Source organism: Rhodococcus sp. OK302 (assembly GCF_002245895.1).
Taxonomy (GTDB): Bacteria; Actinomycetota; Actinomycetes; order Mycobacteriales; family Mycobacteriaceae; genus Rhodococcus_F.
This window is the reverse complement of sequence record NZ_NPJZ01000001.1, coordinates 1,200,002-1,257,672: the sequence shown is the minus strand read 5'-3', so window position 1 is coordinate 1,257,672 and position 57,671 is coordinate 1,200,002. Positions and strand designations below refer to the sequence as shown.

General features: G+C 61.7%; 43 protein-coding genes and 1 tRNA gene (2 of these 44 running past the window's edge). 23 read left to right on the top strand and 21 right to left on the bottom strand.

Annotated elements, in window-relative coordinates; all coding sequences use genetic code 11:
- From BDB13_RS05600 to BDB13_RS05580, 4 genes are all read right to left on the bottom strand, one after another.
- Positions 1–1,358, bottom strand: the 5' portion of a protein-coding gene (locus BDB13_RS05600) for an ammonium transporter (protein WP_169632513.1). Its footprint begins 322 nt before the window's first position; the window shows 1,358 of its 1,680 coding nt (coding positions 1–1,358); it begins with the start codon at positions 1,356–1,358; its stop codon lies off the left edge, out of view.
- A 1,267-nt stretch (positions 1,359–2,625) separates the two neighbouring features.
- A tRNA-Ser gene (locus BDB13_RS05590) sits at positions 2,626–2,715 on the bottom strand.
- Between the two features lie 50 nt (positions 2,716–2,765).
- A complete protein-coding gene (locus BDB13_RS05585) occupies positions 2,766–3,266 on the bottom strand; it encodes a MarR family winged helix-turn-helix transcriptional regulator (RefSeq protein ID WP_441347177.1) in 501 nt (166 codons plus the stop codon).
- 54 nt (positions 3,267–3,320) lie between these two features.
- The gene (locus BDB13_RS05580) at positions 3,321–4,499 is read right to left on the bottom strand and encodes an alpha-hydroxy-acid oxidizing protein (RefSeq protein WP_441347176.1); all 1,179 of its coding nucleotides are present in this window, start codon (positions 4,497–4,499) and stop codon (positions 3,321–3,323) included.
- A 57-nt stretch (positions 4,500–4,556) separates the two neighbouring features.
- Here BDB13_RS05580 and BDB13_RS05575 point away from each other — a divergent pair, with 57 nt between their 5' ends.
- The gene (locus BDB13_RS05575; RefSeq protein ID WP_094270768.1) at positions 4,557–5,546 is read left to right on the top strand and encodes an NAD(P)H-quinone oxidoreductase; all 990 of its coding nucleotides are present in this window, start codon (positions 4,557–4,559) and stop codon (positions 5,544–5,546) included.
- 15 nt (positions 5,547–5,561) lie between these two features.
- On the opposite strand, the gene BDB13_RS05570 is transcribed toward BDB13_RS05575, so the two are convergent.
- Entirely contained in the window at positions 5,562–6,764 is a 1,203-nt protein-coding gene (locus tag BDB13_RS05570) for a cysteine desulfurase-like protein (protein WP_094270767.1), read from the bottom strand.
- Between the two features lie 131 nt (positions 6,765–6,895).
- Between BDB13_RS05570 and BDB13_RS05565 the strand changes: the two genes are divergently transcribed.
- From BDB13_RS05565 to BDB13_RS05540, 6 genes are all read left to right on the top strand, one after another.
- Positions 6,896–7,450 (top strand): bacterial proteasome activator family protein, encoded by a 555-nt coding sequence (locus BDB13_RS05565; RefSeq protein WP_094270766.1) that lies wholly within the window; start codon positions 6,896–6,898, stop codon positions 7,448–7,450.
- A gap of 55 nt (positions 7,451–7,505) precedes the next feature.
- On the top strand, positions 7,506–8,378 hold the full coding sequence (gene wzm / locus BDB13_RS05560; RefSeq protein WP_094270765.1) for a galactan export ABC transporter permease subunit Wzm/RfbD: 873 nt from the start codon (positions 7,506–7,508) through the stop codon (positions 8,376–8,378).
- Positions 8,379–8,387: 9 nt separating this feature from the next.
- Positions 8,388–9,224: a galactan export ABC transporter ATP-binding subunit Wzt/RfbE gene (gene wzt, locus BDB13_RS05555; RefSeq protein WP_094270764.1), complete on the top strand. Its 837-nt coding sequence runs from the start codon at positions 8,388–8,390 to the stop codon at positions 9,222–9,224.
- Complete coding sequence (gene glfT1, locus BDB13_RS05550) at positions 9,221–10,117, top strand: galactofuranosyltransferase GlfT1 (protein ID WP_094270763.1); 897 nt, start codon at positions 9,221–9,223, stop codon at positions 10,115–10,117. Before wzt ends, glfT1 begins: the two co-directional genes overlap by 4 nt.
- Before the next feature lie 155 nt (positions 10,118–10,272).
- Entirely contained in the window at positions 10,273–11,352 is a 1,080-nt protein-coding gene (gene rsgA, locus BDB13_RS05545) for a ribosome small subunit-dependent GTPase A (protein WP_094274700.1), read from the top strand.
- 47 nt (positions 11,353–11,399) lie between these two features.
- Positions 11,400–12,227, top strand: a complete 828-nt coding sequence (locus BDB13_RS05540; protein ID WP_094270762.1) for a TylF/MycF/NovP-related O-methyltransferase — start codon at positions 11,400–11,402, stop codon at positions 12,225–12,227.
- 18 nt (positions 12,228–12,245) lie between these two features.
- On the opposite strand, the gene BDB13_RS05535 is transcribed toward BDB13_RS05540, so the two are convergent.
- The gene (locus BDB13_RS05535; protein ID WP_094274699.1) at positions 12,246–14,111 is read right to left on the bottom strand and encodes a glycosyltransferase; all 1,866 of its coding nucleotides are present in this window, start codon (positions 14,109–14,111) and stop codon (positions 12,246–12,248) included.
- Positions 14,112–14,181: 70 nt separating this feature from the next.
- Positions 14,182–14,976, bottom strand: a complete 795-nt coding sequence (locus tag BDB13_RS05530) for a glycosyltransferase (RefSeq protein ID WP_094270761.1) — start codon at positions 14,974–14,976, stop codon at positions 14,182–14,184.
- 104 nt (positions 14,977–15,080) lie between these two features.
- Here BDB13_RS05530 and BDB13_RS05525 point away from each other — a divergent pair, with 104 nt between their 5' ends.
- Positions 15,081–17,291, top strand: coding sequence for a hypothetical protein (locus tag BDB13_RS05525; protein WP_094270760.1), 2,211 nt, complete (start codon positions 15,081–15,083; stop codon positions 17,289–17,291).
- Here the strand turns inward: BDB13_RS05525 and BDB13_RS05520 are convergent.
- A complete protein-coding gene (locus BDB13_RS05520; RefSeq protein ID WP_094270759.1) occupies positions 17,246–18,226 on the bottom strand; it encodes a Gfo/Idh/MocA family protein in 981 nt (326 codons plus the stop codon). The two genes, BDB13_RS05525 and BDB13_RS05520, sit on opposite strands and share 46 nt — an antisense overlap.
- Positions 18,227–18,228: 2 nt before the next feature.
- Complete coding sequence (locus BDB13_RS05515; protein ID WP_094270758.1) at positions 18,229–19,329, bottom strand: DegT/DnrJ/EryC1/StrS family aminotransferase; 1,101 nt, start codon at positions 19,327–19,329, stop codon at positions 18,229–18,231.
- A gap of 110 nt (positions 19,330–19,439) precedes the next feature.
- On the opposite strand from BDB13_RS05515, the gene BDB13_RS05510 reads away from it, so the two are divergent.
- Together BDB13_RS05510 and BDB13_RS05505 are read left to right on the top strand one after the other, a co-directional pair.
- Entirely contained in the window at positions 19,440–20,156 is a 717-nt protein-coding gene (locus BDB13_RS05510; protein WP_094270757.1) for a DapH/DapD/GlmU-related protein, read from the top strand.
- A gap of 137 nt (positions 20,157–20,293) precedes the next feature.
- The gene (locus BDB13_RS05505) at positions 20,294–21,280 is read left to right on the top strand and encodes a lysylphosphatidylglycerol synthase transmembrane domain-containing protein (RefSeq protein ID WP_318293885.1); all 987 of its coding nucleotides are present in this window, start codon (positions 20,294–20,296) and stop codon (positions 21,278–21,280) included.
- Between the two features lie 3 nt (positions 21,281–21,283).
- Here the strand turns inward: BDB13_RS05505 and rfbB are convergent, their stop codons facing one another.
- Positions 21,284–22,288 (bottom strand): dTDP-glucose 4,6-dehydratase, encoded by a 1,005-nt coding sequence (gene rfbB / locus BDB13_RS05500; RefSeq protein ID WP_094274698.1) that lies wholly within the window; start codon positions 22,286–22,288, stop codon positions 21,284–21,286.
- Between the two features lie 111 nt (positions 22,289–22,399).
- On the opposite strand from rfbB, the gene rfbA reads away from it, so the two are divergent.
- The 3 genes from rfbA to BDB13_RS05485 all read left to right on the top strand — a co-directional run bounded on the left by rfbA (position 22,400) and on the right by BDB13_RS05485 (position 25,109).
- Entirely contained in the window at positions 22,400–23,275 is an 876-nt protein-coding gene (gene rfbA / locus BDB13_RS05495) for a glucose-1-phosphate thymidylyltransferase RfbA (protein ID WP_094274697.1), read from the top strand.
- Between the two features lies 1 nt (position 23,276).
- Positions 23,277–23,873 (top strand): dTDP-4-dehydrorhamnose 3,5-epimerase family protein, encoded by a 597-nt coding sequence (locus BDB13_RS05490; protein ID WP_094270755.1) that lies wholly within the window; start codon positions 23,277–23,279, stop codon positions 23,871–23,873.
- 114 nt (positions 23,874–23,987) lie between these two features.
- Positions 23,988–25,109: a S1C family serine protease gene (locus tag BDB13_RS05485; RefSeq protein WP_094274696.1), complete on the top strand. Its 1,122-nt coding sequence runs from the start codon at positions 23,988–23,990 to the stop codon at positions 25,107–25,109.
- Between the two features lie 56 nt (positions 25,110–25,165).
- On the opposite strand, the gene BDB13_RS05480 is transcribed toward BDB13_RS05485, so the two are convergent.
- From BDB13_RS05480 to BDB13_RS05460, 5 genes are all read right to left on the bottom strand, one after another.
- Entirely contained in the window at positions 25,166–27,175 is a 2,010-nt protein-coding gene (locus tag BDB13_RS05480; protein WP_094270754.1) for a fatty acid desaturase, read from the bottom strand.
- Between the two features lie 77 nt (positions 27,176–27,252).
- Complete coding sequence (locus BDB13_RS05475) at positions 27,253–28,500, bottom strand: helix-turn-helix domain-containing protein (RefSeq protein ID WP_254922722.1); 1,248 nt, start codon at positions 28,498–28,500, stop codon at positions 27,253–27,255.
- A 262-nt stretch (positions 28,501–28,762) separates the two neighbouring features.
- The gene (locus BDB13_RS05470) at positions 28,763–29,707 is read right to left on the bottom strand and encodes an alpha/beta hydrolase (protein WP_094270752.1); all 945 of its coding nucleotides are present in this window, start codon (positions 29,705–29,707) and stop codon (positions 28,763–28,765) included.
- A gap of 19 nt (positions 29,708–29,726) precedes the next feature.
- Positions 29,727–30,740, bottom strand: a complete 1,014-nt coding sequence (locus BDB13_RS05465; protein ID WP_094270751.1) for a PIN domain-containing protein — start codon at positions 30,738–30,740, stop codon at positions 29,727–29,729.
- Positions 30,741–30,794: 54 nt separating this feature from the next.
- Positions 30,795–31,304 (bottom strand): GtrA family protein, encoded by a 510-nt coding sequence (locus BDB13_RS05460; RefSeq protein WP_094270750.1) that lies wholly within the window; start codon positions 31,302–31,304, stop codon positions 30,795–30,797.
- Positions 31,305–31,334: 30 nt separating this feature from the next.
- Between BDB13_RS05460 and BDB13_RS05455 the strand changes: the two genes are divergently transcribed.
- The 5 genes from BDB13_RS05455 to BDB13_RS05435 all read left to right on the top strand — a co-directional run bounded on the left by BDB13_RS05455 (position 31,335) and on the right by BDB13_RS05435 (position 36,861).
- A complete protein-coding gene (locus BDB13_RS05455; protein ID WP_094270749.1) occupies positions 31,335–32,768 on the top strand; it encodes an FAD-binding oxidoreductase in 1,434 nt (477 codons plus the stop codon).
- Entirely contained in the window at positions 32,765–33,526 is a 762-nt protein-coding gene (locus BDB13_RS05450; RefSeq protein WP_094270748.1) for a decaprenylphospho-beta-D-erythro-pentofuranosid-2-ulose 2-reductase, read from the top strand. Before BDB13_RS05455 ends, BDB13_RS05450 begins: the two co-directional genes overlap by 4 nt.
- A gap of 91 nt (positions 33,527–33,617) precedes the next feature.
- Positions 33,618–35,480, top strand: a complete 1,863-nt coding sequence (locus BDB13_RS05445) for a galactan 5-O-arabinofuranosyltransferase (RefSeq protein WP_094270747.1) — start codon at positions 33,618–33,620, stop codon at positions 35,478–35,480.
- Between the two features lie 64 nt (positions 35,481–35,544).
- Positions 35,545–36,153, top strand: a complete 609-nt coding sequence (locus BDB13_RS05440; protein ID WP_094270746.1) for a TetR/AcrR family transcriptional regulator — start codon at positions 35,545–35,547, stop codon at positions 36,151–36,153.
- A gap of 57 nt (positions 36,154–36,210) precedes the next feature.
- Positions 36,211–36,861 carry a hypothetical protein gene (locus BDB13_RS05435; RefSeq protein ID WP_094270745.1) on the top strand — a complete coding sequence of 217 codons (651 nt, stop codon included), beginning with the start codon at positions 36,211–36,213 and terminating at the stop codon, positions 36,859–36,861.
- A gap of 23 nt (positions 36,862–36,884) precedes the next feature.
- On the opposite strand, the gene BDB13_RS05430 is transcribed toward BDB13_RS05435, so the two are convergent.
- Positions 36,885–37,598, bottom strand: coding sequence for an MspA family porin (locus BDB13_RS05430; protein WP_094274695.1), 714 nt, complete (start codon positions 37,596–37,598; stop codon positions 36,885–36,887).
- Between the two features lie 349 nt (positions 37,599–37,947).
- Between BDB13_RS05430 and BDB13_RS05425 the strand changes: the two genes are divergently transcribed.
- Entirely contained in the window at positions 37,948–39,807 is a 1,860-nt protein-coding gene (locus tag BDB13_RS05425; protein WP_094270744.1) for a DUF6541 family protein, read from the top strand.
- Here the strand turns inward: BDB13_RS05425 and map are convergent, their stop codons facing one another.
- Positions 39,808–40,569: a type I methionyl aminopeptidase gene (map, locus tag BDB13_RS05420; protein ID WP_094270743.1), complete on the bottom strand. Its 762-nt coding sequence runs from the start codon at positions 40,567–40,569 to the stop codon at positions 39,808–39,810.
- Positions 40,570–40,621: 52 nt separating this feature from the next.
- On the opposite strand from map, the gene BDB13_RS05415 reads away from it, so the two are divergent.
- The 3 genes from BDB13_RS05415 to BDB13_RS05405 all read left to right on the top strand — a co-directional run bounded on the left by BDB13_RS05415 (position 40,622) and on the right by BDB13_RS05405 (position 47,627).
- Entirely contained in the window at positions 40,622–40,891 is a 270-nt protein-coding gene (locus tag BDB13_RS05415; RefSeq protein WP_094270742.1) for a helix-turn-helix domain-containing protein, read from the top strand.
- A gap of 49 nt (positions 40,892–40,940) precedes the next feature.
- Positions 40,941–44,216, top strand: a complete 3,276-nt coding sequence (locus BDB13_RS05410; protein WP_094270741.1) for an arabinosyltransferase domain-containing protein — start codon at positions 40,941–40,943, stop codon at positions 44,214–44,216.
- A 108-nt stretch (positions 44,217–44,324) separates the two neighbouring features.
- On the top strand, positions 44,325–47,627 hold the full coding sequence (locus BDB13_RS05405) for an arabinosyltransferase domain-containing protein (RefSeq protein ID WP_094270740.1): 3,303 nt from the start codon (positions 44,325–44,327) through the stop codon (positions 47,625–47,627).
- Here the strand turns inward: BDB13_RS05405 and BDB13_RS05400 are convergent, their stop codons facing one another.
- Positions 47,628–48,563 carry a DMT family transporter gene (locus tag BDB13_RS05400; RefSeq protein ID WP_094270739.1) on the bottom strand — a complete coding sequence of 312 codons (936 nt, stop codon included), beginning with the start codon at positions 48,561–48,563 and terminating at the stop codon, positions 47,628–47,630.
- Positions 48,564–48,637: 74 nt separating this feature from the next.
- On the opposite strand from BDB13_RS05400, the gene BDB13_RS05395 reads away from it, so the two are divergent.
- Positions 48,638–49,555: a LysR family transcriptional regulator gene (locus BDB13_RS05395; protein WP_094270738.1), complete on the top strand. Its 918-nt coding sequence runs from the start codon at positions 48,638–48,640 to the stop codon at positions 49,553–49,555.
- A gap of 33 nt (positions 49,556–49,588) precedes the next feature.
- On the opposite strand, the gene BDB13_RS05390 is transcribed toward BDB13_RS05395, so the two are convergent.
- The 3 genes in view from BDB13_RS05390 to fadD32 are tightly spaced (at most 37 nt apart) and all read right to left on the bottom strand, a layout consistent with a single transcriptional unit that may run on beyond the window.
- Entirely contained in the window at positions 49,589–51,130 is a 1,542-nt protein-coding gene (locus tag BDB13_RS05390; RefSeq protein ID WP_094270737.1) for an acyl-CoA carboxylase subunit beta, read from the bottom strand.
- Positions 51,127–56,106: a polyketide synthase Pks13 gene (gene pks13 / locus BDB13_RS05385; RefSeq protein ID WP_094270736.1), complete on the bottom strand. Its 4,980-nt coding sequence runs from the start codon at positions 56,104–56,106 to the stop codon at positions 51,127–51,129. Before pks13 ends, BDB13_RS05390 begins: the two co-directional genes overlap by 4 nt.
- Before the next feature lie 37 nt (positions 56,107–56,143).
- A protein-coding gene (gene fadD32, locus BDB13_RS05380; protein ID WP_094270735.1) for a long-chain-fatty-acid--AMP ligase FadD32 crosses the window boundary here: on the bottom strand, positions 56,144–57,671 show its 3' portion. 362 nt of this gene lie beyond the right edge of the window; 1,528 of the gene's 1,890 nt are visible here — the last part of the coding sequence; its start codon lies off the right edge, out of view; the stop codon is at positions 56,144–56,146.

Here is a 57,671-nt window from a genome sequence, read left to right as displayed (position 1 = left end):
GGCACACCGGGCGCGACGACCAGGTCCGGTTCCGGTTTCGGAGCTGCACCCTCGTCGAATCCGCTGGTCTGCGGAGCACCGCCGGCGTCGACGAAGGCAGCGTTGTAGCGGTAGGCGTCCATGCCTTGCTGACGACGATCGATATCCACCTGATCCTCCGGGGCAAGTTTGAGTCCGATTGTCTTCTCGATGCCCATCGCGATCAGCCAAGTCACCACAAAGGAGAAGGCAATGACGACAATGAGCGCCAGGGCTTGCTCCCCCAGCAACCCCAGACCGCCGCCGAACAGCAGTCCGTCGCGGCCGATCGGGTTGATCGCCTTCTCGCCGAAGAAGCCCACGAGCAGCGAACCGAGAATGCCACCGACAAAATGGACTGCAATGACGTCGAGTGCGTCATCGAACTTGAAGATCGTCTTGAGAGCCAAAGCGAAGTGGCAGACCAGTCCGGCAAGCGCGCCAATTGCCAACGCCGAGAAGGTGCTTACATAGCCGGCACACGGTGTAACGGTGGCCAGACCGGCTACAGCACCGGTAATTCCGCCGATCGCGGTGGCCCGCCCCTCGGTGTAGCGCTCGATGACCAGCCACACGACCATTCCACCGGCAGCGGCAATGTGCGTGTTGATCAGAGCTTGTGCCGCAACACCATCGGCCGCCAACCCGTCGCCGGCATTGAAGCCGAACCAACCGAACCAGAGGATGCCGCCACCGATGAGGGCCAACGGCAGAGAATGCGGAACGGACTCGGCGTTGGGCCAACCCCTCCGTTTACCGACTACCAACAGGATCGCGAGGGCCGCGGCACCGGCAGATGCATGCACCACAATTCCGCCCGCCCAGTCCTGCGCTCCGCGTAGCGCGAGCCAACCCTCGGGATTGAAGAGCCAGTGAGCAATCGGCGGGTAGACGATGATGGACCACAGCACCAGCAGAACTGCCCAGCCAAGGGGCTTGAGGCGGTTGGCCGTCGCACCGGTGATCAACGCCGGCGTGATGATCGCGAACATCATCTGATAGGCGACAAACGCCAAGGTCGGGACCGCGACCGCGCCTTCGATGAGGTGGAAGCCGGGAGCTGCGGCGGTGTGAATATCCTGCAGGCCGAAAAGTTTCAGGTCGCCGAGAAGCCCAGCACCCAAGTCTCCGCTGAAGGCGAAACTGTAACCGAACACGATCCAGGTAATGGACACCAGGCCGAGCGGAACGAGGTTCTGCTGCAGCATCACCAGTACATTGCTTCCTCGCACCAAGCCCGCGTAGAAGAAAGCGAGTCCGGGAACCATGAAGAGAACGAGACCGGCGGATATCAGCACCCAGGCCGTGTCACCGCTGTTGATTACCGCGTCTGCCAGCATTGGTAGAACCACCTCCGAGCAATCAGACCTGAATAATGTCGATATTTCTCGTACGCCACGTGCTGAAGAGCAGTGCGATGATCAGCCGTCGACAGTGACTGCCCCGTAGACGACGGTACGCAGATGGTTGCACGTTTTGACCGCTTTAGGGAGATGGAGTCGACCTGCAAACTTTTGGCAGACTCCCCAATTTGTGTCGAAATGGTAACGGAAAGAACATTTTTCACGTTACGTATCTCCATTTGATAACAAAGTTCATTCATACGTGTCACTACATACAGCCGAAACTGCAACGCCCAGAACAAAGCTCTCAACTCGGAAACGTTGATCAGGAAGAGAATTCACTGGCATTCTTTGTTCAGCCGACCGGAATAGCCCGGTGGACAGAAGATTATGAGAACAGCTGTTCAGCTGAGTACATGAACACGGTCCAGACGCTGCAGGCGCCGGGCCGTACAGACGACCGCACAGATACAGAAATTTCTCGTACTCAGGGAGATTTCTCCCTCGTCGGCACACCCACACTCACCGGCATTTCCGGTAGACACCACATCACCGGAATCAAGAGTCACAATGGCGATGGGATTGAAATCTGTTCTGCCACAGATAAAATCGTTCTTTTGTGAATGACCGGATACGGCTCGCCGTCGACGGGAAGTCAAAGATCTAGTTTTGTGGATCCGAAATCGTCACGGCTGGAACAATTCTGGGACACTTTCGACGACAGATCCCAATCGTCGAGCAGTCCGAGAACGGATGTCACCCCCGCCACTTTGACGCACCCAAGAGAAGACTCCAGGCGGCACAATCCGCCCATGGTTTCGAGGCGGGCTCCAACCTCAACGGTTGCGCACGACCACGCGGTGGACTCTGCGTTCATTTCCCGCCCTGAACGTCACAGGGCGTCGGTACAAACGGAGAAATGCCGCAGCTTGAGCTCTGCGTTTGAGAGTCCTTCGCATCTTGCAGTTTCGAAGCGGCCGGCGACCTTCACTGGGCGGTTCACCAGAAGGTCGCGATATCGGGTGGCGCCCGGCTCACTACTCACGATCTGCGGAATACGACCGCGTCGCTGTCCGTCGCGGCAGGCGTCAGTGACAAGGCGCTACTGCGCCCGGTTCGACGACGATCGGGACACCAGAGGAAACGCCCTGGATCAGGCAGTATCTCGACCAAATGTGGCTGAAGTGTGGACACAAGCTGACTGATCGGACTCCTGTAGCAGCACAAAAAAGTCCCCCACCTGCATAAACAGGTGAGGGACCCTTGGCGGAAGCGGAGGGATTTGAACCCCCGGTGGGTTTAACGCCACGCTCGCTTTCAAGGCGAGTGCATTCGGCCGCTCTGCCACGCTTCCGTGGGCGATCCTATCCGGTGCACTCGAGCGCCGTGAAACGGCTCCCCTTCTCAGCGATCTCCGATAGCTTTGTCCACCTTCGCGAAGACGACAGCCAGCACTTCCAGCTCCTTCGGCGTCAACAGATCCACCAGATTCTTGCGCACACCCGCCACGTGAGTGGGAGCCGCAGCAGAAAGCCTCTGCCGACCCTCCTCGGTGATCCGGGCAAGCACTCCACGGCCGTCCTCGGCACAGGTATCGCGCACAACGATGCCCTGCGATTCCATCCGACGGATTTGATGCGTCAGGCGGCTACGTGACGACAGAACGCCGTCCGCGAGGTCGCTCATCCGCAGCGAGCCGTCCGGGGACTCCGACAGCATGACCAGGATTCGATAGTCAGCCAACGACAGGTCATGGTCGTCCTGAAGCTCTCGGTTGAGCACATCCATCAGACGCTGATTGCCGTCCATGTAGCCGCGCCAGGCACGCATTTCGGCAGGAGTGAGCCACGGCGTCTGCTCCTGCGCTGATTGGGTCGCCTGTTCGGTGGTTGTTTCTGCTGTCACAGGGCCCAAGCTTAGACCCGCAATCGACCCGGGCATCCCAATCCTGGACAAAAGTCACGAACCAGACAGCAACACGGATCGGTCGATCTCTGCAACCGAAGCCAACCCGGCAAGCCCCATCGTCAAGTCAAGATCTGCGAGCAGAATCCGCAATGCGTGACGCACACCATCAGCACCAGCGAGCCCCAATCCGTACACCCAGGGGCGTCCGTACAGGACTGCATCAGCGCCGAGAGCCAGCGCGGTGATCACATCAGCGCCACAACGAATACCCGAATCCATCAGAATGTCTGCCTCATGGCCAACCGCCGACGCTATGGGCCCCAACGCATCCAAGGCCGAGATCGCACCGTCGACTTGGCGTCCGCCGTGATTGCTCACGATGATGCCGTCCGCACCCGCAGCGACCGCAGCACGGGCGTCGTCGGGATGCACAATTCCCTTGACCGCGATCGGAAGTGACGTCCACTGGCGAAGTTTCGCGATATCCGTCATCCGAACAGAATGGTTGCCGAACAGCGAAACCCACGTCAACACCGCAATCTGCAGTGCCTCGGCACTTTCCTCGGGAGGCGTCGCCAACTTGGCCCGGAAGACCGGATCGGAGAGATAGTTGGCGATCCCCTTGGCCTGCAGGAACGGAAGGTGACCCAACTCCAAATCCCTTGGACGCCAACCCATGCCCGGAGTGTCCGCGGTGAGAACGATAGCCTTGGCGCCGGCTTTCTCGGCACGGCGGACAAAGGACTCGGCGAGCTCGTCGTCCGCCGGCCAGTACAGCTGATACCACCAGTTGTCTCCCGACACGGCGGCTACATCTTCGATGGTCGACGATGCCGCCGTCGACAACACGGAGCCGATCCCCAATTCCGCCGTCACCGCTCCGACCGCGACCTCCGCATCCTCGTGAACCAGACCGAGCACACCAACCGGTGCGGTCAGGATCGGCGCAGCCAAACGTGTGCCGAGCACCGTGGTGCTCAGGTCACGGGCGTCGGGAGCCGCGGTGCCTCGAAACATGCGCGGCACTATCGCGTGTTTCTCGAATGCACGAAGATTCGACACGGCAGTTCGTTCCGTCGCAGCACTGCCCGCGATATACCCGAAAGCCTCCGGCGAGAGTTGCTCACGCGCGGCAACTTCCAACCCCGCAGCCGTCATCGGCAGCGACGGCTTGGTGCCGCCGAGCCCGGTCAGATAAATCTCGTTCTGCATGTTCCCGAAGTAAGTCACCACCGCGACGGTAGCGGCAAAGCCCGTCGCGCGCGGTGATTCGATAGCGTCGTATCCATGTACGCCATCACGATCGATAAGCCCGGCGGTCCCGAAGTCATGGTCTGGGCGCAGCAACCCGATCCCGAACTGCCTCGCGGGCACGTTCTGATCGACGTCGCCGCCACTGCCGTCAACCGCGCCGACCTCCTCCAACGCCAGGGCTTCTATCCGCCGCCGTCCGGCGCGAGCAACTTTTTGGGCCTCGAATGTTCCGGTGTCATCAGCGAACTCGGTGAGGGCGTGAGCGGATGGGCCGTCGGCGACGAAGTGTGCGCACTGCTCGCCGGCGGCGGTTACGCCGAGAAAGTTGCAGTACCCGCAGCGCAACTCCTGCCGATCCCCAAGGGCGTGGATCTGCGAGTCGCTGCATCCTTGCCGGAAGTCGCCTGCACGGTGTGGTCCAACGTCGTCATGCGCGCCGGACTGCGCCGCGGACACACCCTCCTGATTCACGGGGGCGGCGGCGGGATCGGTACTCACGCAATCCAGGTCGGCAAAGCCCTCGGTGCCCGCGTGGCCGTCACGGCCGGATCCGAGGCCAAGCTGAATCGCTGCCGTGAACTGGGCGCCGACATCACGATCAACTACCGCGAACAGGACTTCGTCGCAGCACTCGCCGACGCCACCGACGGGCACGGCGCCGACGTCATTCTCGACAACATGGGAGCGTCGTACCTGGGACGGAACGTCGACGCCCTCGCAATGGACGGCCACGTCGTGATCATCGGAATGCAGGGCGGACGCAAGGGTGAGATCGACATCAGCAAGCTGATGGGCAAGCGCGGGAACATCACATCGACGGGCCTGCGCGGTCGCCCGATCACCGGACCGGGAGGGAAGGCGGAGATCGTCGCCGACGTCCGAGCGAAACTGTGGCCGCTGATTGCCGACGGTGCCGTTCACCCGATCGTTTCCACCGAACTTCCGATCACCGACGCTGCGTTAGCTCATCAGTTGCTGGATTCGCCGGAAACTGTGGGAAAAGTGATTCTCACGGTGAACTGAACTACCGGTGCGAGATCAACCCAGAGTGCCGAGTTCGGCGACCAACTGGTTGATCTCGTACCGCGTCGTATAGGGCGCCAACCCGACCGTGACCGCGCCGCCCTCGTCGTTGACACCCAACGCGTCGAGCAGTCGCGAGTTGCCGTGAGTACCGCTCACCGTGGCAATACGCTTGTCTGCGAGATGAGCGGCCACCTTGTCGGCGGCCATACCTTCGAGCGTGAAACTGAGCGTCGGAACACGCGTCGGTGCGTGGCCGATGACCATGACGTTGGGCAGCGAAGACAGCGAACGCAACAGGTGGTCGAAAAGGCCGTCCTGATAGTTCTGCAGAGAGCTGATCGACGTTTCGAGACGTTCGCGGCGAGTGCCCGTTGCCGATTCGTCGAGGCCGGCAAGGAAGTCGATCGACGACGTGAGGCCCGAGAGTAGAGCGAACTGGTGTCCACCCACCTCCAACCGCTCGGCACCGCGCGCGTACGGGTTCAGTGACACTGCCGGGATTCGATCCAGCAGACCCGGATCACGGAACACCAAGGCGCCGACCTGCGGGCCACCCCAGGACGGCGCGCTCACCGCGACGATGTCCGCCCCGAGTTCAGCCATATCCAAATGTGCATAGGGAGCAGCGCCGACGGCGTCGACCACCATGAGTCCGCCGAATTCGTGCAGTCGATCTGCGGCGGCGCGCACGTTGGGCGCCGAGCCGACGATCGGCGAAGCAGCAGTCAACGCCACAAGCCTGGTTGTCGAAGTAATGAGCTCGTTGAACTGCCAACTCGGAAGCTCGCACGTCTCGATCTCGACCTCGGCCCAGCGCACCTGAGCGCCGTAGCGGCTGGCGACGCGCAGCCACGGCGCCACGTTCGCTTCCTCGTCGAGCCTCGAGAGAACCAGGCCGGTACCGAGCCCCAGCCGAGAGCTCAGCGATTCCGCCAGCCAGGCCAGCAATACAGCTCTGTCTGCACCCAGGACGACCCCAGCGGGATCGCCACCGACAAGGTCTGCAACGGCGGAACGCGCACTGTCGAGAATTGCCGCACTGCGACGGTTCGAGACGTGTCGACCCGATGACGACGATGCAGCCGCCCGGAATGCGGTGGACACCGTCCGCGAGACCACGTCGGGGATCTGCATGCCCGCTTGCGGGTCGAGGTGGATCCAACCGTCGCCGAGTGAGGGAATCAATCCCCGTACACGGGCAACGTCGTAAGCCATGCTCGACACTCTAGGGGCACGCCGCTTCTTAGTCGAAGGCAGACACCTAAATGCTTGTCATTACAGTTACTTTTTAGTTACCATTTTGGGGTTACGCGTAGTTTGTCGGCCCGACACGACAAGATGGAGACATGGAGAACTCAGGCGAAGAACAGGTAGTTGTCATCGGCCCCGACGGCACCGAGACAAGCACCGATCGGCACAGCTCCGATACCCAAGACGGCAGGGGCTCGGAGGGTGAATCCATCGCCGACATGGTCGAGCAACCCGCCAAGGTCATGCGGATCGGCACCATGATCAAACAGCTCCTCGAAGAAGTGCGTGCCGCACCGCTCGACGACGCCAGCCGGGTCCGACTCAAGGAGATCCACCGATCTTCGATCCGTGAACTGGAACAGGGGCTGGCCCCCGAGTTGCGCGAAGAACTCGAACGCCTGACCCTCCCGTTCACCGACGACTCCATCCCGTCGGACGCCGAACTGCGCATCGCACAGGCCCAGTTGGTCGGATGGCTCGAAGGCCTCTTCCACGGCATCCAGACCGCGCTGTTCGCCCAACAGATGGCAGCGCGCGCTCAACTCGAACAAATGAGACAAGGAGCACTACCTCCCGGAATGAGCATGGGAGTCCCCCATTCCGCCACCCATCCGGACCAACAAGGGGGCGGAACAGGCCAGTATCTGTAACCACGGTCACCACAGAAAGTCGGCGCCGCGCCGGGGCCCGGTAGGCTCGACCTCCGTGTCAGCATCCGCAACCGAATCAGAGACGTCGGAGCAACCCATGCCCGTGTCCGACTCCCAGACGTTCCATCGCGCCTTCAAAGACCTGCGCGATGGGCTGCGGCAGCGCGAGTTGTGGCTGAGCCTCGGCTGGCAGGACATCAAACAGCGTTACCGCCGGTCGGTCATCGGCCCCTTCTGGATCACCATCGCCACCGGCGTCCAGGCTGCCGCCATGGGCCTCCTGTACTCGGCGCTGCTCAACATTCCGCTCAAGGAATTCCTGCCGTACGTCACCGTCGGACTGATCGTCTGGAACCTGATCAGCGCCAGCATCCTCGAGGGCTCCGAAGTATTCATCGCCAACGAAGGCCTGATCAAACAGTTGCCGTCGGCGTTGAGCGTGCACGTCTATCGCCTGGTGTGGCGTCAGGTGCTCTTCTTCGCGCACAACATCGTGATCTACGTGGTCCTACTGTTCGCGTTCAGCATCTGGCAGAACCTGACCTGGACGGCACTTGCCGCAATACCCGCATTCGTTCTGATCGTGGCCAACGCACTGTGGGTGTCCATCGTGTTCGGCATCTTCTCCACCCGGTACCGCGACATCGCTCCCATCCTCGGCAGCCTCACCCTCCTGCTGTTCGTGCTGACGCCCATCATGTGGACGACGCAGTCGCTCAAGGACCAGGGCGGACAAGCCATGGAACGAGTGAAGCTCGCCGAACTCAACCCGCTCTACCACTACCTCGAGATCATCCGAGCGCCACTCATCGGAACAGACCAGCAGGCCTACCACTGGTACATCGTCATCGCCATCACCGTCGTCGGCTGGGCCGTCGCGATCCTGGCACTCCGCAAGTACCGGGCACGCGTGCCCTACTGGGTCTAGAGGAAACACATGAGTCAGCCAGTCAGCATCCACACGCAGAACGCATGCGTCGACTTCCCGATCTTCGACGCCAAATCGCGTTCACTCAAGAAGGCATTCCTCGGCAAAGCCGGCGGATCCATCGGCCGCAACGACTCCGACGTCGTCGTCGTCGAAGCACTCCGCGACATCACGATGACGCTCAAGGAAGGCGACCGCATCGGACTGGTCGGCCACAACGGCGCCGGCAAATCCACGCTACTGCGCCTGCTCTCCGGCATCTACGAGCCAACCCGCGGAACAGCCAGCATTCGCGGACGCGTCGCCCCCGTCTTCGACCTCGGCGTCGGCATGGACCCCGAAATCTCCGGCTACGAGAACATCATCATCCGCGGCCTGTTCCTCGGCCAGACCCGCAAGCAGATGCTCGCGAAAATGGATGAGATCGCCGACTTCACGGAACTCGGCGAATACCTCTCGATGCCGCTGCGCACCTACTCCACCGGCATGCGCGTACGCGTCGCCATGGGCGTCGTCACCAGCATCGATCCCGAAATCCTGCTGCTCGACGAAGGTATCGGCGCCGTCGACGCAGAATTCATGAAAAAAGCCCGCATCCGCCTCCAAAAGCTGGTGGAACGCTCCGGCATCCTGGTTTTCGCGAGCCACTCCAACGAGTTCCTGGCTCAACTCTGCAACAGCGCGATGTGGGTCGACCACGGCCAGATCCGCATGCAAGGCGACATCGAAGACGTCGTCCGCGCCTACGAAGGTGACGACGCCGCCGACCACGTCCGCCACGTCATCAAGGACATGGCCCGGGAGAACAACCCCGGTGGCGACATGGCCCGGGAGAACAACCCGTGAGCACACCCGAAAAAATTATCGGTGTCGTCGTCACGCACAAACGACGTGAACTGCTGGCCGAATCCTTGAAGGTTCTCAGTACACAATCTCGGCCGCTCGATCACCTCGTCGTCATCGACAATGCCGACGAAGACGCAGTTCGTGAACTCGTCGAGAATGCCGCGCTGCCCACAAGTTACATCGGTTCCCAGCACAACCTCGGCGGTGCCGGAGGATTTGCCCTGGGCATTTTGTACGCACTTTCACTGGGCGCAGATCGGGTCTGGCTCGCCGACGACGACGGTCGACCCGAGGGTCCGGACGTCCTGGAAACACTTCTCGACTGCGCGATCCGGCACGATCTCGCCGAGGTCTCCCCCGTCGTCTGCGACATCGACAACCCAGACCGCCTGGCGTTCCCATTGCGCCGCGGCGTGGAATGGCGCCGTCTGCGTAGCGAACTGGGCTCCGAGGATCTCCTGCCGGGAATCGCATCCCTCTTCAACGGCGCACTGTTCACCGCCGATGCGATCGACGCCGTCGGCGTCCCGGATCTCCGCTTGTTCGTCCGCGGAGACGAAGTGGAAGTGCACCGTCGACTCGTACGGTCCGGACTGAAATTCGGAACCTGCTTGCAAACCGCCTACGTCCATCCCAACGGTGCCGACGAATTCAAGCCGATTCTCGGCGGCCGGATGCACACGCAGTACCCCGACAACGAAACGAAGCGCTACTTCACCTACCGCAACCGTGGATACATCCTCTCCCAGCCCGGAATGCGCAAACTGCTTCCGCAGGAATGGATTCGGTTCGGCTGGTACTTCCTGATCACTCGCCGCGACCCCGCGGGTCTCCGCGAGTGGATGCGCCTACGCAAACTCGGCCGACAAGAGCGGTTCGAACGTCCGAGTTAATTCGGTTGCGCAAACCAATCGCTGCCTGAGACGATTCCACACTGACGCATGGTGCGTCCTGAGTTAATCGAGGAGTGAGTACTGATGACTGTCGTGTTCCGCACTTTCAACACCGTCAACACACTCACTTCTTCGCCCTCGAGGACACACTCACCATGCCAGAAAATAGCTCTTTCCTGACCGAATACGGCTGGAACACACTACTTTCAGATAAATTCGACGCATTGACACCGCCCGGCGACAAGCTCGGGCGCATCCTTCGCGTCGACCGCGGCCAATGCGATATCGCCGCCGCCACAGGAATATCCCGCGCCGTCAGCGGCAATGAACCGCTGTGCACCGGCGACTGGGTGACACTTGCCGGCAGCGGGCAGATCGACAGGACCGAAACATACACGGTCACTTCGATACTCCCACGATCGAGCAGTATCATTCGATCCTCCGCCTCGGGAAAATCCGAGGGTCAGATTCTCGCCGCGAATGTCGACACAGTCGTCGTTGCCACTGCCGCGGACGGCGATATCGATCTGGGCCGCATCGAACGACTACTCGCACTCACCTGGGAAAGCGGCGCAACTCCCGTCGTCGCACTCACCAAAGCTGATGCAGCTCAAAACATTTACGACGCTCTCGCCGCGATCTCCGCAGTCGCACCTGGCGCCACCGTACTGGCGGTCAGCGCCGAAACTCACGAAGGAATGGACGTACTCGATGCAGTTCTGGACGGCACCGTGGCGATACTCGGTCCATCGGGGGCCGGCAAATCAACCCTCGCCAACGCACTCCTCGGCCATAGCTTCCTCGACACCGGCACCAGCCGCCTCGACACCGGCGCCGTCCGAGCAGGAGACGGCAAAGGCCGACACACCACCGTCACGAGGGAACTGATTCCACTCTCCGGTGGACGGACCCTCATCGATACACCGGGTCTACGAGGAATCGGCATGTGGAACGCCGGCGAAGGTATCGACAAGACCTTCCCCGAAATCGAAGAACTGATCTCGGCCTGCCGGTTCTCCGACTGTTCACATACATCGGAGCCGGATTGCGCCGTTCGGAATGCCGTGGAGTGCGGCGAGATCCAGGAAAGGAGACTTGCAAGTTACCGCAAACTGCAGAAAGAAAACGCCTGGAATGCCTCCCGGAGCGACACCCGACTGCAGGCAGAACACACCCGCGAGATGAAGATGCGGTCGCGGCAGTTGAAGGCTCGCTACCGGACACGGGGACAGTAGCCGATGGTCCTGGCACGATGGGGAGGTAGTCCCGACGAGAGGTTGCCATGTTCGAGCAGTTCCGTTCCAGCGCCAGGACCAAGCTTCAACGTGCGGTATCCGAGGTGATCGAGAACGCCGACCGTCATAATGCCGAACGCACACGGCAGATTCTCGACGAACTAACACGCTCACACAACGAACTGGCCGGGGCCCGCGGGGACATCGCGGGCCTTCGGTCCCGGATCGACGAGCTCGAGTTTCGCCAACGCCGCGATCTCGCCTACGCGGTTGATCTCGAAGCCACCGCGTCGAGCGCGACGTTCATCCTGGAGAACATGCGTGTAGTCGAGACGTTCGGGCATCCGCACGACACACTGCGGCACGCATTGAATGTGGTCGAGATCCCGGGAATGGCACTCGAGTTCGGGGTCGCCAGTGGAACAACCCTGAAGATCATCGCCGACGAGTTCCGTGAACGCGAAGGAACCGTCGCGGGCTTCGACGTGTTCTCCGGCTTACCTGAAACCTGGCGTACAGGATTCCCGGTGGGCGAATTCGCGCAAGAATCACTTCCTGAAGTGCCAGGGGCACAACTTGTTCCAGGTCTCTTTGGCGACACGCTGCCGTCGTTCCTCGAACAGGAATCCGGGCCAGTGGCGTTCCTCCACCTCGACGCGGACCTCTACTCGTCCACCAAAACCGTGCTCGATCTACTCGGCGACCGACTCGTTCCCGGGTCGATCGTGGTATTCGACGAGTTCTTCAACTACCCCGGGTGGCAACACCACGAGTACCGGGCGTGGACGGAATTCGTCACACGCACCGGCATCTCGTTCGAGTACGTCGGATACACCGTCGACAACGAGCAGGTCATTGCCAGAGTGATCCGCTGAGAAGTGATCCGGTGAGAATCACTTCTCGTACAGGCGGGCCCAGTTCTCGCGGCTGGTGAGCTGCGGGAACTCGTCGATGAACGCCTGAGCAACACTCGGCGCCTCGGAATGGAAACGCTTGATCACGCCGGCGAGACGGCCGCTCATCTCAGCGGCCTTCTCGCTGTCGAACCGGCGCTCGCGCACACCACCCTGCGACGCATCGGTGACAAAAACATGATCGAAGCGGCCCACATGCCACCACTGCGCGTCCTCGTACGAGATCGCGACCGGACCCCGTTCGAGCTGGTTACGCGCCTGCGTCACAGCACGTTTCGCGAGAACCAGATCCGTCCACAGGCCGGGCTTCGGACTTGGCGCCACCCGGCGGATCGGCAACCTGCTCGGCAACTCCGACGCCGGACGAGTCACCGTCTCCGGGAACCGCTTTCGCTCCTGATTGATCGAAGCCAACGCCTTCTGTCCGCCATCCGCCAAACCGCCGGGCCCCTCGAGGAATCCCTCGATAGCCCGAATCTGTGTGTGCGCGAGACCGTACTGCAAACCGACTATCGAATGTGAAATGTCGCGGGCCAACTGCTTGGCCAACGTTTTCGGCGCAAATCCGGGGTCGAGTGAAGCAGTAATCAAACCGTTGCGAGTACTGAAGTAATGGGCGAACCCGTCGACGTCCTTCCAGTAGAAGTCCGCATGCCAGACAGCAGCCGAGGGCAGCGTGATGGTGGGAATGCCCGCCCGGCCCGCCCGCAAGCTGTACTCGACGTCATCCCACTGGAAAAACACCGGCAACGGCAAACCGATGCGTTCGATGGCCTCGGCGGGGATCAGGCACGTCCACCAACCGTTGTATTCGGCGTCGACGCGACGCTCCGGAAGCTTTTCGAGAACGCTGGTGTTGCGGACACCGTGCTCGTCCGTCGGCACACCACGCTGAAGTGTGCCCAGATCAACGCGTTCACCCGATGCGAGCAGATAGTCCGGATTGAACAGGAACAGCATCTGCGCGCCGATCAGCGCCGGTTCCGTCGTCATGTTCGAAAACGCGCTCAACCGCAGAACCGATTCGGGCTCGCAGAGAATGTCGTCGTCCATCAAGATCACATCGGCATTCGGTCCGGCTTCCGAAGCCTCGTACAGGCCCCTCGTAAAACCACCGGCTCCGCCGAGGTTCGCCTGACGCAGGTAATGCAACCGCGAACCGAACTTCTTCGACACGTCCTGGAACAGCTCACGCGACTCGACCGGATCAGTTCCCTGATCAACCACATACAAGGCGTCGAGCAAAGCCAGGACACGATCGTCCGAAGCCAGCGCCGCAACAGTACGCGCACAATCATCAGCGCGGTTGAACGTGCAGATGGCAATCGCCACCGGCCGGATCGTTTCCGGCGACGTCACCGTCCACTCGACTTCGTCGACCACGGCATTGCCGCCCTGAGCCTCGAACTGCAGCCACAGGGCGCCACCGTCGACAAAAGTGTCGAGCGGCGCGGTCAAGGTGACTGTCTCGCTACCCGTGGCGACAACGTTGGTCACAATGCGCCGATGACCGCCGATATCGGAGGCCTGGATCTGGATGCGGCAACTCTCGTCCGCCACCACACGCGCGGTAACCGTGACCTCGGTGACGTTGGTCCAGCGCTGCCAGTAGCTGGCTGGAAATCGCCCGAAGAAGGTGTTGGTATGCGCAACGGCTCCGGGCTGAAGACGCAACTCGAAGCGCGTCCGCGCCACCATTCCCGTCTTGGTCACGGCATACAACTCGTCGCTGGCCACCGGCGACGTTCCGGTGAACAGCCCACGCTGCACGAGGAGTCGATCCGACGTCGCGCGGTGGGAAATCAACTCGACTCCAGGATTGGACTGGTTTTCGGTCTCATTCACAGTATCCACGCCCCGCAGGGTATCGCGAAACAACGAAGAAATGGTGTCTGCGCTGGTCAGTGAGACTTGCTCAGCCGGCAGATGCTGCTCGCGTCGCCACATCTCGAAGCTCGGCCTTACGTCGACGAAGGGACACCAAGCCCTTCGCCATCTGAAGAACGTCTTTCGGTGAAATCCGGCTCGCATGAGCAAGGTGGTCGTCACTCAACCGAATCGGCACCTCGACAGGACGGATTCCCGCCAATTCGAGCGCGTAGTCCAGTTCGGTCGTGAACAGGAATCCCTGTTCCGACAGTCCCGACGCGATACGACGCAGCAAAGTTCCGTCGACGATGAACGTTCCCTGCGGATCGCCGGTCCGGGTACCCAGAACCACCCGTCGAAGGGTTGCGAAGCCGCCGGTCATCACAACACGCAGGAGACCACGCTCCACCTCGGACTGCGCATGCGCCTTCGAACCGATGACCGCCGGAGGAATGGATCCAAGCTCCGCCATGACGCGGTCAGCGCCTTCGATGTCACCGAAACCGAACGGCAGATCGTCAGCGGTGAGCAATACCCGCTGCCCCCGGGAGGCGAGGGTTCCGGCCCGCAATGCTGCGCCCATCCCCTTGTCGCTACTCATCGGATGGAACGTCACACCCGGCCACGCCCATGCTTTCGACAACTCACCGCACACATCGGCGGTGTTGTCGGTGGAACCGTTCTCTACGACGATGATCTCGACCTGACGGCCACTGAAGTACTCGGCAAACTGCTTGACCGTCGATTCCAGTACCGCTCCCGAGTTGTACGCAGGAATGATTACCGACAGTTCCGGAGCAGCTGATTCCCCGCGAACAGGTTCCGTCCGCGATGTCACCACGTACCGATCTCCTTCTTCCCCGACTGCAGTTCGAACTCGTCGGAATACTACGCTCCGAGCAACAGGCCACGGCCCAGCCACCTACTCGACGACGAAAGCACATAGTGAAATCTGACCTGCCGCTTGCCCACCGTGTAGTACCGCCGATACTTCTGGCCGCCCTTGTGTCCGTCGTCGCGGCGATCCCACTGATCTCCAACAAGTGGTTCTATTACTGGGACGACAGCGCTGCTGCATTCACGCCCGGCTGGCACACGATCGGCGAGCGCATCCTCTCCGGTTCATGGCCGACGCTGATTCCCGAACTGTGGGCCGGCGGCAACGTCACCGCCGAAGCCCTCTACGGCACATACAATCCCGTGATCCTGCTGGATTCCGTTGCCATCGCACTCATTCCGAATCTCGCCATCGGAATCACTCTTGTCAAAATGCAGTTCATGGCGATTCTTGCCGTGGGCGTCTACCTCGTCGCGCGGCAATACGGCGCCAACAGGTCAATGGCATTCATCGCCGGCTTGGCTATGCCGTTTGCCGGATACACCCTGTACTTCGATGCCTCCAGTTGGGCGTCCGGGCTGATTGCGTTCGCCTGGATCCCGCATGTGTGGTGGTCTACCCGCGCCAGTGCTCTCGGACGTGTGAACCCGTTGGTACCGATCCTGTTCGGGTACCTCGCCATGACTACCGGCAATCCGTACGGAGCAGTCGGTGTCGCGGTCGTCTACGTCGCAGTGATCGCGGAATGCATCGCCGTCAAACGCGGACGCAGCATCAAGTCCTTGCTCATCAGCGCGACGGCAATCATCATGATGTCGCTGATCGTCTACCTACCTCTGCTCTTCACGACCGGTGTATCGGTTCGTACCCAGTCAGGAATATCGAACGACGGGTCACTGCGCCCTGATCTCGGCGATCTGATCAACCTGTCGGGTCCGTCCAATCAGCCATACGTAACCGCATTCAGCGTGCCCGCGATGACGATTCCACTTGTGTACCTCGCCTGGTTCCTGATCCCCCTCGCGCCCTGGATACAGTGGGGTTCGCTGAAAAAGCTCGGCCGCCACAGCGTTTCGCTACTCGCATTCGGCGGAATCTACGTCGTACTTCTGCTGGGTCCGTCCAACCTCTGGCTGTTCCGGTGGCCGGCACGTCTGCTCGAGTACGGGCAACTACCCGTCATCGTGGCCGTAGCCGTAGCCCTGTCCGCAGGCCTGCACCGTGACCGCATCCGGCCCAGAGCCGTCATCACCGCAGGACTACTGGTACTCCAGTTCTACCTCGCCTGGTCGAATGTCCCCGAGGACATCGACATTCACTTCGCATCGCTTGTCATCACCGTGGCCTTGACCGCCATCGCACTGATCGTGGCCTACCGGAAACCGCGATACCTCGCCGGCGCCCTCGCCGCCGGAATCATCGTTGTTCTCAGCGCCCAGACCAACTTCTGGTTCACCGGCAACTACAACGTGACCCCCTGGAAATTCCCGCGGCAAGTCGCCTTCCTCGAATCGAAATTCGAAGATCGCTACCAGGGAACCACATTCGCGATCGCAGACCCGGAGTTCATCGCCGCCGACGACCCGACCGGCCAGTGGGGTGACCTTCTCTTCGGAAACGCCTGGCAGCCTGCCGGCGTCGATGCCGTCAACAGCTACGCCGGAATCAGCTACAACGACTTCGTCCAAGAGTTGTGCATCAACTACTACGGCGGCGTCAAATGCCCCGATGCCGTCGATCGACTACTCGCAGAATCACCCGGAACCGGAGTGTCGTGGCTCGACGCGATGCGTGTCGACACCGTCGTCGTTCAAAACTCGGGACCGTACGGCGGCAAGCGCTCACTCGATGCACTCCCGCAGAGTGATTGGACTATCGAACCGGGTCACGGTGTCACAGTCGGACACCGTGAGAGCGGGCATCAGTGGCCCGACGGCCGGGTCTCCGCAGCCACCGAAGGACTCGACATCCGTAGCGACGGCGCCGCAACGGATACCCGCGAAAGCGTCGAGTACACCGGATCCGGCACCGTCACCTTCGCGCTACTCGCGTGGCCCGGATGGAGCGCCACCGTCGACGGAAAAACAGTGGAAACCCAAGCCAGCCCCGGCGGATTACTGCAGGTGAACCTGCCGCCGAGCGCCGCCGACGGCTCCACCCTCACCATCGAATTCAGTCCCCCCGGAAGCTCATTCGGATGGACCATCGCCGGCGTCGGGTTGCTCGTAGCCTTGTCACAAGGCGTCTGGGCATACCGACACCGGCGCGCTGATCAGGAAGAAACTGCGGCTGCGAGTGCAGACTCCGTAACCTCGTGAACCGCACGGTGAGCGGGCAGAATCGAAGCCCGCTCACCGTCGGCGTCACCCGTGCCCTGCACTAATCCGAGGAAGTGCGTCAGCTGCGCCGCGAGGGGCTCCTCGCTGTAACGGATCGTCGGAATCTCGATAACCGTCTGCTGCTGGTAGCCGTCCCGATCGGTAGGCATGTTGTCATCGATGTGGCGGTAGATCGTGATGCCTCGACGAAGCAGATCGATCTCGATCAGGCGATCAGCCTCGAGCAGCGACAACTGACGAATCTTACGATGGCTGATCCGGCTCGCCGAAATCGTGGCAACCGCACCAGAATTGAATCGCAGAACGGTATCCGCGCAATCCTCCGACCGGTTCTGCACGGACGTCGGATGGAAGTAGCCGAACTCCCCCTTCGCCAAACTCGGTTCGGAACCGACAAAGCCGATCGCCAAGTCGATATCGTGAATCAGCAGGTCCGTCGCAACACCCGTCGGAATACGCGATACGAACGGGGAATGACGAATGCCGTTGACCTGCCACACATCACCGGAGAACTCCCGCGCCGTGCGAACCGCCGGGTTGAACCGCTCGAGCAGACCACACATCAGCGGCACACCCGATGCCTGGGAACGCTCCACCAGATCAACGCTCTGCTCGTACGTCGCAGCCAGCGGCTTCTCCACCAGAACCGGCTTACCCAGATCGAGTACCCGACCGGCCAATTCGTAGTGCGCGGGAGTCGCAGCGGCGATCACCACGGCATCGATACCGTCGAGGTCGTCGAAATCTGCAGCCCAGCGCGTATTGAACCGCTCGGCAACGGCTTTGCCCTGTTCCTCACGCGGCTCGATCAGCAGATCCAACTCGCACAATGCCGATTGCGCGATGACGCGCGCGTGCAGCGAACCCATCTGGCCGGAGCCGACAAGTGCAATACGTGGCTTGCTCACAGACATTTTCAGGCCTCCATAGCGCCGCGAACTGCGGCAACGATCTGATCGACATCACTTGCGGACAATGCTGCGTGGACGGGAATGCTCAGGCATCGCGATGCTACCGACGTGGCAACCGGCGTTTCCTCGATGATTACCCGCGGATGTTCCCGGTAGCACTCGTAGTCGTACACCGCCTTCGGGTAGTAGATCCCGCTCCCGATGTCCTTGGCAGCAAGACGCTCACTGAGCTGATCTCGCGTGATAGGCGCATCCTCGGCCAGCAAGAGAGTGAACTGGTGCCACACGTGACCCCGACCGGCCAGTTCGCTCGGAAGAATCAGTCCGGCAACGTCTTTCAAACCAGCGCGAAGAGCTTCCGCATTACGTCGACGCGATTCGACCTGCTGCATGTACGAACCCATCTGCGGCAGAGCCAAACTCGCCTGCAAGTCCGTCATCCGATAGTTCTGGCCGACCATCTCGTACTGGTAACGCGCCCGCATACCCTGGTTGCGAAGTACCCGAAGTCGATCAGCAATCACAGCGTCGTTGGTCGTGATCATTCCGCCCTCGGCGGTCGTCAGATTCTTCGTCGCGTAGAACGAAAAACATCCCAACCCGAAACTGCCGGCGCCCCGACCGTCGAACGTGGCACCGTGTGCCTGCGCAGCGTCCTCGACAACCGACAGTCCGTGCTCGCTCGCCAACGGCATCAACGCGCCCATATCGGCGGCCTGACCGTACAGATGCACCGGCATCAGAACCTTCGTACGATCATTGATCCGCGCAGCCGCAGCAGCCGTATCAAGATTGAAATCTGCCTCGGTGATATCGGCGAACCTCGCCGTCGCCCCGGCCTCCAGAATCGCATTCAACGTCGCGACAAATGTGAACGGAGTTGTCAAAACCTCGTCGCCCGGTTGCAAGTCCTGCACCTGGAGCGCCGCGATCAGAGCCGTGGTTCCGTTGTTCACCGCCACCGCGTGCTCGGTCCCCACCAAAGCGGCGAACTCGTCCTCGAGTCGCTTCACTTTGGGCCCCTGCGCAACAATCCCGGACCGCAGAGTGTCCAGCACCTCGCGCTCGACGTCTTCTCCGAACGAGATACTGGATATCGCGATCACTGAGTTACCTCCGATAGATTCATCCGACTGCTGCCGGAACGAAATGTCCCGACAACCCAGGAAGCGTATCGAAACGCGATTCGCTACTTCGAGAGGATTCCAGAACCCGCATGTCTCCACGCTCCGACTGCCAGATCCACCCAACCGCCCTGATCGGTGCAGATGTCCTGATAGGGACCAGAGTCACGATCGGCCCGAATGCAGTTCTGACCGGTCCCCTCGAAATCGGCGACGACTGCTGGATCGGCGCGAGTGTCGTCCTGGGAGCGCCCCCGGAAATCCTCGGCGCACATCACCCCACCTCATGGGATGCCAGTGCCGGCCTCGGAATCCGGATCGGCGCCCGAACCACCATCCGCGAACTGAGCACCGTCCATCAAGGCAGTGAGCGGCGAACCGAAATCGGCGACGACTGTTTCCTGATGAACCGAGTCGGAATCGAACATGACGTGCAGGTCGGTAGCCGATGCGTCGTCTCGTCCGGAACGACACTTGCCGGGCACGTCAGCGTCGGAGATGGCGTCAACCTGGGCATGCATACCGTCGCCCACCAGCGGCGCGTCATCGGTTCGGGATCCATGATCGGTATGGGAACAGTCGTGGTCAAAGATGTTCCGCCCTTCGCCAAGGCCTTCGGCAATCCGGTGTCACTGCAGGGCGTCAACCGCGTCGGCATGAGCCGTTCGGGGATCGCAGACGAGGACATCGCCGCAGTCGCTGCCATCTACGCGGCCGGAACCTTCGAGGGACTGTCGACAATTCCGGCATCGCTGCAGGAAGCCTTCACCTGGTGGCAAGAACGGGCTGACAAGCCACTGGTCTCGTAAGGATCTGCAGCGCCGGTTGGTATCGTCTGCATAATGACGTACGGGTGGGAAGTTGTAAGCACGTGAGTAACCTCCCCGAATCCGACCTTCCCGAGAAGCCAGACGACGCAGTCGCCTTGCCGAACGATGCAGGTGCCTTGCCGAACGACGCAGGCGCCAAGCCGAACGCTCTGCGCGGCCTCCTCGCCAACGGATTCAAAGTCCTCGTCACCGTTGGGATAATCATCGCGATCATCTTCGCCGTGAAATCCCAATGGTCCGAGGTCAAGAGCACTATCACCGAACTGAACTGGTGGACGCTGGCCGCGTCTTCGCTGTTCATCTTCCTCGGTATGGGCGCCGCAGTGCGGTCCTGGCAACACGCACTCGGCGCCCTCGAACAACCCATCCCCGCCTTCGACGCCGCCCGCTGCTATCTAGTCGGCCAGCTGGGTAAATATCTTCCCGGCAGCGTGTGGGCCTTTGTGCTCCAAACCGAACTGGTACGCCGCGCAGGTGTCTCCCGCGCGGCAGGATTTGTCGCAGTACTGGTCACTGTGGGATTGAGCACCACATCCGCACTGGTTGTCGGATTGTTCGGTCTACCGGCTCTGTTCGAGGTCAGCACGGTAGCGGCCATCGGCGTCATAGTCCTGGTCCCGATTGCACTGTTCTGCGCTTACCCACCGGTACTCACTCGGTTGGTCAATCTCGCACTTCGACTACTGCGCCGCGAACCCCTCCAGAAGCCTCTGACAATGCACAAGATCGCCCTGGCCTTGGGCTGGTGCGCCGTAAGTTGGGTGCTCTACGGCATCCAGCTGTGGCTACTCGCGTCGAGTTCAGCCGGCTTCGAAATTCGCGGACTTATCCAATGCATCGGCGCTCTCGCCCTCGGCATGTGCGCGGGTGTCCTCGTATTTGTCGTCCCATCCGGAATCGGCGTCCGAGAAGCCGTCATCGTCGCGGCACTGTCACCATTCATGGACGCCGGTGTCGCACTCGGCATCGCACTGGCGTCGAGGCTGCTTTTCACCCTCTGTGAAGTCTTTGCAGGCGCCGTGGCGGCGATGTCCGGCTCACGGGTACTACGGAACGCGTTCGTGCATGAACACTCCCGCGTGCCCGATCCAAGCAAAGCCTGATCGCTAGTCGGTGACCGTTTCCGAAGCTGAGTAGCCGGCCTCGGTCGCAGCCTTCTGCGGACGCCACCACTCTTCATTGTCCCGATACCACTCCACAGTGGCTTCCAATCCACTGCGGAAGTCCCGGTATCGGGGTTGCCACCCCAATTCCGTCCGGATACGCGTCGGGTCGATCGCGTACCGCAGATCGTGGCCGGGTCGGTCGCTGACGAAGTCGAAGTCATCCGGCTTACGTCCGAAAATCTCCAGCAGAGCGGAAATGACCGTTCGATTGTCGGACTCCCCATCTGCCCCGATCAAGTAGGTCTCGCCCAACTTCCCACGATCCAGGATGTCCCACACCGCTCGGTTGTGGTCCTCGACATGGATCCAGTCCCGCACATTCTTTCCCTGGCCGTACAAACGTGGCCGAACCCCGTCGATCAAATTCGTGATCTGACGCGGAATGAACTTCTCCACATGCTGGTACGGACCGTAATTGTTCGAGCAGTTCGAAATGGTCGCGTTGATCCCGAACGAACGCACCCAGGCCCGCACGAACAAATCGCTCGACGCCTTCGACGCCGAATACGGACTCGACGGGTTGTACGGCGTCGACTCCGTGAATCGCGACGGATCGTCCAACTCGAGATCGCCGTACACCTCGTCCGTGGAAATGTGGTGGTACCGGACCGAATGCTCACGGACTGCCTGGAGCAACGCGAATGTACCCATCACGTTGGTCCGCAGGAAAGGCTCCGGATCGCTCAACGAATTGTCGTTGTGGCTCTCAGCCGCAAAATGCACCACCGCATCGGACCGAGAGACCAACTCGTTGACCAAGGATTGATCAGCCACGTCACCATGAACGAAGGTGGTGTGATCCTCAACCCCCGCGAGAGACTGACGATTGCCGGCATAAGTGAGGGCGTCGAGAACCGTTATCTCGACGTCCGGACGCGAGGCCACCGTCAGATGAACAAAATTGGCGCCGATAAACCCGGCACCTCCGGTGACCAGTAGTCGCACGTCCATCTCCTCAGGCTTGTCGAACACCGCAAACTTTACCGTTGACCAATGTCCGACCCATTCGGTCCGACCCGTTTGCATCAGTACGCAAGAGTGCAGGACACTGCACGTATGCGTGGAATCATTCTGGCCGGTGGCACAGGCTCTCGCCTGCACCCGATCACTCTCGGAGTGAGCAAACAGATGCTCCCGATCTACGACAAGCCAATGATCTACTACCCGCTTTCCACTCTGATGCTCGCGAACATTCGCGACATCCTCATCATCACCACCCCCCACGACGCCGAACAGTTCCGGCGCCTGCTCGGCGACGGATCCCAATTCGGCGTCAATCTGACATACGCCGTCCAGCACGAACCGAACGGACTGGCAACCGCTTTCGTTCTCGGTGCCGAACACATCGGATCAGAATCCGTCGCACTTGTCTTGGGCGACAACATATTTTACGGACCCGGCCTCGGGACTCAGCTCAAACGATTCTCCGATGTCGACGGAGGTGCTGTCTTCGCATACTGGGTCTCCGACCCCACCGCCTACGGTGTCATCGAGTTCGACAACGCCGGTCGCGCGATCTCCATCGAAGAAAAGCCCGAATCGCCGAAATCCAACTACGCAATCCCCGGCCTGTACTTCTACGACAGCGACGTCGTCGAGATCGCCCGAAACCTGAAGCCGTCCGCCCGAGGCGAATTCGAAATCTCCGACGTCAACCGCCACTACCTCGACGCGGGTCGACTGCAAGTCGACATCCTGCCCCGCGGAACTGCCTGGCTCGACACAGGCACTCCGGACTCCCTCCTCGAAGCCGCAAACTACGTGCGAACCATCGAGCACCGCCAAGGCCTCAAAATCGGGTCGCCCGAGGAAGTTGCCTGGCGACGAGGATTCATCACCTCTGACCAATTACGTTCCCAAGCAGAAACATTGGGAAAATCCGGCTACGGCGATTATCTCCTCGCACTACTTGAACACGGCAAGGAATGGTGACGTGGATATCCGTGCACTGAAAATCGCCGGAGCCTGGGAAATCACACCCAAACAGTTCGGCGACAACCGCGGTGTCTTCCTCGAATGGTTCAAAAGCTCAGCATTCACCGCCGTTACCGGCCGAACCCTCGAACTGGCACAAGCCAATTGCTCCGTTTCCGCAGCCGGCAGCCTGCGCGGAATCCATTTCACCGACAACCCACCCGGGCAGGCTAAATACGTCACCTGCGTCAAAGGAGCGTTCCTCGACGTCGTCGTCGATTTACGCGTCGGATCTCCGACCTTCGGCGAATGGGATTCGGTACTGATCGACGACGTCGACCGCAAAGCTGTCTACCTGTCCGAAGGACTCGGACATGCGATCTTGTCTCTCGAAGACGGATCGACGGTCATGTACCTCTGCAGCATCGAATACTCCCCCGAGTTCGACCGCGACCTCGATCCCTTCGACCCGGAACTCAACATCACCTGGCCGACGACGGACCGCGCGGGCAACCCACTAACTTACGAACTCTCGGCAAAAGATTCGGCGGCACCCTCACTCCACGCGCTTCGAACCCAAGGATTGTTGCCTCGTTCTACAGCCCCATCCCCCTAGAGTCGGTAATCTTCAACTTTCGAAACCGAACGATCCGCAGGGTATGTGCGCGTAGCAAACCTGGGTATACCGGGGATCATGGGCACACAGGGGAGCATGGGTACACCAGTGAGCATGGGTACACCAGGGAGTCAACAACGCGGCAGACGGCGCCGCAGTCTCTGGATCGCTGCCTTCCTCATACTCGGGTTGGGTGGGCTGGCACTGGCGGCTCCGCCACTGACTCCCGGAACATATCCCGGCACCACAGAATCTGCGCCCGTCACGGTTATCACCACCGCCCCGCCGTCACCGATCGTCTCTCTCACGCCGGAGGAACTCGCGGCACGGGTAATCCCCAGCATCGTGACCATCACTTCGTCCGCAGGATTCACAACCACCGCCGGAACTGGCATCGTTCTCTCTCCTGACGGAGTGGTGTTGACCAACCATCACGTCATAAGCGGAGGTTCCGAGATAACCGCGACAAGTATGTCCAACGGCCTGATCTACGACGTCGAAGTGCTCGGCTACGACAGCGATCAAGATCTCGCGGTGCTTCGGTTGGCCGGCGCATCCAATCTTCCCAGCGCGACTGTAGGCACGGCCGAAAACGCCAAGCGAGGCGATCCGATCACTGCGATCGGAAACGCCGAAGGCGAAGGTGTTCCACTGCCTGCACCCGGAGTCATCACCAACCTGGGCGTCACGGTCAATACCCGCAATTCGACGGACGGATCACGAAACCAGCTAATGGGCCTTATCGAAGTAGACGCCGACATCCGGCCCGGCGATTCCGGCGGTCCTCTGGTGAACGCCGCTGCCGAGCTTATCGGTGTCAGCAGTGCCGGCAACGCCATTGCTGATCGCACCGAAACCTCGCCCGCCCCACAGTCGTACGCTATACCCATTGATACCGCCCTTCCCGTTGTCGACCAAGTACTCAGCGGACTCTCCTCGGAGACGGTTCGTGTCGGCCCGACACCAATTCTCGGCGTTGCCGTCAAGGATCACCGCGACGCCCCGCCCGGAGCGGAAGTTGTTGCTGTGAGCTTTGATTCACCCGCCGAGAAGGCAGGTCTCACCAAGGGTGCCGTCATCACCGAATTCGGCGGCACCCCCATAACTTCGTCCGCAGATCTCAACTCAGTGATGAGCTCACGAAAACCCGGCGACGCCATCGATGTGAAGTGGACCGACGCACAGGGTCAGCCGGCCGCCGGGTCCCTCGTCTTGGACGAGGGCCCGCCCCGTTAGACGAGCTACCCGAGCTTGCACAAGCCGACCTTGCCTTCAACTGTTCGCAACTGGCCTTACCCGTCGTAGTCCACGGCAACCGACGACGTGGTTGGGCGGGACTGGCAGGTGAGGATGTACCCGCCCTCCACGTCGGCCTGTGACAGCGCGAAGTTCTGCTCCATCACAACCGATCCGCACGTCACCTTCGCCTTGCACGTGCCGCAAGCTCCACCGAGACAGGCGTATGGCGCATCCAGCCCGGATTTCAGAGCCGACTCGAGAACGGTGTCGCCTGCCGCCAGTTCGACTTCGTGTTGACGACCCGATAGCCCTACCGTGACCGCGGCTGGGGCGAACCCATCGGAGCGGCCGGGCGAACGGTACCCCTGGAAGATTTCAACATGGACTTGGTCCGCCTCGGCGCCGCGTTCGATGATCAGCTCTCGTGCACCCGTGACCATATCGACTGGTCCGCAGAGGAACCAAGCGTCCACTGAACTCGGCGCTAGCTCGGCGGCCAGCCATCGGTGGAGCTTGGTTTGGTCGACGCGCCCGCTGAGAAGCGGCGGGTACTGGGGATCGCGGGAGCGTACGTGAATGATCTGGAGTCGGTCGCCATAGCGTGCCTCGAGGCTGTCCAATTCCCCGCGGAACATGGTGCTGTCTGCGTCCCGATTGCCGTAGATCAGTGTGAACCGACTCGCTGGCTCTACAACGAGTGCCGTCTGCACGATCGACAGCACCGGGGTGATGCCGCTTCCCACGGCGATTGCGACATATCGCTTACTGGCGAGCGGATCGAGTTGGGGGCCGAAGGAACCGGTCGGTGCCATCAGATCGAGCGTGTCACCGGGGCGCAGCTGCTCGGTGGCGAAAGTGGAGAACGTTCCCTGGGGAATGTGTTTAACCGCAATTGTCAGCGTGTCAGAGATGGCCGAGGAGCAGATGGAGTAGTTACGTCGTACGTCCTTGGCTCCGATTCTGGTGCGAACGGTGACGTATTGTCCGGGCTCGAACGAGAACGTGTCCCGCAGCTCGTTTGGCACGTCGAATCGGATCAAAACGCTGTCATCGGTCAACTTGTCGACGCTGGCAACCGGGATCGGGTGAAAACCCGTGGGACGACCCGATTGTTGAGCGGCCCGCCGGATCGGAAGGAAACGCCCCAGTTTGCCGTTCAGGCGCTTCCACTCGCGGTACTCGTCCGGGCTGAGCTGCTGGCCGAATGCTGTGCCGATAGCTGCATCCCGCTCAAGATATTCTTCTTCGTTTCGCCGCCACGTCGCCACGTATCTGTAGAACGGAACCGAGGGATGCAAGTGATGGATGAGGTGGTAGTTCTGCGACAGGAGCAGTGGGGTCAGGACCCACTCCGCGCCGACTCGGTTGCGGGTCGCACGGTATCGGTTCTCCTGCTGCGTATCCTCCAGATCGTGGTGCGGAAGCCAGTCGAACCACCACGCCAGCACGAACATGGCGACCCGCTCGGGGATCAAGTAGACCAGGGCGAGCGTCCAAAGATGTCCCGTCAGCGCACAGGTGAGGATCACGGCGGAACTTACGACCATCAGCAGCGAAGTCTCCACCACTTCGGCTCTCGGGCGGCGCTTGACATTGCGCACCACGAACTTCAAGTATGGAAAGTCCATCAATCCGAACCGAAGAGGGGCCTGCCATATCGAAGAGCCACTGATGAAGTGGTCAGGATCGTCGCTGCCGCCGTTCGTGTTCCGGTGATGTGCGATGTGAATGAACGCAAAAGATTTGAACGATATCAATGGTGAGACGAAGAGCATCGCGACTCGGCCGAAAGCAACATTGACCCAGCGGTGAGTGCTGATCGAATAGTGCGAAGCGTCGTGCAGCACGGTGAACAGCACAAAGATCGAAGCAGCGCTGAGCACGATCGTCACCGGCGCAGCAAGCGCATCAGTCACTGCCGCCGCGGTGGAAGCTGCGAAAACTGCGATAGCGCCACAGAAGATGCCCACGATCGGCCAGGAGATCGTCGGGACCCGTTCACCTGAATCGGGGAGTCCTTGATGTGAGCCTCTGCGGACCGGGACGTCGGTAGGTGTAGCCATGACCAAGACATTATGAACCGCCCGTCAGCGCTACAAGAGGTCTCGCGCCCACGAGAATGTGCTCGCAGCACATTCTGTCAGGAAGAAGGCCCGGGATCAGGTGCGAGCACAACGGGGCCGAGCACGTCGACGAGCCGCAAGGCTGCATGCAATTCGGCGATGCGCTCGGATGCTGGTCGACCGCGCCGCTCCTCGCCCCGTCGCATGCGCTGCAGCACCGTGTTGCGGTGTATCCCCAACTCCTTACCCGCTGCTGCCAATCCCCCCTGTGCGTCGAGCACCGCGAGCAGTGCCTGCCGTTCCTCCGCCTCGCGTAGTCCCACGACCGCAAGTGCACCGAGTTCAGCCGCGACGAACCCGCGGGCCAGATCCAGGTCGCTACTCATCATGTCCACCAGTGCCATGTCAGCGTACGAGGTGACCTCGGTTTCCCGGCCGGCCAGCTCAACGATCCGACGCGCACGCAGTGCCTGGGCGTGAGACTTTCGGAAGCCGGCCGGGCCCTGCGCCGGTATTCCCAGCGAGACGTGTACCAACTTGGGGATCCGACCCATCAATGGCGGGAGGTCACGCGGAATGCTGGAGGTTGAAACCCATCCCCACAGCGTCTGGGTCCCGTCCGTGACGAGCAGGGGATGCTCCGAACCCAGGTGTCCGCCGATCGTTCTACCGACCCGCATTAGATCTGCATCGTCGCGCTCGGTCCAGCAGACAAATGCCGTTTGCCATCCGGTGAGCCGGTGAGACAAGGTCCCCTCAGCTCGCCCGAGGTCGATCCGGTCGCCAGCGAGCAACCTGCGAACCGCGTCGGTGCGGGCTGCACGGACCCGGTTCTGAATCCGATCGAGTTCGGCGACGTACTCAGTGGCCACCTCACTGGAAATACGGTCGACGTAGGCGAACGCGTAGTTCTGCAGTTCGGACACTACGACGAGCGCGAGGGCCGGATCGGTTACCAACTCCCCAGCCTTGGCAAAGATGCGTTCGGTGAAGTAGGCGTGGCCGAGCCGGTAGAACCGCAGCATTACGTCGACGCTGTAACCGCGCGCCGCCATCGCGCGCGCGTGCTCGAGAGCGGTGACAGGTGCAGATGCGACGGAGGCGTCGATCCCGTTGCGCACCATCGACAATGCCGCCTCGATATTTGATGAGCACGATCCGAGCGTCAGCCCGCGAAGTCCGTCGTCCTTGCCGGCCTCGGGGATCCGTTCGACGATGTAGTCAAGCATTTCGTCGGCGTAGAACGGCATCCGTTGCAACAGTTCGGCGGTCGTGCGCCGTAGCTCCATCGCGACCGCGTCCGGTAGGGCCGCCCAGCCGCTCACACCTGCGCCCACCGTTGGTGGCGCACTAGCCGGGGCACGGCGGGATCCTGATTTTCCGGCAACGTCGATGTGGTCTACCGCGTTTCTGATAATGGCAACGATACCGATCGTATAGGCACCACGGACGCCTTCTCCGGTTTCGGGAAGAACTGCCGGGATGGGCTGATCCAGTCATCGAAACCCGTCGTCGGGCTGTATTTCGTCCACAAGAACCCCCGGTTCGAACTTGCTCCAAACCTTAAACCTGGGGTCCGACAAAAACTCAGGCGATGCGAATCGAGATGAATCTTGCGACGTCGCGAAGCGCAGCCCGACTTTCCGGCAGACTCGGCAACACCGCCGGAAATGCGTGAATCTGACCGTTCCAAATCTGCAGAGAACACTCGACTCCAGCTGCTGAAAGCCGCCTCGCCATCAGTTCCGAATCGACTCGGAGCACTTCGGATTCGGCCGCGATCAGCAGCGACGGCGGCAGGCCGGCAAGGTCGCCGTCAATGGGCGATAACACCTCACCGCCCAATTTTCCGATGGCCGCCAAGGCTGATACCGGAGCAATGACATCGCGTCGGGCATTGGCGTGAACAGCTTTGGTGGTGCAATCCAGATCGAGGAGCGGCGACAGTCCAACCAACCCGGCCGGAACCGCGAGTCCGGCAGCAGCAGCAGCTGCCAATGCCGTTGCGAATGCCAGGAATCCACCCGCCGAATCACCCACGAATACCGTCTTTTCCGGCAAAGCACCCTGCGCCAGTAGCCATCGATAGGCACTGAGGCAATCGTCGACCGACCCACTGATCGACGTAGTCGGCAACTGCCGATACGCGAGATGCAACACCGGCAGACCTGTTCGTTTGGCAATACTCGCAACCACCGGACGATGTGTGTTGAGGCCGCAACACATAAATCCACCGCCGTGCAGGTACAGGACAACACCGTCACGAATATCGGCGGTCGAGCCGGCGATATGCACCAATTCGCCGTCGAAACCCGGAAAGTGCACGGCTTCTCGATCGATGCCCGACGGAATCCGCACCCCCGCCGCAGTATCCAGAACCGAAGCACGTCGAATGGCGCCGAGCGTCAGCGGCGCAACTCCCACCACCGGACGAACCATCCAGCGGCAAGCGTTGTACAGAACCTGCGATTCGAGACTGGGCCTGCCGTACCGCATACCGGTCCGGCGAGTGACTATCGGCGACAGAGACATCCGTTGAGGTTAGAAGCGATCAGCTTCCGAAGAGGTCGACTTCGTCAAGATCCTCGACGATCGTCATTTTCCTCTTCCGCCCGCCGATGACCTTGCCGAGATTGCGCAAACCACCGGTCGACGCTTTCGGAGCGGGTGGAATGCGCTGCGGTGCAACTCGGGTCCGAGCGGCCCGCTGCACAGGCTTAGCGACAGGTGCCGGCGCAGAGGCGGGAGCAACCCGTGCAACAGGTGTCGGTACCGCAGCAACCACACGCTCTTCGACGAACTCCTCGACAACTTCCACTGCAACGACGTCAGTCGCAATTGTCACCGCAACGACGTCAGTCGCAATTGTCACCGCAACGACGTCAGTCGCAATTGTCACCGCAGCTACCACCGGCGCAACCGGTTCCGGCGTGACAACGTCCGCCTCGATAAACTTCTCGATCTGCGCCGGCCCGTCGAATACGGGGAACTCCTGCGCCCACCGGACGTGACTGGCAAGTCCACGCGATTCGAGTTCGCGAACAAGATCTTCGTGCCACGACGCATCGCTGGAGTCCCCGAACGCGCGCGCATCGTCGCTCACCCAGAGCACTTCGACGCCCGGGTTCCGGTCGGCAAGATCGAGCACCGTCAGCCAGTTCAGTGTCGCGGGATACCCGTCGCGCTTTTTCTTGTCGACGTACGGCCGGCGCATCGCGATTGCCCGTTCGGCGATCGCGACGTGCGACACGTCGACTGGATCGACAACCTCGACTCCGATCTGCCGGAGATCGTCCACAACGTCTTGGATATACCCGTCAGCTTTGTCGTGGGCGGCGTCGATGAATCGAGTGAGGTCTCGGCGTAGGCCGAGTCGGTCGTACATCCGTGCCGACGCACTCAGCGCGGCGATCATCTCTGCGGATTCCGCGCGGTAGCGGTTGGCTACGTCGAGAACTACCAGGTGGGGTACTACTACGCGGAGTCCGCGGGCCTTGGCGTCGGCAATGGAATTGTCGAACCGCGCACCCCGAGACAGGGCGGAGGAATCGAGGACGATGATCATGGTCTCGATTCTCTCTCAAGAAACCGGACGAATACGCTAATTCACCCCGAACCGTTACTTGATTTTGAAGATCACAGCCCGCTGAACGACGAAGTTGATGACCGTCGCGGTGCCCTGCGCAATGACGAAGGCCAAGGGTAGACGCCACCACTGGTCGTCGAAAATATGGTTCATCGCGGCATTGAGTCCGACCTGGATCCCGAAAGTCACGGCATACAGTGCTACGACAGCCACAAATCGGGCGCGCGAAGGCTCGGCCTTGAACGTCCACCGTCGGTTGATCAGATAGGCCGTCGTAGTTCCGACGACAAAACTGATCGCCTTCGCCACACTCAGATCGAGTCCGGCCACTTTGAACAGGAAGACGTACAGCCCGAAGTCCACGACCGCCGATAGCCCACCGGTGACAAGGAACCGGATGATCTGCGTTTTCAGGTCGAGTGCGTCATCGGCGAGGTCCGTCGTGACGGGGATCTCCACCGGCAACGGGACGTGGGGTTCGTGCTGGTGGTTCGCAGGCGTTTCAGGCACGACGACGAGAGTAACCACTCGAGCCGAAGCCATCCGCACTACTCCCAGGTAACCTCTACCTTGATGTCCACGACAGCAGAAGAGACGCCGCAGCAGGCTCTCCACACCCAAGCCCGCACCCTCACCGGTTGGGGACGCACCGCCGCCACCACCGCACAGGTGTTGTCCACCCCCGACGTGGAAGTAATCGCAAGCGCGGTTGCCCAGGTTGCGGAAAAGAACGAGTCCAAGCCGTCGCACTTGCGACGTGGTGTCATCGCGCGCGGTCTCGGCCGCTCGTACGGTGATCCGGCGCAGAATGCCGGCGGCCTGGTCATCGACATGAATGCGCTCAACCGTATTCATCGGATCGATCGTGACACCGCCTTGGTGGACGTCGACGCCGGAGTGAATCTGGATCAGCTGATGAAGGCTGCTCTGCCGTTCGGCCTGTGGGTTCCGGTACTGCCGGGTACTCGCCAGGTCACGATCGGCGGCGCTATCGGCTCCGATATTCACGGCAAGAACCACCACAGCGCGGGCAGCTTCGGCAACCACGTCGTGTCGATGGATCTGCTGACGGCCGACGGCAAGGTTCGTACCCTCACCCCCAAGGGCGGGCGCAACGATCCCAAGGCTGCTCTCTTCTGGGCCACCATCGGTGGCATGGGCCTGACGGGCATCATCTTGCGCGCGACGATCAAGATGACGCCTACCGAAACGGCGTACTTCATCGCCGACGGCGATGTCACCCACACACTCGACGAGACCATCGCGCTGCACAGCGACGGTAGCGAAGCCAACTACGAGTACTCGAGCGCCTGGTTCGACGCGATCTCCGCGCCCCCGAAGCTCGGCCGCGCGGCAGTCTCGCGTGGCTCCCTGGCGAAGCTCGATCAGCTTCCCACCAAGTTGCAGAAGAACCCCCTCGCGTTCGACGCGCCGCAGCTGCTGACGTTCCCCGACGTCTTCCCGAACGGCCTCGCCAACAAGTTCAACTTCAGTGCGATCGGCGAGGTCTGGTTCCGCAAGGCCGGCAACTACCAGGGCAAAGTCCAGAACCTGACGCAGTTCTACCACCCGCTCGACATGTTCGGTGAGTGGAACCGTGCTTACGGATCCAATGGATTCCTGCAGTACCAGTTCGTGGTGCCGCCGGAGGCTGTCGAAGAGTTCAAGAAGATCATCGTCGACATTCAGCGCAGCGGGCACCACTCGTTCCTGAATGTGTTCAAGCTGTTCGGCGAGGGCAATCAGGCACCGCTCAGCTTTCCGATCCCGGGCTGGAACATCTGCGTCGACTTCCGCATCAAGCCGGGGCTCAACGAGTTTGTCACCGAACTCGACAAGCGTGTCCTCGAATTCGGTGGACGCCTGTACACGGCCAAGGATTCGCGTACGTCCGCAGAAACCTTCCACGCCATGTACCCGCGCATCGACGAGTGGATCGCGACGCGCCGAAAGTATGACCCCACAGGCGTTTTCGCCTCCGATATGTCCAGAAGGCTGGAACTGTGATCAACGCTGTAGGTAACCCGCAAACTGTTTTGCTTCTCGGTGGAACATCTGAGATCGGCCTCGCCATGTGCGAGGAGTACCTGAAGAAGGCGCCGGTTCGCGTCATTCTGGCGACGCTCCCCGGTGATCCCGGCAGCGACGCTGCGGTAAAGCAGTTGGAAGCCAAGGGCGCCACCAAGGTCGAGGTTGTCGACTTCGATGCCGTGGCTTTCGACAGCCACCCCAAGGTCATCGACGCGGCATGGTCCGGCGGCGACGTCGACGTCGCGATCGTTGCGTTCGGTCTGGACGGCGACCCCGAGGAACTGTGGCAGAACCAGCGCAAAGCTGTGCTGGTCGCAAACGTCAACTACACCGCTGCAGTGTCCGTCGGCGTGTTGATCGGCGAAAAGATGAAGGCTCAGGGCTTCGGCAAGATCATCGCGATGTCCTCGGTTGCCGGTGAGCGCGTCAAGCGCGCCAACTTCGTCTACGGCTCCACCAAAGCCGGCTTGGACGGCTTCTACCTGGGCCTCGGCGAGGCGTTGGCAGAGTTCGGGCCGAGCGTGACGGTGGTACGGCCGGGCATGGTGCGCACCAAGTTCAGCGCACACGTCAAGGAAGCGCCGCTCACTGTCAACAAGGAAGACGTCGCGAAGCTCGCTGTTGCAGCGTCCGACAAGGGCAAGGAAATTGTCTGGGCTCCGGGTCCGTTCCGCTTCGTGATGATGGGCCTGCGCCACGTCCCGCGCGCGGTTTTCCGGAAGCTGCCCGTCTAAGCTCATTTTCGTGTCACAGACAACAGCCGAACCAGCTCTAACAACGATCCCCCCGTCGCCGTGGCGTAATGCCGCGGCGACGGTCGTGGAAATGCTGCTCGCAGCACTCGTTGCCGTCGTCGTTGCGGCGGTAGGACTGTTCGCTTTCAGCAAGGTCGACTGGCCGGCCTTCACGTCGTCGAATGTCACGCAGGCTGTCACGACGGTCCTGCAGGTTGTCTGCATCGCCGTTATCGGTATCGCAGTCCTGATGTTCCGCGCGCAGAAAGCCGAACGTTTCGCGAAACTCCTGTCGTGGGCCGGACTCTCGGGATTCGTCACGACGACGCTCGGACTTCCCCTCGCTGCGACAACCTTGTATCTGCACGGGGTTTCCGTCGATCAACAGTTCCGCACCGAGTATCTGACCCGGCTCACGGATTCTGCTGCGCTGCATGACATGACATACGTCGATCTGCCGCCCTACTATCCGGCCGGCTGGTTCTGGGTCGGCGGGCGGGTAGCAAACCTTCTGGGAATGGACGGCTGGGAAGCCTTCAAGCCTTACGCAATTGGCTCGTTGGCAGTTGTCGCCGTCGTTGCACTCGTGTTGTGGACCAAGCTGATTCGACGCGATTGGGCTGTTGTCGCTGCGTTGGCCGTCACGGCCGTCGTGTTGGCGTACAACTCTCCCGAGGCTTACGGCGCCGTCGTCAACTTGCTGATTCCGCCGGTGCTGATCTTGGCCTGGGGCGCGCTGGATCGGCCGGGCGCACAACGCTTCGCCGGAGCGGGCGCTGTTCTGGGCACCGGCTTGTTCCTCGGATTCGCCGCAACCGTCTACACCTTGTATCTCGGGTTCACTGCCTTTGCCGTGACGTTGATGGCGGTCGTTGCCGCGGTACTCGCCGCACGGGCTCAGAACTCGTGGAAAGCTGCTCTGGGGCCGCTGATTCGTTTGGCTGCAATCGCAGTAATCTCCGGACTGGTCGCGCTGATCGTGTGGGCTCCCTATCTGATCAAGGCTCTCTCCGGCGCTACGGCAGAGTCCGGCACGGCGATGCACTACCTGCCGGATTCCGGTGCGGTACTGCCCTTCCCGATGCTGAAATTCTCACTCGTCGGCGCACTGTGCATGTTGGGTACCGTCTGGCTGATTTCCCGTTTCCTGTTCTCACGCCGCGCACGCGCGCTGGGAATCGGCGTTATCTCCGTCTACCTGTGGGCTCTGCTGTCTATGACGGTCACCGTCGCGGGCACCACCCTCCTCGGATTCCGGCTTGAACCCGTACTCATTGCCCTCCTCGCAGCAGCCGGCGTGTTCGGGTTCTTCGAGTTCGCCGGGTGGATTGTGTTGGCCACCAGTGAGAATCCTCGGGTCAAGGCAGTGCTGGTTGCGCTCGGCGTGATCGGAACAATTGCTTTCGCGCAAAACATCCCGCAGGTATTGGCTCCGGATATCGCTGTCGCCTACAGCGATACCGACGGCAACGGCGAGCGCGGCGACAAACGTCCGCCCGGAGCCGAAGCGAACTACGCCGACATCGATCGCATCATTCGTGAACAGTTGGGCCGCGAACCCCATGACCTCGTGGTGCTGACGGCCGACATCGGGTTTTTGAGCTTCTACCCGTACTTCGGGTTTCAGGGACTCACATCGCATTACGCAAATCCGTTGGCGGACTTCCGCGCTCGCGCGGAGCTGATCAAGAAGTGGTCGGAACTCGATACGTCCGACGAGCTGATTGCGGCTTTGGATTCCGCACCCTGGCGAGCACCCGACGCCTTTGTCTTCCGCCAGGGAGCCGACGGCTACACCTTGCGTCTGGCCGAGGACGTGTACCCCAACGATCCCAATGTTCGCCGATACACAGTCACATTCCCGAAAGAACTGTTCGGCAGTCCGCAGTTCACGGTTACCGAGCAGGGACCCTTTGTGGTGGTAACCCGCACCGGCGCAAGCCGACCGGGATAGACCTCACAGCGGGCTTCCTGACGAGGGCGTTGACGCAGTGCCGTCCGCACCCTAACTTCATACGGTGACGAGAACCGATGCCCGAGCGGCAATGATCGATGCGGCCGAGCGACTGGTGGCAGAGCGCGGCCTGGCCGCAATGACCTTGCGTGATGTCCAGACAGAAGCGGGGCAGGCGAATAAGTCGGCAGCGCAGTACCATTTCGGTTCACGTGAAGGACTTCTGACGGCGGTGGTCGATTCGCGGATGAAGCCCGCCGGCGAGCGCCGACGCGAACTCCTCGACGCAATCGACCTCGGGCCGCAGCCTCCCACCATGCGCCAACTGGTCGAAGCGTTGATCCTGCCGTTGGCAGAGCAAACCATCGAACGTGAGCACAGTTTGTACGCCCGGTTCCTTGTGCAGTCGATTTTTGATCCGGCGATGTCGTCGACCATCCGTGAACACATGCGTGCTGAGAGTTTCCGGGACGTGCGACGCCGGATCGAGTCCATGTCCCCGTTGCCGGCTGATATTGCGGAGTTGCGGACGGGCACGCTGGCGGTTCTCAGTGTCGTTACTTTTGCCACCTGGGAAGGCAGAATTCACGGACCGGCAGAGTCTGCGCCGATCGTCGCCGATCTGATCGAGAGTTGCCTCGGGGCCTTGAACGCACCCGCGCCGGCGAGGTAAGTCCCAACCGTTCACACCGAGTTTGTCGCCGTCATCTCCGGGGTATTCGGCTGTTACATGGCGCAGTTGACAGCAACTGCATCCACCATCTTGCCGGGGCAGGTGATGACATTGAGCGAACTCTTTGCGCCAAGTCGCGAATTGGTTCCGCATCGCGCAATCTTGGATGCAGCGGAGCACACTCTTGTCATTGCGCGGGGGCGGCCGTACGGCGCGGAGCAAGCGTTCCACGAGTTGCTGGGTGTTGCCATCCGCCATCGCGTCGAAGTGCTCACTCTGGCGCGCGCTCTGATCGATGTCTCCGCCGCACGACCTCCTGACGACCTTCCCGCGGACACTGCGCATACGGTCGCACTCCAGGAGTGGGGCGACCTCTTGGATCTACCTGTGCAGGAACAACCCTCGCAGGAGGACGGAGCCTCTGACAGCATCGAGCCTGCTGTGGAGTTCCTACTCTCGTCAGATACCTCCGGACGCGTCGTGAATGTGTCGCTCGCCTTCACGATCGGCGCGATCATCGGACTCTTCGCTCACGACTGGATGGTTTTGCTCCTCGTGACGGCGGTGTGCACGGTCTGGGCGTCGACGGCGATCGTCGTGAAGATCGTTCGACTCTCTCGTTCACACAGCTGGTCGGGTGTCGACGCAAAAACCAGGCCGAATACGCAGGGTAGCAACAACTCTCGCCGTCACGCTATTGCAGCGTAACGGCGAGAGCAGCCACGTTATCCTCAAAGTCGCTGCGGGGCACCGTAAGTAACTACCGTGTCGCCACGAGATGTCACGGCCTTTGCATACGGCCGAATGGTTACCGGACCAAGAGCACCCTGCACGTACCCGTGAACTCCCGACAATCGCACCGTCGCCTCCGGACCGTCGAACTCCTGGTCCGACAGCAATGTGACATCGGTGATTCCGCCCGGCGCCAGATCTAGATCGAGTTCCTGCGACGGAATGATGTTGCCACCGATTCCCGCAGTACCGCCCACATTCATGTCAAGCGTCGGATTCGGCGTAATGCCGATATTCAGATGGTTGTCGGCCGCCAGGGCCCAGTCCAGGTTGGGGGAAAACAGCGACACCGTGGCGCCCGTAAATGCGATCGGGTAACCGATCTGATAGCCGATCGTCAGTTTGGTGCCTGTGAAACCGTCGGCATCGGGTCCGTCGATCTTTACGCTTGCAATTCCGTCGTGGAAGAACTCGACGCTGAGCGGGGAACTGTCGAGCGGCGGAACGGTATGGATTGACGTGTCCATTTGTAGGACTTCTATCCGGTTTCCTTTGGAGTCGACAATCGAACTGGCGTTGTCGACGCCTGCCGATGCGCTGGTGCTGCCTAAGGCGATGGCAAGGGCTGCGACTGCCCCGACCACGCCGATACGAGACTTTCTTCCCGCCCTGTTCTCAGTCACTGCGCCGTCACAAGCCCGTGTAGTCGTCATGCACAAGCACCATCCCGTCCGGTAGTGGCCCCGGACGTATTTCCGGTTCGTGGACAGAACCGGATTCGTCGGGGCTGTGTGAACGAATTCGAGTTGCACGAATTCGAGCAAGACCCTTCGGAGGTACCCCCGTTACAAAGCCGTCAAACGGCGACGGCTGATGATCTCGATCCGAGCACGTCGGATCCGAAATCAGTGAATGAACGTGTCACAAATGTCCCGCTCACCGCACTGTCGGCGAACTGTGAACACATTGTTCGTTAGGCTGACGGGATAAGTTACCGAATCGATACATGAGTTGCCACCTCGTAACCGCTGACGTGGATGACATCCGGAAGGCCCCGACTGCATGACCGAGACTGTGCCCGAAGACCGACAACAGCTGGTCGAGGCAACCCCCGGGCGGGTCCGCTCAGTCATCAACCGCAGCAGAATTGTCAACCGCAGCAGAATTGTCAACCGCAGTCGAATGATCGATCTGGCGATCATGGTGATCTTCGTCCTCGCTGCGGTGTGGGTGATGTCGAACCTCTGGCGCAATCTGGAATCCGGATACCTGGTCAATGCCGGCCGCGACCAGTCCATGTGGGAATGGTTCTTCGCCGATACGGCTCACGCTCTCTCGCAGTTCCGCACGCCGTTGTACAGCGATCTGCTGAACTACCCGCTCGGCGTGAATCTGATGGCCAACACCGCGATGTTCGGCATCAGCATGCCGCTGGCGCCGCTCACGCTGATCTTCGGTCCGACACCGGCGTACGCGATCGGGTTGACGCTAGGCCTCGCTGGTACCGCAATTGCCTGGTACTGGACCTTCTCCCGTCACGTACTGACCGGCGATTCCCTCCGCATCAAATTTGCAGCCGCAGTCGGTGGCGCATTCTGCGGATTTGCCCCGGCCATGATCTCGCACGCCAACGGGCACCCGAACTTTGTCGGCTTCTTCGTAATTCCGTTCATTTTCATGCAGGTCATCCGCGTTTCACGTGGAACCAAGCCGGTCCGGGACGGCATCATCCTGGGACTGCTGATGGCCTGGCAGATCTTCCTCGGCGAAGAACCGCTTCTCATCTTCACGATGTCCGCGCTCGTGTTCGGCGCGGCCTACGCGTGCTCGGATCTCACTAAAGCGCGAGCCGCGATCCGGCGCAGCTTGCCCGGCCTGGCCGTCGGCGCGATCGTGTCCATTCTCATCACGGCAATTCCGCTGTACTCACAGTTCTTCGGCCCCGCCAGCTACGACGGCGTCGGCCACGGTCAAGCCGGAGCCGACTTTGGGGCATTCACCACCCTTCCGACCGAATCAGTGGGCGGTGACTCGAACGGCGCCGAGTTCCGCATGAACCCCACCGAGGAAAACTCGTACTTCGGCTGGCCGATCGTCATGCTGATCCTCGGCGGAACCGTGTGGATGTGGAAGAACAAGCTCGTTCGTGCCGGCGCCGCTGTCATCGTCTTCATGGGCGTGCTGTCGCTGGGATCCGAGCTTGTGTACAACGGCGATCACACCGGCATCACCTTGCCATGGAAGTTCCTGGCGCACTTGCCCCTGTTCGAGTCGGTTCTGGAATCCCGCTTCGCGATGGGTGCGATTCCCGCCATCGGACTGCTTCTGACACTCGGCACGTATCGCGCGCTGGTGGAGATCCGAGATCCTCGCGTCCCTCGCCGCATCGTGCCCGGAGCCTGGTTGATCGTGTTGGCGATCGCATCGGTTGTTCTCATTCCGACGCGCATCGATACCGTCGAACGCCCCGCCACTCCCGAGTTCATCACCAGCGGATCGTGGGAGCAGTACGTCAGCGACGGCTCTCTTGTATCGGTGCCCGTATCCAACGGAGAAGAAGTGCGTGCCATGCAGTGGCAGGTCGACTCCGATTTTGCATTCCCGATCGCCGGCGGCTACTTCGTCGGCCCGCATTCGATCACCCGCGGCGGCATCTACGGAGCCGAGTCACGTCCCACCTCGTCACTCTTGGTGAAGACCAAGGAAACCGGCCAGATCCCTGCCATCGACGCAACTACCCGCGCCAATGCACTGACAGATCTCCAGTTCTGGCACGCCGACGTCCTCGTGCTCCCCAAAGCTGACGACGACAACGCCCTGCGCCAGACTGTCAACGATTTGGTGGGCTTCGACGCCAAGCCTGTCGACGACGTCTGGGTGTGGGATGTTCGGAGCCTCGTGAACGGAAAAACCACCAACTAGTTACCGAGTCAGAATCAGCGGTCCGTCCGCGGTGATCGCCACGGTGTGTTCACTGTGGGCGGCTCGTGCGCCGGTCAACGTCCGCAGTGTCCAGCCGTCGGAGTCATGGCGATATTCGTCGGTACCGTCGGCGATGAGCATCGGTTCGATAGCTATGACAAGGCCGGGTCGAAGTCGCAGGCCTTTGCCGACGCGACCTTCATTGGCAACGTGGGGGTCCTCGTGCATCTCGCGCCCGATGCCGTGACCTCCGTGATCGGCGAGCATCCCGTACCCGAGACTGCGGGCGTGATTTCCGATCGCGGCACCGATGTCTCCTAATCGATTTCCGGGCACCGCGGCCGCAATGCCCAGTGCCAGAGCCTGATCGGTGGCGTCGATCAATGCCTGATCCTCGCGTCGCCCTTGCCCGACAACGAAGCTGATAGCCGAGTCGCCGCACCACCCGTCGAGTTTCGCTCCGCCGTCGATGCTGACAAGATCACCATTCTTCAGTCGATATGCGTCCGGAATGCCGTGCACGACAGCATCATTGACGCTGGCGCAGATGACACCGGGAAACGGCGATGCCCCGTGGGGCGCGTAGTTGAGGAACACCGGCGATGCTCCCGCCCCGGCGATGACGTCTGCGGCGATCGCATCCAACTCGAGTAGCGTCACGCCGACGCGAGCATTTTCTCGCACCGCCGCCAAAGCGTCCGCAACGATCTTGCCTGCGGCCGCCATTGCATCGATCTCTCTTGCGGTTTTCAGTTCCACCATCGCGAAGCACCATCCCTTGTTCGAATAACTATACCGGTATTACTATAGGCACATGGTGCGTGTGCCGTTGACGGCGGAAGAACTCGAACGAGGACAGCGACTGGGCGAACTCCTGCGCACTGCACGCGGCGACCGGAGCATGGTCCAGGTGGCACTTGATGCCGGAATATCCGTGGAGACCTTGCGCAAGATCGAGACAGGCCGCATCGCGACACCGGCCTTCTTCACTATCAGCGCAGTTGCCGAAGTGTTGGGCATTTCACTCGACACGCTCGCCAAGACACTCGAAACGCCGCAATTGCGAGAAAAAGCCGCATCCTGAGTCCATCTCTCAGGATGTGACGGGCGATACTCGCCTAACATCGTTCCTTGTGCCGTCTGAAGTAGTAGTACCCCCGAAACCTCTCCCGCCTGGTCCCGAAACTCCACACGAGTCGGACGCCCACCGGGTCCGGACGGCACGACTCATCGCGATAGTCACCGGCCTCCTGGGACTGATCCTGGCTCTCGCAACCCCGTTTCTTCCGGTCAAGCAGGAAGCAGCGAGCATCAACTGGCCGCAAGACGGCACGCTCAACAGCGTCTCGGCGCCGCTCATCTCGTACTCGCCGACGGCACTGGACATCACCATCCCGTGCTCCACCATCGGTCAACTGGGCGAAAGCGGCGGCACGCTGGTCTCGACCATGCCGAACGGTGCGCCGGACCACGATGCGCGAGGACTTACGGTCCGAACTACCGCTGACAGCCTCGAAGCACTGACCCGCGATTCACTCCTGATCTCGGCGCCGCTCGATCAACTCAGCGGATGCACCGCGATCACGATCACCAGCGACTACCAACAGACCGTCGCCTCCGTGACCGGAACCGATCGGGCCCCGGTCACTCTCACCGGCGACTACCGCCCCCAGGTCGTCGGAATCTTCACCGACCTACAGGGCGCTGCTCCAGCCGGCCTGTCCGTCCACATGGACGTCGACTCCCGGTTCTCGTCCAGTCCCACACTGATCAAACTGTTCGCGATGATCGTGGCGGCACTGTCCACCATCGTTTCGCTGTACGCGCTGCATCGGATCGACGGCGTCGACGGCCGCCGCGCCCGCCGCTTCCTTCCGTCACGCTGGTGGAAATTCACCGGCATCGACGGCGTGGTGATCGGAACCCTGCTGCTGTGGCATGTGTTCGGCGCCAACACTTCTGACGACGGTTACCTGCTTGGTATGGCGCGGGTTTCGGAGCATTCCGGATACATGGCCAACTACTTCCGGTGGTTCGGTGTACCCGAGGCCCCGTTCGGTTGGTACTACGACGTCCTCGCGACGCTCGCGAAGGTCAGCACTGCCAGCATGTGGATGCGCTTGCCCGCGTTGATCGCCGGGATCCTGTGCTGGATGGTGATCAGCCGCGAGGTCATTCCGAGGCTCGGAGTTGCGGTGCGCCGCAACAAGGTTGCCATCTGGACCGGCGGGCTTGTGTTCTTGGCGTTCTGGTTGCCGTACAACAACGGCCTGCGCCCCGAACCGATCATTGCCCTCGGCGCTCTACTGACGTGGTGCTCCATCGAGCGCGCTATCGCCACGGGTCGATTACTCCCAGCGGCTATGGCAGTTCTGATTGCCGCATTCTCCCTCGCTGCCGGTCCGTCGGGACTGATCGCGATCGGCGCACTGCTGGCCGGGGCACGTCCCATCGTGAAAATCCTGGTGGCCCGGGGCAAACGAGTGGGATTCTTCTCCCAGATCATGCCGATCCTTGCGGCGGGCACCGTAGTGCTCGTTGCTGTTTTTGCCGATCAAACTTTGGCGACGGTACTCGAATCAACAAGGGTGAGAACGGCTATCGGACCCAACGTTCCGTGGTTCGAAGAGCGCGTCCGCTGGGACGCATTGATGACCATCTCTCCGGACGGCTCGTTGGCCCGTCGATTCGGCATGTTCGTCATGCTCCTCGGACTCGTCTTCTGCGTCATGATGATCCTGCGTAAGGGCCGCATTCCCGGAACCGCGATCGGACCGTCCCGGCGCATCCTCGGCATCGTGTTCGCGTCGTTGCTCCTCATGCAGTTCACACCGACGAAGTGGACTCACCACTTCGGTGTGTACGCCGGTCTGGCCGCGACAGTGGCGGTGCTGGCGGCGGTCGGTGTGAGTGCGTCGAGCATGCGCTCCAAACGGAACCGAGCACTTTTTGCGGCCGGAATCCTGTTCATTCTCGCGCTGGCGTTCACCAGTTCCAACGGCTGGTGGTACGTCTCGAGTTACGGCGTCCCGTGGTGGGACAAGCCGCCGTCCATCGCCGGCAAGGGCTTCTCCACCGGATTCCTCGGCCTGACGATTCTCGCTCTGTTGTTGGCGGCCTGGTACCACGTCCGTGAACCCCTCCAGAACGGAAAGAACGACAACAACGGCAAGACCGCCCGGTTACTTGCCGCTTCACCTTTGACGATCGCAGCCGCTGCCGTCGTATTGTTCGAGGTGTTGTCCCTGCTCAAGGGCGCGGTCGCGCAGTATCCGGCGTATTCGATCGGCAAGTCCAACATCGAATCCGTCTTCGGTGGATCGTGCGGCTTGGCCGGCGAAGTTCTGGTCGAATCCGATCCCAATGCCGGTCTGCTCACGCTGATCGACCGGCCTACGGATCTCCAAGGCGGAGGCGCCTTCGGAGCAAGTGACGCCGTCGGGTTCCGGCCCAACGGCGTGGCGAGCGATCTCACCGCCGACGCCGAGGACAAAACTGCGGGCAGCGCCAACAGCCTCGACACCACCGACACATCCACCACATCGAACCCCGGCACCGGAGCGGGAACCGCGGGTGGTGCGGCGTCCGGGGCCGGAATCAACGGCAGCGATGTCGCTCTCCCGTTCGGCCTCGATCCGGCGACCACACCGGTCCTGGGTAGTTACGGCGCTTCGCAGTCGGCCTCGCTCACAACGGGTTGGTACGGCTTGCCCGAACGTAGTGACGCGGCACCCGTGCTGACGATCGCCGCCGCCGGACGCATCCGTTACGTGAACTCCGACGGCATCGTCACACCCGGCGCGGTACTTCAGGTCGAATACGGCCGGAAACAGCCCGACGGCAGCGTCACTTCTCTGGGACACGTCGATCCGATCGACATCGGTCCGTCACCGTCGTGGCGCAACCTGCGGGTCCCGATGGATCAACTTCCCGGCGACGCCGACACCGTGCGTCTGGTCGCCAGTGACACCGACATCGGCGGCAAGCAGTGGGTTGCGGTCACCCCACCACGGGTTTCCACGATGCGGACGCTCCAGGACGTCGTCGGATCCACCGATCCGGTACTGATGGACTGGGCTGTGGGCTTGGCGTTCCCGTGCCAGCGGCCGGTAGACCACCTCTACGGCGTGGCCGAGGTCCCCAACTGGCGCATCCTGCCCGACCGTATCGGCGCGGAATCCACCAACGCGTGGGAAGACCACCTCGGCGGCGGACCGCTGGGATGGACCAGCCAACTGCTCGCGGCGACGACACTTCCGACGTATCTGAACAACGACTGGGATCGCGATTGGGGTTCACTCGAGCAGTACACGCCGCTCGATCCCACTGCAGTCCCAGCACAGTTGGACGTGACCACGGAAACGCGTTCCGGCACCTGGACTCCCGGACCGATTCGGAATCAGTCGTAACTATCGCCTGTCCGTAGCTGTTGGATGCAGCCAATGCTGTGACGCGTGGACCTACTAATCCCACGGGCGCGTAGGTCCACGCGTCACGCTCGCATACCATCGGTAGCCGTGCCCGACGTCGTAACAGTGTCACCCGTAGCTCCGAGTTCGCCGCCGCCATCCCGTCCGGATGCCCGCGAACTCTTCCGGCGAACCCGATTGGTTGCGATTGTCGCCGGCCTCATCGGGTTCTTCCTGGCGCTGGCTACGCCGCTGCTGCCGGTTACCCAAACGACAGCGGCGGTCAATTGGCCGCAGAACGGCGTCATCGGCGATGTCGAGGCGCCGCTGATGGCCCAGGTCCCCATCGACGTCAACGCATCGATCCCCTGCAGCAGCGTCGGATCCTTGCCTGAAGGCGGCGGCATCCTTCTCTCGACTGCGCCCGCTCAGGGTGCCGGCGCGGCACTCAGTTCCATGTTCGTCCGGGTATCCGCTACCAACGTCGACGTATTGGACCGCAATGTAGTGGTGGCGTCGGCTACGCGCGAGGACGTCGAATCGGGTCGATGCACCTCCATCACCTTCAACTCCGACATCAATCGGACAGCTGCCGAATTTGTCGGACTCACCTACCCCGACGGCAATCCGCTTCGCGGGCAACTCGACGGCGACTTCCGGCCCCAGGTCGTCGGCGTCTTCAGCGATCTGCCCGACGGCGCAGCGCCCGAAGGCCTCGGCTTCTCGATGACAGTCGACTCACGATTCTCCTCGAGCCCGACGACGCTCAAGCTCGTCGCCATGATCACCGCAGCCATCTCGACCATCATCGCGCTGGTTGCGCTCGCAAAACTCGACGGCACCGACGGCCGCACCCACCGACGCTTCTTCCCCGCGCGCTGGTGGAAGTTCTCCGGTCTCGACGGCGTCGTAGTCGGAACCTTGGTGCTGTGGCATTTCATCGGCGCCAACACCGCCGACGACGGTTACCTTCTCACCATGGCCCGGGTCGCCCCCGACGCCGGATACATGGCCAACTACTTCCGTTGGTTCGGTGTCCCCGAGGCCCCGTTCGGTTGGTACTACGACGTTTTGACCGCGATGGCCCAGGTTTCGACGGCCAGCCCGTTCATGCGCCTGCCGGCATTGATCGCCGGAATCCTGTGCTGGATGGTCATCAGCCGTGAAGTTGTTCCCCGGCTCGGACGCGCCGTCCGCCGGAGCAACGTCGCTCTGTGGACGGGCGGCATGGTCTTCCTCGCGTTCTGGCTCGCCTACAACAACGGCCTGCGCCCCGAACCGATCGTTGCACTCGGCGCACTGTTGACGTGGTGCTCCATCGAGCGCGCCATCGCCACCGGCCGGTTGTTCCCGGCCGCCATCGCAGTTTTGGTCGGAGCCTTCACCTTGGCTGCCGCGCCCACCGGATTGATGTGTATCGCAGCGCTTCTCGCCGGCGCTCGCCCGCTGATCCGCATCGTCGTCAAGCGTCACCGCGAAGTCGGCACCGCAGCTCTGCTCGCACCGATCATGGCAGCGGGCACCATCGTGCTCGTTGTCATCTTCGCGGATCAAACCCTGGCCGGTGTCCTCGAAGCCACCCGCGTCCGCACCATCATCGGACCGAACCTCGAGTGGTACAAGGACTTCCTGCGGTACTACTACCTCTTCGTCGAGACCGTCGACGGTTCCGTGGCTCGCCGCTTCGCGTTCCTGACGATGATCCTGTGCCTGTTCACCACACTCTTCGTGATGCTGCGTCGCGGCCGCGTTCCCGGTGCTGCGACGGGTCCGTCCTGGCGCCTCGTGGGAGTCGTCTTCGGCACCATCTTCTTGATGATGTTCAACCCCACCAAGTGGACTCACCACTTCGGTGCGTATGCGGGCATCGCCGGTTCCCTCGCAGCCCTGACGGCTGTCGCGGTTTCCGCGACTGCTCTGCGGTCGCGTCGTAACCGCTCGGTGTTCGTTGCCGGGCTCCTGCTGATGTTGGCGTTGACGTTTGCCGGCATCAACGGCTACTGGTACGTCTCGAGTTATGGCGTGCCGTGGTTCGACAAGACGGTGTCCTTCAACGGCCGCGAGTCCAACACTCTCTTCCTCGGGCTCTTCGCTCTCGCACTGGCAGTGGCGGCGTGGCAGTACTTGCGCGAAGGATTCGCGCCGGCACCCGAGAAGCCGAACACCGTCAAGGGCAAGCGCATTCGCAAGTTCGCGGCAGCACCACTCACCGTGATCGCCGGCCTGATGGTCCTTTTTGCAGTGCTCTCACTCCTCAAGGGCGCAATCTCGCAGTACCCGGCATACTCCTTGGGTCGCAGCAACATCGAAGCCCTCGCCGGAAAAACCTGTGGCATGGCTGACGACGTTCTCGTAGAGACCGACGTCAACTCCGGAAACCTTCGGGTCATCCCCACCCCCGAGGCCAATGCCGAGGATCCCCTGTCCGGCGCCTCTGCGAAGGGCTTCTCCGCCAATGGAGTTCCCACCGATCTGACTGCCGATTACATCGAAGTCAAACAGGGCATGGGCAACACCGACAACCAGAGCGTCGGCCCCAGCTTCGTGACTGGATCAGGTGCGGGTACCAGCGGCGGCACCGGCAACGTCGGCGCCAACGGCAGCACCGCCAAGCTTCCCTTCGGCCTCGACCCGGCGGTTACTCCCATCATGGGCAGCTACCAGACCGGAGTCCAAGAGCCCGCCTCACTCACCTCGAGCTGGTACCAATTACCTGCTCGCAGTGAACAATCGCCCCTCGTCGTCATGTCGGTCGCCGGGCGTGTCTGGTCCGTCGACATCACCGGCGCAGTCACCTACGGACAATCCCTGTTGGTCGAGTACGGCAAGACTCAGTCCGACGGAACCGTCGCGGCGCAGGGCACGTACCTGCCTCGCGATATCGGGCCGGCCCCGTCGTGGCGCAATGTTCGGATCCCCATCGACGAACTTTCCGCCGACGCCGACGCCGTCCGGGTGGTCGCATTCGATCCCAACCTGACGGGCGATCAGTGGATGGCGTTCACGCCGCCGCGTGTCCCCAAGCTCGAGTCCCTGAACTCGTACCTCGGTACCGAGCAGCCGGTCCTCCTGGACTGGGCTGTGGGCCTTCAGTTCCCGTGCCAGCGCCCGTTCTCGCATCTGAACGGTGTTGCCGAGATGCCGAACTTCCGGATCCTTCCGGACCGCCCCTTGGCCGTGAGCTCCACCGATACCTGGCAGTCCGCGGACAACGGCGGCCCCCTCGGATTCACCGAGGTACTCGCCAGTGCCACCACTGTCCCGACGTTCCTGAAGGACGACTGGTCCCGCGACTGGGGCTCACTCGAGCGCTACGACCGCTTCTTCCCGAATGCCACTGCGGCAGTTGTGGACACCGGCACCGCCACCCGCTCGGGTAGCTGGATTCCGGGCGAGATGCGGGTGCACTAGTCAGGCCGGTACTGCTCGGGTGCGTTTGACGGAGACGGCTGATACCGCACCGACGACGACAACGCACCCGAGTAGCTGCATAACGCTGGGCCGCTCACCGACGAGGAGAACTGCCAGAAAGACGGCGAGTACCGGTTGCATGAGTAGGAGTGTCGCTCCGACTTCGGCGGAAAGCCGCGGGAGCGAACGGCCCATCAACACCCAGCCGAATACTTGACCGACGAGAGCCAGCGCGACGAGCCAGAAGAACGCTTCCCAGCCCGGAACAAAATCGATCCGCCCCCACAGTGATCCGATCATGGAACCGGCAATACCCGCCGAGATCGTGGAGATCAATACCTGACTAGCGGCTCGATCCGACGCCCCGGTGAAGCCGACCATGAATATGTATCCGCCGTAAGCGATTCCGGAGACCAGGGACAACACTGTTCCCCAAATCAGGTCCGGTCCCGCGACCCCGCCACCGATCACACCGCCGGCAAGGGCAATGCCTCCGAACAGGAACGGCAATGCGAACAGGAATCGCCGCGGAACCCGATTGCCGAGTATCAACCACGACAGCGCCGGTACCACGATTACCTGCACATTCACGACGACGCTCGCGATGCCCGCACCAATCATCAGGATGGACTGCGACCACAGTGCGAAGTCCACGCCGAGCAGTATTCCGCCGAACAATTGCAGGATCACTGCCCTGAGGGTGGGCATGCCCACCCTGCGGCATTCATGCCACGCCATCCAGGCAAGAGGAGGCAGCGCGAGGAAACAGCGAAAGAAGACAGCCGTCGACGGTCCGACATCGGCGAGTTTGATCAGTATCGAACTGACGGAAATCGCTGCGGCACCGGCAATGACCAGCACTCGAGGGTCGATGCGTGCCTGAGCAATTCCGGCGGGGTTGGGTGTTCCGGTAGTCGTACCGGTCAAAGACGTCACTACGACAATGTTCCTATTGCTAACTATTCAGCACAAGCGAATATTCACACCGATTATTCAGTAGCATTGCTACTGTGTTGAATCTCGAAAGACTACGCGCGCTGCATGCTGTCGCGGAGACCGGATCAGTGGCTGCTGCCGCCCGCGACCTGCACGTCACTCCTTCGGGCATTTCTCAGCAGTTGAACAAACTCGAACGCGAGGTCGGAGTGCCACTACTCGCACCGCAAGGCCGCGGTGTGCGCCTCACGGAAGCAGGATGGGTGCTCGCGCGCCGAACCGGTGAGGTCCTCTCGGTACTTGCCCAGGCCGAAGCTGAAATCGCCTCTCTGCAGAGCGAAGTGACGGGTCGACTACGCGTCGGCGCATTGGTGTCCCCCAGTCGAACCGTGCTGCCGCGAGCAATCGCCGAGATCAAACAAAATCATCCCCGACTCGAGATCACGTTCCACGAAGGCGAATCCGAAGAACTCCTACCGGCCCTGATCCGCCGCGACCTGGACATCGTCGTAGTGGACAGTTGGAGTACCGCTCCCGTCGAACTGCCCGACGGGATTTCGTTCATCCCCGTACACGACGATGTGGCGGTCGTCGCACTTCCCGCGTCACATCCATTGGCCGACAACAAGATCGTCGCACTCAGCGATCTGTCCGATCAAGCCTGGGCCACCTGGACGCCGGGCACGGACTTCCACGCCTTCACCGTGAGAATGCTGCGCGCTCAAGGATTCGATCCTCGCATCGAATACGAGGTCGCCGAATTTCCCGCGCAGGTAGAGTTTGTCGCCCAAGGACTTGCCGTCGCGCTGATTCCACGGCTTGCGAAAGTTGTACCGCCAGAAGGCGTCCGAATGCTCGACACGATTCCGCCACTGGGACGCAGCATCTACCTGGCCTGGCGAACCGACAGTGATCGACCGGCTGTGCGGGCAGCAGTCGAAGCGCTGCGCCGCCAGTTCGACGCGCTCGACGGTCAGCCGCTCAATCCCTGAGCGGCTGACCGGAGCAAAGCAACTAAATGACAGTTACAGCGGGACCAAGTTGTGCTTACGCGGGTTCTTGTGAACCGCCTTGTCCTTCAACAACTTCAGGGCCTTACGGATCTGGAGGCGAGTCTCCGACGGAGCGATGACCGCATCGATGTATCCGCGCTCAGCCGCGATGTACGGCGTCGCGACAAACTCGTTGTAGAAGTTGATCAACTGCGCGCGGACTGCAGGCGCGTTCTCGCCGGCCTCGGCCAACTGACGACGGCCCATGATGTTGACGGCGCCCTCGGCGCCCATCACGGCGATACGAGCGGTGGGCCAGGCCAGGTTGATGTCGGCGCCGAGCTGCTTGCAGCCCATGACGGCGTAGCCGCCGCCGTACGACTTACGAACCACCACAGTCACCTTGGGCACGGTGGCTTCGATGTACGAGAAGAGAAAACGCCCGCCACGCTTGATGACGCCGACCTTTTCCTGCTCGACGCCCGGCAGGAAGCCGGGTGTGTCGACAACGAACACGAGCGGGATGCTGAATGCGTCGCACAGCCGAACGAAGTGCGCAGCCTTATCGGAACTGGCCGCATCAAGCGCGCCACTGAGGTACGTGGGCTGGTTTGCCACAACCCCGACGGGCAGTCCGTCGACACGGGAGAACCCGGTGATGATGTTGTGCGCGACCTGGGCACCGATTTCATGGAAGGTGCCGTCGTCGAAGATCCGCAAAATGATGTCGTGCATGTCGTAGCCGGCATTGTCGGCGTCGGGCATGAACGCATCGAGCTCGAGGTCCGACTCGGTCATCTCGGGTTCGAGACCCGGGTTGATCGCGGGGGCCTTCTCCCGGCAGGAGGAAGGCATGAAGCTCAAGTACTCGCGCACCCAGTCGAAAGCAGCCTTCTCGTCGGGAGCGACGTGATGGATGTTTCCGTATTCGGCCTGCTTACGAGCACCACCGAGATCGTCGAGGCTGACCTCTTCGCCGGTCACCGACTTGATGACGTCGGGACCCGTGACAAACATGTAGGACTCTTCGGTGGCGACCACGACGTCGGTGTTGATCGGCGCGTACACCGCTCCACCGGCGCACTTGCCGAGAATCACCGAGATCTGAGGGCACAGTCCCGACAACGGCTCCTGGCGCGACCCCATATTGGCGTACCACGCCAGCGAGGAGACTGCGTCCTGGATTCGAGCTCCACCGGAATCGTTGATACCGACGACCGGGCAACCCACCTTGAGCGCAAAGTCGTTGACAGCCGCGACCTTACGGCCGAACATCTCGCCCGCAGCACCGCCGAACACGGTCTGATCGTGTGCGAACACGGCGACGGGACGCCCGTCGACCGTTCCGTGGCCGGTCATGACGCCGTCGCTGTACGGGTTACCTTCACCCGCCATCTTGACCAAGGCGCCGATCTCGATGAAACTGCCCGGATCGAGCAGCATGTCGATGCGCTGGCGCGGCGTGCTGTGGCCGGCGGCGTCACGCTTGGCAATGGCCCGGGCCGAGCCGGGTTCCTTTGCCTGTTCCAGCTTTTCGCGGAGTTCAGCAAGCTTCTCCGCGGTGGTCGTCGTCACTTCTGAACTCCGGTTTCCGCTGTCTCGATCTGGGCCAGCTTTTTGGTGAGGTCTGCCGCAACCTTCGCGATGTACGGCTCGTCGACGATCTGCAGGTGGTCCCCGCCGATGTAGACGACCTCGAGGTTCTTCACGTAGCTGCCCCAACCGCCGTCTGCCTTACGCGTCTTGAACGCAGGCTCGAGGGTCATGAGTTCATCGTGATACTTGTCCGCCATGTAGATCACGACGTCGCCGTCGTAGTTCTTGAAATCGGCAGTCTGGATGGCGCGATTGTCCAGGAACGATGTCCGCTGGTGCTCGATGATGCCGCCGGGAATCTTGACGCCGCTCATCTTGATCATGTCCATCAGGAACTGCATCTGGTCTTCATCGGATTCGATCTCGGCCAGAACATCCACGGGCAGTGGAACATCCAGGTTGTAGGTGCGCTTCGCGAAGGCTCCGTACCGCTCCCAACGCTTGCGGCGCTCCTCCGTGGTGTCGGGGACGTCCTCGCCGGCCATGACAGTGTCGAGCATCCCGACCACCCGCACGTCAGCACCCTGCTCCCGCAGAATGGTTGCAACCGCATAGGCCAGCACGCCACCGAGCGACCAGCCACACAGCACGTACGGTCCGTCGCCCTGAATTTCACGGAGCAACGGAATGTACTCTTCTGCACGCTTTTCGATAGCACCTTCGGCTCGCTCGAAACCGTACATCGGCGTACCGGCAGGCAACCGCTTGAGCAACGGTTCGTACGCGACGGTCGATCCACCGGCGGGGTGGAATACGAATACCGGTACGGCAGTGGACCCTTCGGGGCGGCCACGCAAGACGCGTACGACGCCGTCGATCTTGCCCGCGTCCTCGAGGTACTGACGCACGACGTCGGCAAGCTCTTCGATCGTGGCGGAATTACGGACGTCGTCTACGGTAACTTCGCCGCCGGCACGCTCGGAAAGGCGAACCGCCAACTTCCCGGCCATTTCGTCGTCGACAACCGGCAGGGTGTTGAAGATGCCCTTGGCCGACTTACCGGTGACTACGGCCCACGTCGCAAACGTCAAGCGCTCGGCCGCATCTCGCGGCGGAACATCGGATCCCGCATCGTCGGCAGTACCCGCACGCGACGGATCAGACGGAACCGGAGCAGTAGGAGCATCGGCAACCGGCGCCGGCATCTCAGCCAACGGTTCCACCGACACGGCTTCGTCGTCAGCAGCATCTGCAGCCAACTTCTCGGCCGCCTGCTTGTCCGCCATCTCCTGAACTTCTTCGCGGTTCTCGATCGCGTAGCGCAGGTACTTGTTGACCTCGAGCAGGCTTGCATCCTTGACGGCCTGCAACTGCAACTGCGGAATGTCGAACTCGTACTCGACGCGGTTCTTGATACGCATCGCCATCAGCGAGTCCAAGCCCAGTTCGATGAGCGGAACCTCGGCCGGCAGATCCTCCGGCGAGTACCCCATCGATTCGGCGACAACGATCTTGAGGCGATCGTCGAGGCTCTGCGAACCGTTGGGATCCCACTTGTCTCCGGCGTCTTCGACGACCTCGGTCAAGGCTTCCATCGCGCCCGTGGACCGCACCGGTACGGCTACGACAAGTTCCGGCAAAGCCTCACCCGCGGTGACGACGGCGTCGAGCAGCAACCGGAAGTTGCCACCTTCACGTGCATGCACCTGCAACGACGCACCACCGGGATGCGGGTTCAACGTGGTGGTCAACGTTGAAGCAGCAGCGATATCGCCCTGTGGAACAGCTGCGGTAAGCGTCACGTCCGAAAGGACCTGCGCGGCAGCGGCAGTCACGAGAGCATTCAGATCACCGGCAACTGCGGCGTCGACCTCCCACACGTGGCGGCCGTCAGGCAGTGCAACGTGCGAACCCGGAACGCGGGATGCCCCACCGGCACTGACACGAATGTCGAGCCAGTACGGCTTACGCAGGAAAGCGGTACGCGGCAAGACCGCGAATTCGCCTGCCGGAAGCAGAGACTCGAGATTCACGGCGTGACCGTGCACGTAGAGCTGAGCCAAAGCCGCCAGAACGCCGGCCGGCTCGTCTTCTTTACGCTTGAGCGTCTGGATGAGCGCCATGTCGTGCAGACCGGCATCAAATGCCGTCGCAGCCACCGACATCAATGTCACCGGGTTGGGAGCGAGCTCCACAAACGTGGTGTGCCCGTTGGCAACTGCAAGCCGTACGGCGTTGGTGAAGTAAACGCTGTGGCGCAGACCCTTGACCCAGTACGCCTCCTGATGGATCGGCTCGTGGCCGGCCCGGTAGAAGGTTTCCTTGTCGACGGACGAGTAGACACCCAGCTTCAACGTGCCCGGTTCGATACCGGCCAACTCGGCAGCGAGTTCGCCGAGCAGCGGATCAACCTGCGACGTATGGCTTGCGCCCTTGGTCTGCAGGACGCGAGCCATCTTTCCGTCGGCCTCGGCTGCGGCAACGATCGCTTCGATGTCAGGCTGCGGTCCACCGATCACCGTGTGCGTCGGAGCTGCGTAGACGCACACCTCGAGCTTGGGGTACGTGGGAAGCAGTGCTTCGATCTCGGATGCACTGTACTCGAGGAGAGCCATCAGGCGGATGTCATCGCCGACCAAGCCGCTCTCGGCCTCACCCATCAGACGTGAACGCGAACAGATAACGCGCACAGCATCTTCGAGGTTCAAGCCACCTGAAATATAGGCCGCGGCAGCCTCGCCCATCGAGTGGGGAACAACCGCTTCGGCGTCGGCGCCGTGATGACGCAGCAGTGCCGCCAAACCGACCTGGATGGTGAAGATAGCTACCTGAGCAGTTTCGACGTTGTACTCGAGCGAATCGTCGAGGAACATCTCGGCCACCGAGTAACCGGCTTCGTCCTGGATCAGCGCATCGACCTCGTCGACGGCTGCCTTGAACACCGAATTTTCCGTGTACAGCTGCTTGGCCATTTTGCGATGCTGCGAGCCGAAGCCCGAGAACACCCACACCGCGCCCTTGGGCGACGGCGAATCAGCCGAAAATACTCCGGGAGCAGGCTTTGCGGCGGCAATGGCACGCAATGCGCTGATTGCCTCGGAACGAGTCGTGGCAACGACAGCCGCACGCGAGCGACCGTGGTTGCGACGCGAGAGTGCGCGCGCAACATCGGCAAGCGGCGTCGTGCTGCCGGCCTCGGTTTCGAGCCAGTCGGCCAGATCCGCAGCGGCGCGGCGGCGACGCGACGGCAGTGCGCCGGAAACTGCGAGCACAACGGCCTGGTCCGCGGCGGCGTCGGCCGGAATCCCCATCGACTCGGCAGCCTCGGCAAGAACACCGGCGGCTTCCGTCTCGACATCGAGATCCGCGTCGGCGGTAGCAGGCACGTATTCACGAACAACGACGTGCGCATTGGTTCCACCGAAACCGAATCCGGAAACACCCGCAACAGCCTTGCCGGTGTACCGCGGCCAGTCCGTCGTCTCCGACGTCACCTGAAGGTGAGCCTTGTCGAAATCGATGTGCGGGTTGGGGCCCAGGTAGTTGATGGTCGCAGGAATCTTGTTTTCCTGCATCGCCAGGACGACCTTGATCAGGCCGGCAGCACCGGCTGCGGCCTCGAGGTGTCCGAAGTTGGTTTTTGCGCTACCGAGCAGTGCCGGCTTGTCGTCGTCGCGACCTCGACCTACTACGCGGCTGAGAGCGTCGGCCTCGATGGGATCCCCGAGATCGGTGCCCGTGCCGTGCGCCTCGATGTAGTCGACGGTGCTCGGCAGGATGCCGGCGTCGCGGTAAGCGAAGCGCAACACGTCGGCCTGAGCATCGGGGTTGGGAGCGAGGAGACCGTTGGAGCGGCCGTCCTGGTTGATGGCTGTTCCGGCGATCACTGCCAGGATGGAATCGCCGTCACGCTCGGCGTCCTCCACACGCTTGAGCGCAACCAGTCCGCCGCCTTCGGAACGCACGATGCCCTCGGCCTCAGCCGAGAACGCGCGCAGTTTGCCGTCGGGTGCGAGCATGCCGATCTGATCGAAACCGAGGGTTCCGGCCGGAGCCAGCAGCATGTTGATACCACCGGCAAGAGCGATATCGGAGTCGCCGCTACGCAGCGAGCGCACCGCCTCGTGCACCGCGACCAGCGAGGACGAGCACGCGGTGTCCAGGGCAATGGACGGTCCGCGAAAATCGAAGAAGTACGAGACCCGGTTCGCGATGACAGCCGTCGACGTACCGGTCAATGCGTACGGATGCGCATTCGGATCGCTGACAGCGAGCAGCTGGTAATCGTTGGCGGAACTGCCGATGAAGACACCGACCTGCTTGCCCTTGAGTCCGCTGGCGGGGATGCGCGCATGCTCGAGCGCTTCCCACGCCAATTCGAGTGCGAGACGTTGCTGCGGATCGACGTTGACAACCTCGAGCGGAGACATCGCGAAGAACTCCGCGTCGAATCCCTTGACGTCGTCGAGGTAACCGCCCTTGGTGTGAGCCTTCTCGATCGCCGCCTTGATCGCGGGATCGGACATGAACTCGACCCAACGATCCTCAGGCAGGTCGCTGATGCCGTCGCGGCCCGCGGCGAGCATGTCCCACATATCCGAGGGGGTGTGCCCGGCGCCGGGGAAACGCGTCGACATGCCGACGATCGCGATGTCATGAGCATCCGTCGCGGCACCTGACGCGTAGTACGACGCGTCAATAGTCTCCTCGGGCGCTTCGGGCTCACCCTCGATGATCCGGGTAGCCAGCGAGGCGATGGTCGGATGTTGATACGCAACCGTCGCGGTCAGCGTGATGCCGAGCAGATCTTCGATGTCGCCGCTCAAGGCAACCGCATCGCGAGATGCGAGCCCGAACTCTTCCATCGGCCGATCGTCGGTGATCAATGCCACGGGCTGACCCGTAGCGTTGGCAATCCAGTTGCGCAGCCACTCACGTAGCTGCGAAACACTCATGTCGACGCCGTTCACGCTGGAGTCGACTGTATTGCCCTGCGTACCATCTTGTTCAACCATCAACTCACCAAGCTACCGATCATGAAGGGAATGTTCCTCAAACGCTATCGGGGAATGCAGATTGCTGATAGCCACCACGCAGCGTTCCCTCGATGTAGCTTGCCTTGCACGCACGCCGAGCGATCTTGCCGCTGGATGTACGGGGAATGGAACCGGCCGGAACCAGCAGAATGTCGCGTGCCGTCACACCGTGACGAGACGCAATCGCGGCCCGGACGGTATCGGCGATCGGCTGCGGATCAGCCTTACCGGCACCCGGCGCACGCTCGGCGACGATGACCAACTGCTCCGACGCATCGTCGTCGTCGAACGTCAGACCCGAATGGGAGTTCGCGAACACGACGGGCGGCAACTGGTTAGCCGGAACAGCGAAGGCCGCGACAAATCCCGGACGTAGAGCCGGGCTTGCTTCCTGTGCCGAAACCTCGATGTCCTGCGGGTAGTGATTGCGGCCGTCGACGATCACAAGATCCTTGACGCGTCCGGTGATGTACAGCTCGCCGTCGACGTAGACGCCGAAGTCGCCGGTACGCATCCAGTTGGCGTCCATCGGCAGGTCTTCGGTGTGGCTGTCTTCGGGCAGACGGTTGGTCAGCTTGTTGTGGAAGGTCTCGGCGGTCTCGTCGGGACGTCCCCAGTAGCCGATGCCGATGTTCTCGCCGTGCAACCAGATCTCGCCGACGTAATTGTCGGGAACCTCGGTCGCAGTTTCGGGATCGACGATGGCAGCCCACTGGCTACGCGAGACGTATCCACACGAAACCTGCGCGATCGCATTTTCTGCGTTCTGATCGACGATGACCATGCGGCCCTTGTTGAGCTCGGCGCGGTCGACGTAGATGACCTTGGCCTCGTCGGAATGCTTGGTCGAGGACACGAACAGCGTCGCCTCGGCCATTCCGTACGACGGCTTGATCGCTGTCTTGGGCAGACCGTAGGGCCCGAAGGCTTCGTTGAACTTGCGCATCGACGACGTCGTGACCGGCTCACTGCCGTTGATCAGACCGATGACGTTGCTCAGGTCCAGTTTCTCGCCGTCCTTGGGCAGACCGCGCGCAGCAGCATGCTCGAAGGCGAAGTTGGGGGCAGCCGCGAATGTGCCGGCATCGTCCGAAGCGGCTGCGAGTTCCTTGATCCAGCGGTACGGCCGCTGGACGAACGCCCGCGGGCTCATGATGGTGATGTACTTGCCACCGAACGCAGGCAGGATGACCGTGAGCAGACCCATGTCGTGAAACAGGGGCAGCCAGGTGACGCCGCGTGAATCCTCGGTGAGTTCGAGAGAGTCGACCATCTGCAGGGCATTGGTTCCGACAGCGCGGTGTGTGATCTCCACACCGGCGGGAACTCGCGTCGAACCCGACGTGTACTGGAGGTAGGCGATGTCGTCGAAACCGATGTCGGGGCGAACCCACGTATCACCGACGGTGTCGGGAATGGCGTCGACGGCGATGATGCGGGGACGTTCCGCAGCCGGCAGCGACCGGAAGAGCGCACGGACACCGGCGGCCGACGACGCGGCCGTCAGGATGGCCGTCGGCTTGCAGTCACCGAGGACTGCGTGC

What these genes read in the sequence shown, in the direction of transcription:
- BDB13_RS05575 (WP_094270768.1), top strand. Translation starts at nt 4,557, where the DNA reads ATGTACGCCATCACGATCGATAAGCCCGGCGGTCCCGAAGTCATGGTC.
- BDB13_RS05570 (WP_094270767.1), bottom strand. Translation starts at nt 6,764, where the DNA reads ATGGCTTACGACGTTGCCCGTGTACGGGGATTGATTCCCTCACTCGGC.
- BDB13_RS05565 (WP_094270766.1), top strand. Translation starts at nt 6,896, where the DNA reads ATGGAGAACTCAGGCGAAGAACAGGTAGTTGTCATCGGCCCCGACGGC.
- wzt (WP_094270764.1), top strand. Translation starts at nt 8,388, where the DNA reads ATGAGTCAGCCAGTCAGCATCCACACGCAGAACGCATGCGTCGACTTC.
- rsgA (WP_094274700.1), top strand. Translation starts at nt 10,273, where the DNA reads ATGCCAGAAAATAGCTCTTTCCTGACCGAATACGGCTGGAACACACTA.
- BDB13_RS05540 (WP_094270762.1), top strand. Translation starts at nt 11,400, where the DNA reads ATGTTCGAGCAGTTCCGTTCCAGCGCCAGGACCAAGCTTCAACGTGCG.
- BDB13_RS05520 (WP_094270759.1), bottom strand. Translation starts at nt 18,226, where the DNA reads ATGTCTGTGAGCAAGCCACGTATTGCACTTGTCGGCTCCGGCCAGATG.
- BDB13_RS05510 (WP_094270757.1), top strand. Translation starts at nt 19,440, where the DNA reads ATGTCTCCACGCTCCGACTGCCAGATCCACCCAACCGCCCTGATCGGT.
- rfbA (WP_094274697.1), top strand. Translation starts at nt 22,400, where the DNA reads ATGCGTGGAATCATTCTGGCCGGTGGCACAGGCTCTCGCCTGCACCCG.
- BDB13_RS05485 (WP_094274696.1), top strand. Translation starts at nt 23,988, where the DNA reads ATGGGTACACCAGGGAGTCAACAACGCGGCAGACGGCGCCGCAGTCTC.
- BDB13_RS05480 (WP_094270754.1), bottom strand. Translation starts at nt 27,175, where the DNA reads ATGGCTACACCTACCGACGTCCCGGTCCGCAGAGGCTCACATCAAGGA.
- BDB13_RS05470 (WP_094270752.1), bottom strand. Translation starts at nt 29,707, where the DNA reads ATGTCTCTGTCGCCGATAGTCACTCGCCGGACCGGTATGCGGTACGGC.
- BDB13_RS05465 (WP_094270751.1), bottom strand. Translation starts at nt 30,740, where the DNA reads ATGATCATCGTCCTCGATTCCTCCGCCCTGTCTCGGGGTGCGCGGTTC.
- BDB13_RS05460 (WP_094270750.1), bottom strand. Translation starts at nt 31,304, where the DNA reads ATGGCTTCGGCTCGAGTGGTTACTCTCGTCGTCGTGCCTGAAACGCCT.
- BDB13_RS05455 (WP_094270749.1), top strand. Translation starts at nt 31,335, where the DNA reads ATGTCCACGACAGCAGAAGAGACGCCGCAGCAGGCTCTCCACACCCAA.
- BDB13_RS05445 (WP_094270747.1), top strand. Translation starts at nt 33,618, where the DNA reads ATGCTGCTCGCAGCACTCGTTGCCGTCGTCGTTGCGGCGGTAGGACTG.
- BDB13_RS05435 (WP_094270745.1), top strand. Translation starts at nt 36,211, where the DNA reads ATGGCGCAGTTGACAGCAACTGCATCCACCATCTTGCCGGGGCAGGTG.
- BDB13_RS05430 (WP_094274695.1), bottom strand. Translation starts at nt 37,598, where the DNA reads ATGACGACTACACGGGCTTGTGACGGCGCAGTGACTGAGAACAGGGCG.
- BDB13_RS05425 (WP_094270744.1), top strand. Translation starts at nt 37,948, where the DNA reads ATGACCGAGACTGTGCCCGAAGACCGACAACAGCTGGTCGAGGCAACC.
- map (WP_094270743.1), bottom strand. Translation starts at nt 40,569, where the DNA reads ATGGTGGAACTGAAAACCGCAAGAGAGATCGATGCAATGGCGGCCGCA.
- BDB13_RS05415 (WP_094270742.1), top strand. Translation starts at nt 40,622, where the DNA reads ATGGTGCGTGTGCCGTTGACGGCGGAAGAACTCGAACGAGGACAGCGA.
- pks13 (WP_094270736.1), bottom strand. Translation starts at nt 56,106, where the DNA reads ATGGTTGAACAAGATGGTACGCAGGGCAATACAGTCGACTCCAGCGTG.